Source organism: Thalassospira sp. MIT1004, from assembly GCF_001858545.1.
Taxonomy (GTDB): Bacteria; Pseudomonadota; Alphaproteobacteria; order Rhodospirillales; family Thalassospiraceae; genus Thalassospira; species Thalassospira xiamenensis.
Genome location: NZ_MCAO01000011.1, coordinates 346,028 through 403,698 on the forward strand (window position 1 = coordinate 346,028; position 57,671 = coordinate 403,698).

At 54.4% G+C, this 57,671-nt stretch carries 47 protein-coding genes and 1 tRNA gene (2 of these 48 running past the window's edge); 20 read left to right on the forward strand and 28 right to left on the reverse strand.

Going from position 1 to position 57,671, the window contains the following annotated elements; all coding sequences use genetic code 11:
* Window positions 1–549 carry the 5' portion of an SDR family oxidoreductase gene (locus BC440_RS06375; RefSeq protein WP_040060167.1) on the reverse strand. The gene continues 222 nt to the left of window position 1, outside the view, so only the first 549 of its 771 coding nucleotides appear in the window; its start codon is at window positions 547–549; its stop codon lies beyond the left edge, outside the window.
* 158 nt (window positions 550–707) lie between these two features.
* On the reverse strand, window positions 708–1,670 hold the full coding sequence (locus BC440_RS06380; RefSeq protein ID WP_063094364.1) for a calcium/sodium antiporter: 963 nt from the start codon (window positions 1,668–1,670) through the stop codon (window positions 708–710).
* 317 nt (window positions 1,671–1,987) lie between these two features.
* Here BC440_RS06380 and BC440_RS06385 point away from each other — a divergent pair, with 317 nt between their 5' ends.
* The gene (locus BC440_RS06385; RefSeq protein WP_007091987.1) at window positions 1,988–3,748 is read left to right on the forward strand and encodes a cation:proton antiporter; all 1,761 of its coding nucleotides are present in this window, start codon (window positions 1,988–1,990) and stop codon (window positions 3,746–3,748) included.
* A gap of 62 nt (window positions 3,749–3,810) precedes the next feature.
* On the opposite strand, the gene phoB is transcribed toward BC440_RS06385, so the two are convergent.
* From phoB to BC440_RS06415, 6 genes are all read right to left on the reverse strand, one after another.
* The gene (gene phoB, locus BC440_RS06390) at window positions 3,811–4,506 is read right to left on the reverse strand and encodes a phosphate regulon transcriptional regulator PhoB (protein WP_071239700.1); all 696 of its coding nucleotides are present in this window, start codon (window positions 4,504–4,506) and stop codon (window positions 3,811–3,813) included.
* Window positions 4,507–4,523: 17 nt separating this feature from the next.
* Window positions 4,524–5,246, reverse strand: coding sequence for a phosphate signaling complex protein PhoU (gene phoU, locus BC440_RS06395; protein WP_007091985.1), 723 nt, complete (start codon window positions 5,244–5,246; stop codon window positions 4,524–4,526).
* 21 nt (window positions 5,247–5,267) lie between these two features.
* Window positions 5,268–6,071 (reverse strand): phosphate ABC transporter ATP-binding protein PstB, encoded by an 804-nt coding sequence (gene pstB, locus BC440_RS06400; RefSeq protein WP_037987065.1) that lies wholly within the window; start codon window positions 6,069–6,071, stop codon window positions 5,268–5,270.
* Window position 6,072: 1 nt separating this feature from the next.
* Entirely contained in the window at window positions 6,073–7,422 is a 1,350-nt protein-coding gene (pstA, locus tag BC440_RS06405; RefSeq protein WP_063094362.1) for a phosphate ABC transporter permease PstA, read from the reverse strand.
* The gene (pstC, locus tag BC440_RS06410; protein WP_007091982.1) at window positions 7,415–8,794 is read right to left on the reverse strand and encodes a phosphate ABC transporter permease subunit PstC; all 1,380 of its coding nucleotides are present in this window, start codon (window positions 8,792–8,794) and stop codon (window positions 7,415–7,417) included. The genes pstA and pstC overlap by 8 nt, the downstream gene beginning before the upstream one ends.
* Window positions 8,795–8,929: 135 nt before the next feature.
* Window positions 8,930–9,958: a PstS family phosphate ABC transporter substrate-binding protein gene (locus BC440_RS06415; protein ID WP_063094360.1), complete on the reverse strand. Its 1,029-nt coding sequence runs from the start codon at window positions 9,956–9,958 to the stop codon at window positions 8,930–8,932.
* Window positions 9,959–10,385: 427 nt separating this feature from the next.
* Here BC440_RS06415 and BC440_RS06420 point away from each other — a divergent pair, with 427 nt between their 5' ends.
* Window positions 10,386–10,676, forward strand: coding sequence for a hypothetical protein (locus tag BC440_RS06420; protein ID WP_063094358.1), 291 nt, complete (start codon window positions 10,386–10,388; stop codon window positions 10,674–10,676).
* A gap of 91 nt (window positions 10,677–10,767) precedes the next feature.
* On the opposite strand, the gene glcF is transcribed toward BC440_RS06420, so the two are convergent.
* From glcF to BC440_RS06440, 4 genes are all read right to left on the reverse strand, one after another.
* On the reverse strand, window positions 10,768–12,087 hold the full coding sequence (gene glcF, locus BC440_RS06425) for a glycolate oxidase subunit GlcF (RefSeq protein ID WP_007091657.1): 1,320 nt from the start codon (window positions 12,085–12,087) through the stop codon (window positions 10,768–10,770).
* Window positions 12,087–13,328 carry a glycolate oxidase subunit GlcE gene (gene glcE / locus BC440_RS06430; protein ID WP_063094356.1) on the reverse strand — a complete coding sequence of 414 codons (1,242 nt, stop codon included), beginning with the start codon at window positions 13,326–13,328 and terminating at the stop codon, window positions 12,087–12,089. The genes glcF and glcE overlap by 1 nt, the downstream gene beginning before the upstream one ends.
* 90 nt (window positions 13,329–13,418) lie before the next feature.
* Window positions 13,419–14,903, reverse strand: a complete 1,485-nt coding sequence (locus BC440_RS06435) for an FAD-linked oxidase C-terminal domain-containing protein (protein ID WP_063094354.1) — start codon at window positions 14,901–14,903, stop codon at window positions 13,419–13,421.
* Between the two features lie 16 nt (window positions 14,904–14,919).
* The gene (locus BC440_RS06440; RefSeq protein WP_063094352.1) at window positions 14,920–18,387 is read right to left on the reverse strand and encodes a pyruvate carboxylase; all 3,468 of its coding nucleotides are present in this window, start codon (window positions 18,385–18,387) and stop codon (window positions 14,920–14,922) included.
* A 434-nt stretch (window positions 18,388–18,821) separates the two neighbouring features.
* On the opposite strand from BC440_RS06440, the gene BC440_RS06445 reads away from it, so the two are divergent.
* The 3 genes from BC440_RS06445 to BC440_RS06455 all read left to right on the forward strand — a co-directional run bounded on the left by BC440_RS06445 (window position 18,822) and on the right by BC440_RS06455 (window position 21,826).
* Window positions 18,822–20,225, forward strand: a complete 1,404-nt coding sequence (locus tag BC440_RS06445) for a cache domain-containing protein (protein ID WP_037987450.1) — start codon at window positions 18,822–18,824, stop codon at window positions 20,223–20,225.
* Between the two features lie 46 nt (window positions 20,226–20,271).
* A complete protein-coding gene (locus BC440_RS06450) occupies window positions 20,272–20,943 on the forward strand; it encodes a response regulator transcription factor (protein WP_007091662.1) in 672 nt (223 codons plus the stop codon).
* A 166-nt stretch (window positions 20,944–21,109) separates the two neighbouring features.
* Window positions 21,110–21,826, forward strand: a complete 717-nt coding sequence (locus BC440_RS06455; RefSeq protein ID WP_223304880.1) for a Crp/Fnr family transcriptional regulator — start codon at window positions 21,110–21,112, stop codon at window positions 21,824–21,826.
* A 19-nt stretch (window positions 21,827–21,845) separates the two neighbouring features.
* Here the strand turns inward: BC440_RS06455 and BC440_RS06460 are convergent, their stop codons facing one another.
* From BC440_RS06460 to BC440_RS06475, 4 genes are all read right to left on the reverse strand, one after another.
* Window positions 21,846–22,505 (reverse strand): hypothetical protein, encoded by a 660-nt coding sequence (locus tag BC440_RS06460; RefSeq protein WP_230729277.1) that lies wholly within the window; start codon window positions 22,503–22,505, stop codon window positions 21,846–21,848.
* Window positions 22,506–22,644: 139 nt separating this feature from the next.
* Entirely contained in the window at window positions 22,645–23,004 is a 360-nt protein-coding gene (locus BC440_RS06465; RefSeq protein WP_007091665.1) for a TraR/DksA family transcriptional regulator, read from the reverse strand.
* Between the two features lie 112 nt (window positions 23,005–23,116).
* Window positions 23,117–24,331, reverse strand: a complete 1,215-nt coding sequence (locus BC440_RS06470; protein WP_063094341.1) for a hypothetical protein — start codon at window positions 24,329–24,331, stop codon at window positions 23,117–23,119.
* A 91-nt stretch (window positions 24,332–24,422) separates the two neighbouring features.
* Entirely contained in the window at window positions 24,423–24,701 is a 279-nt protein-coding gene (locus BC440_RS06475) for a hypothetical protein (RefSeq protein ID WP_063094339.1), read from the reverse strand.
* 511 nt (window positions 24,702–25,212) lie between these two features.
* Here BC440_RS06475 and BC440_RS06480 point away from each other — a divergent pair.
* The 4 genes from BC440_RS06480 (at window position 25,213) to BC440_RS06495 (ending at window position 30,406) form a co-directional block, all read left to right on the forward strand.
* Window positions 25,213–27,129 (forward strand): ABC transporter substrate-binding protein, encoded by a 1,917-nt coding sequence (locus tag BC440_RS06480; RefSeq protein WP_223304881.1) that lies wholly within the window; start codon window positions 25,213–25,215, stop codon window positions 27,127–27,129.
* 45 nt (window positions 27,130–27,174) lie between these two features.
* A complete protein-coding gene (locus tag BC440_RS06485) occupies window positions 27,175–29,532 on the forward strand; it encodes an ATP-binding protein (protein ID WP_063094335.1) in 2,358 nt (785 codons plus the stop codon).
* 263 nt (window positions 29,533–29,795) lie between these two features.
* Window positions 29,796–30,020 (forward strand): hypothetical protein, encoded by a 225-nt coding sequence (locus tag BC440_RS06490; RefSeq protein ID WP_063094333.1) that lies wholly within the window; start codon window positions 29,796–29,798, stop codon window positions 30,018–30,020.
* Window positions 30,021–30,175: 155 nt separating this feature from the next.
* Window positions 30,176–30,406 (forward strand): hypothetical protein, encoded by a 231-nt coding sequence (locus BC440_RS06495; RefSeq protein WP_063094331.1) that lies wholly within the window; start codon window positions 30,176–30,178, stop codon window positions 30,404–30,406.
* A gap of 17 nt (window positions 30,407–30,423) precedes the next feature.
* Here BC440_RS06495 and pncB read toward each other — a convergent pair whose 3' ends face one another.
* The 3 genes from pncB to BC440_RS06510 form a co-directional block, all read right to left on the reverse strand.
* Window positions 30,424–31,713: a nicotinate phosphoribosyltransferase gene (pncB, locus tag BC440_RS06500; protein ID WP_063094329.1), complete on the reverse strand. Its 1,290-nt coding sequence runs from the start codon at window positions 31,711–31,713 to the stop codon at window positions 30,424–30,426.
* A 181-nt stretch (window positions 31,714–31,894) separates the two neighbouring features.
* Window positions 31,895–36,445 carry a glutamate synthase large subunit gene (gene gltB / locus BC440_RS06505; RefSeq protein ID WP_063094327.1) on the reverse strand — a complete coding sequence of 1,517 codons (4,551 nt, stop codon included), beginning with the start codon at window positions 36,443–36,445 and terminating at the stop codon, window positions 31,895–31,897.
* Between the two features lie 28 nt (window positions 36,446–36,473).
* Entirely contained in the window at window positions 36,474–37,904 is a 1,431-nt protein-coding gene (locus BC440_RS06510; protein ID WP_007091673.1) for an NAD(P)-dependent oxidoreductase, read from the reverse strand.
* Between the two features lie 265 nt (window positions 37,905–38,169).
* On the opposite strand from BC440_RS06510, the gene BC440_RS06515 reads away from it, so the two are divergent.
* From BC440_RS06515 to BC440_RS06535, 5 genes are all read left to right on the forward strand, one after another.
* On the forward strand, window positions 38,170–39,000 hold the full coding sequence (locus BC440_RS06515) for an undecaprenyl-diphosphate phosphatase (RefSeq protein WP_063094395.1): 831 nt from the start codon (window positions 38,170–38,172) through the stop codon (window positions 38,998–39,000).
* Window positions 39,001–39,065: 65 nt separating this feature from the next.
* On the forward strand, window positions 39,066–39,614 hold the full coding sequence (locus BC440_RS06520) for a GNAT family protein (protein WP_223304883.1): 549 nt from the start codon (window positions 39,066–39,068) through the stop codon (window positions 39,612–39,614).
* Window positions 39,615–39,761: 147 nt separating this feature from the next.
* Window positions 39,762–40,082, forward strand: coding sequence for a metalloregulator ArsR/SmtB family transcription factor (locus tag BC440_RS06525; RefSeq protein ID WP_063094324.1), 321 nt, complete (start codon window positions 39,762–39,764; stop codon window positions 40,080–40,082).
* On the forward strand, window positions 40,079–40,456 hold the full coding sequence (locus BC440_RS06530) for a hypothetical protein (RefSeq protein ID WP_065701852.1): 378 nt from the start codon (window positions 40,079–40,081) through the stop codon (window positions 40,454–40,456). The genes BC440_RS06525 and BC440_RS06530 overlap by 4 nt, the downstream gene beginning before the upstream one ends.
* Window positions 40,457–40,497: 41 nt before the next feature.
* Window positions 40,498–41,133: an ATP-dependent Clp protease proteolytic subunit gene (locus BC440_RS06535; protein ID WP_063094322.1), complete on the forward strand. Its 636-nt coding sequence runs from the start codon at window positions 40,498–40,500 to the stop codon at window positions 41,131–41,133.
* Window positions 41,134–41,142: 9 nt separating this feature from the next.
* Here BC440_RS06535 and BC440_RS06540 read toward each other — a convergent pair whose 3' ends face one another.
* From BC440_RS06540 to BC440_RS06550, 3 genes are all read right to left on the reverse strand, one after another.
* Window positions 41,143–41,418 (reverse strand): DUF3572 domain-containing protein, encoded by a 276-nt coding sequence (locus tag BC440_RS06540; RefSeq protein WP_063094320.1) that lies wholly within the window; start codon window positions 41,416–41,418, stop codon window positions 41,143–41,145.
* 46 nt (window positions 41,419–41,464) lie between these two features.
* Window positions 41,465–41,857, reverse strand: a complete 393-nt coding sequence (locus BC440_RS06545) for a hypothetical protein (RefSeq protein WP_063094318.1) — start codon at window positions 41,855–41,857, stop codon at window positions 41,465–41,467.
* 376 nt (window positions 41,858–42,233) lie between these two features.
* Window positions 42,234–42,322, reverse strand: a tRNA-Leu gene (locus BC440_RS06550).
* A 237-nt stretch (window positions 42,323–42,559) separates the two neighbouring features.
* Between BC440_RS06550 and BC440_RS06555 the strand changes: the two genes are divergently transcribed.
* From BC440_RS06555 to BC440_RS06565, 3 genes are all read left to right on the forward strand, one after another.
* Window positions 42,560–43,957: a hypothetical protein gene (locus BC440_RS06555; protein WP_223304885.1), complete on the forward strand. Its 1,398-nt coding sequence runs from the start codon at window positions 42,560–42,562 to the stop codon at window positions 43,955–43,957.
* A gap of 101 nt (window positions 43,958–44,058) precedes the next feature.
* Window positions 44,059–44,748, forward strand: a complete 690-nt coding sequence (gene bluB, locus BC440_RS06560) for a 5,6-dimethylbenzimidazole synthase (RefSeq protein ID WP_063094316.1) — start codon at window positions 44,059–44,061, stop codon at window positions 44,746–44,748.
* Between the two features lie 28 nt (window positions 44,749–44,776).
* Window positions 44,777–45,028 (forward strand): hypothetical protein, encoded by a 252-nt coding sequence (locus BC440_RS06565; protein WP_063094314.1) that lies wholly within the window; start codon window positions 44,777–44,779, stop codon window positions 45,026–45,028.
* A gap of 7 nt (window positions 45,029–45,035) precedes the next feature.
* On the opposite strand, the gene BC440_RS06570 is transcribed toward BC440_RS06565, so the two are convergent.
* The 3 genes from BC440_RS06570 to mutT all read right to left on the reverse strand — a co-directional run bounded on the left by BC440_RS06570 (window position 45,036) and on the right by mutT (window position 46,721).
* Entirely contained in the window at window positions 45,036–45,386 is a 351-nt protein-coding gene (locus BC440_RS06570; protein WP_007091681.1) for a hypothetical protein, read from the reverse strand.
* 82 nt (window positions 45,387–45,468) lie between these two features.
* Entirely contained in the window at window positions 45,469–46,230 is a 762-nt protein-coding gene (locus BC440_RS06575) for a molybdopterin-binding protein (RefSeq protein ID WP_063094312.1), read from the reverse strand.
* A 59-nt stretch (window positions 46,231–46,289) separates the two neighbouring features.
* Entirely contained in the window at window positions 46,290–46,721 is a 432-nt protein-coding gene (gene mutT, locus BC440_RS06580) for an 8-oxo-dGTP diphosphatase MutT (protein ID WP_007091683.1), read from the reverse strand.
* A 219-nt stretch (window positions 46,722–46,940) separates the two neighbouring features.
* Between mutT and BC440_RS06585 the strand changes: the two genes are divergently transcribed.
* Window positions 46,941–47,816: an alpha/beta hydrolase gene (locus tag BC440_RS06585; protein WP_063094310.1), complete on the forward strand. Its 876-nt coding sequence runs from the start codon at window positions 46,941–46,943 to the stop codon at window positions 47,814–47,816.
* A 57-nt stretch (window positions 47,817–47,873) separates the two neighbouring features.
* Here the strand turns inward: BC440_RS06585 and BC440_RS06590 are convergent, their stop codons facing one another.
* The 3 genes from BC440_RS06590 to secA form a co-directional block, all read right to left on the reverse strand.
* Entirely contained in the window at window positions 47,874–49,913 is a 2,040-nt protein-coding gene (locus tag BC440_RS06590) for a tetratricopeptide repeat protein (RefSeq protein WP_063094308.1), read from the reverse strand.
* Between the two features lie 256 nt (window positions 49,914–50,169).
* Window positions 50,170–52,209, reverse strand: coding sequence for a tetratricopeptide repeat protein (locus tag BC440_RS06595; RefSeq protein ID WP_063094306.1), 2,040 nt, complete (start codon window positions 52,207–52,209; stop codon window positions 50,170–50,172).
* Window positions 52,210–52,370: 161 nt separating this feature from the next.
* Window positions 52,371–55,082 (reverse strand): preprotein translocase subunit SecA, encoded by a 2,712-nt coding sequence (gene secA / locus BC440_RS06600; protein ID WP_037987025.1) that lies wholly within the window; start codon window positions 55,080–55,082, stop codon window positions 52,371–52,373.
* Between the two features lie 334 nt (window positions 55,083–55,416).
* On the opposite strand from secA, the gene BC440_RS06605 reads away from it, so the two are divergent.
* Window positions 55,417–56,520 carry a hypothetical protein gene (locus BC440_RS06605; protein ID WP_063094304.1) on the forward strand — a complete coding sequence of 368 codons (1,104 nt, stop codon included), beginning with the start codon at window positions 55,417–55,419 and terminating at the stop codon, window positions 56,518–56,520.
* A gap of 69 nt (window positions 56,521–56,589) precedes the next feature.
* Window positions 56,590–57,671 carry the 5' portion of a hypothetical protein gene (locus BC440_RS06610; protein WP_063094302.1) on the forward strand. Its footprint extends 34 nt past the window's final position, so the window shows 1,082 of its 1,116 coding nt (coding positions 1–1,082); its start codon is at window positions 56,590–56,592; the stop codon falls past the right edge of the window.

Below are 57,671 nucleotides of genomic sequence, written 5' to 3' on the forward strand. Positions count from 1 at the left end.
AATCGCATTGACCCGGATGTGCGGCGCCAATGCCAGTGCCAGTGTCTGGGTCAGCGTCCAAAGGCCGGCCTTGGACAAGGTATAAGTCATGAAATGCGGTGTCAGATTCCAGACACGCTGATCAATCAGGTTGATGATGACGCCCTTTTGCCCGGCGGGCAGCCGTTTGGCGAAATCCTGCGACAACACAAACGGTGCGCGCAGATTGGCTTCCATATGATAGTCCCAGCCCTCACGCGTGGCGGTGCTGATATCATCATATTCAAAGGTGGATGCATTATTGATCAGCACACCAATCGGGCCAAGTGCAGCCGTTGCTTCGCGTACGACACGGCTGCTGTCTTCTTCCTTGCCAAGATCAGCGGAAATAACGCAGGCGCGACGACCAAGGGACCGGATTTCCTCGGCAAGCTGTTCCGCATCCCTGCGCGAGGAATGGCAATGAAGGGCAACATCATAACCCTGTGTCGCCAGATCAAGCGATAAAGCCCGTCCGATACGCTTGGCAGCCCCGGTTACAAGAGCCGTTTTAGGCATTTTCCCTGTCATCTGGTTTCCATCCCGTTCATCAAGATGCGCCCCTTCCCGGGGAAGGCAGCCCCCTTAAATATCGGCCGCCGTCATTTATGTTTGGTCATTCCGGAACTTACAATCAAACCCGCCAGCCGGTCCATAACCGCATTTATCGTTTCAGGCATGAAGATCAATCATGCCGTAACCAGACTCGCAACATATCCCAGATAAGCCAGAACAAAGACGATCCCGGTGATCCGCGACACTCCGCGCAGGAAATAGCCGACCACCAGCAAAAGAATGGTAACTGCCAGCATGATCCAAAGATCGGATTGCAGAATCTGGTCTGGCACGGCAATCGGCGCAATCAGCGATACACCACCGATGATCACCAGCAGGTTCAAAAGATTGGAACCAACAACATTGCCAAGTGCAACGTCGGAATGCCCGCGGAACGCCGCAACAATCGATGCCGCCAGTTCAGGAAGCGATGTTCCGAATGCGACAAGGGTCAAGCCAATGACGGCTTCGGACACACCGAACTGACGCGCGACAGAAACACCACCATCCACCAGCAGATCCGCCCCATAGGTCAAGGCGACAATCCCGATAACAGTGGCAACAATCGGCTTGAGCCAACCGCTTGGTACTTCGCCGACTTCGTCGACTTCTTCCTCATGCAGGTGGCTGGCATCACCCGGGCTTTTTTTGTCATGCTGATAGGTAAAGTACCAGATCGCTGCCAGAACCAGCAGCATCACCGCCCCAGCCCAGCGTTCGACAACGCCAAACATGCAAAGCCCGATGAACAGAACGGTCCCCAGCAGCATGGTGCCGCCATCGCGCACAACCATGGTCCGCGATGCCGTAATCGGTTTTAGAACCGCTGTTGCGCCGAGGATCAAAAGAATATTGGCAATGTTAGAACCAACCACGTTCCCCATCGCGATGTCGCCCGACCCGGCAAGCGCCGCATTCAGCGACACGACAAATTCGGGGGCCGACGTCCCAGCGGCAACCACGGTCAAACCAACAATGATCTTGGAAACCCCCATCAACAGCGCCAGACCGACAGCACCGCGAACAATGAACTCACCACCGGCAGTCAAAAGCACAAGACCACCGATAATCTGCAAATAGGGGATGAACTGTTCCAATTCCGGCCTGCTCGTTTGGGGAAATTTCTGATTGTTCCATGCCCTTTTACGGGCCAGCGGAACATGGCATTGCGAACGTAGAATAGCAAGCTGCGTCGTCCCGTCGTAATACCATTCGTCACATCGGTGTGATGCGGTTCCCACACTGGCACGCATACCGAAAGCAATCGTCGCGGTCGCCTGCTCTTAAGACGTGTCATCCATCACAGATGCCCTCTCATACGCGAAATTTCCATAGAAATCATAGGGGTATTTCCGCTATCCTGATTTGAACGACTTCCTTTACACGCCTATCTGCGCCGGACGCATAATCCATCATGTCACACAGCGTTCTTTTCGAGCTGTTCCTTGTCCTGACCGCCGCGGTGATTGCCGTCCCGCTGGCACAGAAATTACGTGCGAACTCGATCATCGGTTTCCTGATCGGCGGCTTTTGCATCGGCCCTTTCGGTTTTGGCCTGATCAGTGACCGCGAAGACATTTCAACCGTCGCCGAGCTTGGCATTGTCTTTCTGCTGTTCATGATCGGTCTTGAATTGTCGCGCGAACGCCTGCGCGTGATTGGGGGCCGGTTCGCGACCCTTGGTTTCCTGCAGATCGGCGTCACGATGGCCGTGATGTTCGGTGTATTGCTGCTGATCAATTACGATATGCCCGCCTCCATCGTGATTGCCGGAGCACTGGCCCTGTCATCAACAGCCATTATCCTTAAACAGCTTTCTGATGAACGCCAGTTGCACACACGTTTCGGGCGTGCAGCCCTTGCCATCCTGCTGTTGCAGGACGTTGCGGTTGGTCCCTTCCTGATCATGGTGCAGGCCGCTGGCAATGCCGGGAGCGAAACCAGCCCCTGGATCAGCGCACTAAGCGGTGTGGGGGCGGTTGCTGTATTGTTGCTGACCGGTCGTTATCTCCTGCCGCGACTGTTTCGGTATATTGCGGCTCTTAAAAACCCGGAACTTTTTGCAATCGGGACCCTGTTTGTCGTTCTGGCTGCCAGCACATTGACCGAAGCCGCGGGCCTTTCAATGGCGCTTGGTGCCTTTATCGCCGGGGTAATGTTGGCCGAAACCGAATTCCGCCATCAGATCGAAGCCGACATTTCGCCATTTCGCGGTGTTTTCCTGTCGCTGTTCTTCATGTCTGTGGGAATGTCGGTCAATGCCAATGTGGTCATCGGTCAGGCCGGAACGATCATTTTGTGGCTGATCGGGCTTCTGGTCATAAAGGCAGCGGTTCTTTTCGGATTGTCCCTGCTGATCGGCTTTAACCGTGCATCTTCAATTCGGGTCGCCATGAGCCTGGCCGCCGGTGGTGAATTCGCCTTCGTCATGCTTGCACTGGCATCGCAGAACGGGGCGGTTCCGATTGACATCGCCGTGATGCTGATCCCGGTGGTTGCGATTTCGATGGGTCTGACGCCGACTTTGATTTCGCTCGGCCACCGCATCGAACAGAAGCTTCATCCAAAGGAAACCGATCAGCTAAGCGAGATCTCGGATGAAACCGACGGCATTCAGAAACATGTTCTGGTGATTGGTTGCGGGCGCGTCGGCCGGGTTCTGGCCCGTCTGCTGCGCACCAAGGAAATCCCGTTTATCGTTCTGGAATCCGATGCCCAACAGGTTTCGCGTGGCCGAGCCGAAGGTCTGCCTGTTTATTTTGCCGATGGGTCCCGACCGGAAACATTTCGTGCCGCCCATACCGAACAGGCCCATATTGCCGCCGTTGCCATGGGCAACCCGCACGCAACCGAAAAGACCGTCGCCTTGCTGCGACAGCATTATCCGCATCTGAAAATCTTTGCCCGTGCCCAGGACATCACCCATATCGGTCCGCTGTCACGCAGTGGTGCCGATGCGGCCATCCCCGAGGTACTTGAAACCGGTTTACGCCTGTCCGATCACGTTCTGGCGGCCTGCGATATCCCGCAGGAAGATATCGATATCGAAATAGCCAAGTTCCGGCGTGCCGATATGCTGCTGATGAACGAACTTGCCCCGCGCACCGCGCGCCAAAAAACCGAAGACCAGGCACAAAAAACTGCCAAACCGGCAAAATCCAGGAAAAGCACCTGAAACACAAAGACCCCCATCACGAGAATGGGGGTCTTTCGTTTCGTCTTCCAGAATAACCGCAATCAAGCGGCTTCGACATCCAGTGCATAGCCAGCAGCACGAACCGTGCGGATCACATCGCGCGTTCCCTTGACGTCATTCAATGCCTTGCGCAGACGACGAATGTGAACGTCAACCGTGCGGGTTTCGACATAGATATTCGGCCCCCAAACCGCATTCAGAAGCTGCTCGCGCGAGAAAACCCGCCCCGGATGTTCCAGGAAATAACGCAGCAGACGGAATTCGGTTGGGCCAAGATGGATAGCCTTGCCGTTACGACTGACACGATGGGCGGCCAGATCCATTTCGATATCGGAATAGATCAACTGCCCTTGTGGTTGCGCCGGACCGGATCGACGCAGAAGTGCGCGAATACGGGCCAGCAATTCACCAATCGCAAACGGCTTGGTTACATAATCATCGGCCCCGGTATCAAGGCCGCGGATGCGGTCGCCTTCTTCGCCACGCGCCGTAACCATGATCACCGGCAAATCGCGGCTTTCAGGCTTCCGGCGGATCTGGCGGCAAACCTCGATCCCTGACATCACCGGCAGTATCCAGTCCAGAAGGACCAGATCGACATGGGTTTCGGCCAGAATTTTCAACGCTTCGTCACCGTCCCCGGCTTCGACAACCTGCATCCCCTCGCGTTCGAGGTTGTAGCGCAACATGGTTACGATTGCAGCTTCGTCCTCGACGATAAGAACCGTTGGGTCCATCTTCCTATGCTCCAGTGTCACTCATTCGGTTCTACGACGGCAAAGTTCGCCGCGTCATTTTTTGGCCGAGTATCCATCGGCAGGTCTTCGCCCTTGATCCGGTAATAGATCGTTTCGGCAATGTTGGTCGCATGATCGCCAATACGTTCGATATTCTTGGCGATAAACAGCAGATGGGTCGATGCCGTGATGTTACGCGGATCTTCCATCATATAGGTCAGCAGTTCACGGAACAGGGAATTGTACATATCGTCAACTTCCTGATCGCGCGCCCAGACACGCTGGGCCTTTTCCGCATCACCTTCGATATAGGCATCCAGAACGTCCTTGATGATTTCCTGGCACAGCTTGGCCATGTTCGGGATCACCTGAACCGGGCGGATCGGCGGCACCTGGTTAAGAACCTGCGCACGCTTGGCGATATTTTTCGCCAGATCACCGATACGTTCTAGATCGTTGGACAGTTTAAGCGCGGTCACCACCTGTCGCAGGTCATCTGCCATCGGCTGACGCAGGGCCAGAAGACGTACGGCAAAATCCTGCACTTCCTGTTCCAGCGTATCGATACGGTGATCGGAAAGAATGACCTTCTCGGCCAGTTCAGAATCCCGTTTAACGATCGCACGAATGGCGGAAATCAGCTGACTTTCGGCAAGCCCGCCCATCTGCGAAATGATGTTGTTCAGACGGGTCAGTTCTTCGTCAAACGAACTGACGATATGATGTTTCTCATCGACCATCGAAAATACTCCTGCCCGGACTTAACCGAAGCGACCCGTAATGTATCCCTTGGTGCGCTCGTCCTTGGGATTGGTGAAAATCTGATCGGTTTCGCCCACTTCGACCAGCTTGCCGAGATGGAAAAACGCCGTGCGCTGCGACACGCGGGCAGCCTGCTGCATGGAGTGCGTCACGATCACAATGGTGTAGTTCGAACGAAGCTCGTCGATCAGTTCCTCGACCTTTGCGGTTGCAATCGGGTCAAGTGCCGAACACGGTTCATCCATCAGGATGACTTCGGGGCTGACGGCAACCGCACGTGCAATGCAAAGACGCTGCTGCTGCCCACCAGAAAGACCGGTTGCCGGTTCCGGCAGACGGTCTTTGACTTCTTTCAGTAGACCCGCCCGTTCAAGCGAGGTCATGACGATTTCATCGAGCTCGTCGCGCGAATTCACCAGACCGTGAATACGTGGGCCATAGGCCACGTTGTCATAAATCGACTTCGGGAACGGGTTCGGTTTCTGGAACACCATGCCAATGCGCGCGCGCAACTGAACAACGTCGATTGCCTTGTCATAGATATCACGGTCATCAAGCGTTACCTTGCCCTTGATCGTGACACCGTCAATCGTGTCATTCATGCGGTTCATGCACCGCAGGAAGGTTGATTTGCCGCAGCCCGACGGGCCGATAAGTGCTGTGACCTGACGTTCGACAATGTCAAGATTGACATCAAAAAGCGCCTGGTTGTCGCCGTAGAAAAGATTGAGGTCACGGGCCGTCATTTTCGGGCTAGTGACTGACGGCTCTGCCGTCATTGCGCTTTGAGTTACAACAGCCATTTTACCACTTCCGTTCAAATTTCTTGCGCAGATACACGGCCAATCCGTTCATCAGAATCAGGAAGCCCAGCAAGACCATGATGGCCGCCGAAGTCTTCTCGACAAAGGCACGTTCCGGACTATCCGCCCACAGATAAATCTGCACCGGCAGAACTGTCGCCGGATCAAGTGCCCCGCCCGGGATATCAACAATAAACGCCACCATACCGATCATCAGAAGCGGTGCGGTTTCCCCAAGAGCCTGCGCCATGCCGATGATGGTCCCGGTCAGAATACCGGGCATCGCCAGCGGTAACACGTGATGGGTCACCGTCTGAACCGGCGACGCCCCAAGACCAAGGGCAGCCTGCCGGATCGACGGCGGCACTGCCTTGATCGCCGCACGTGATGCGATGATGATGGTCGGCAATGTCATGAGGGCCAGCGTCAGACCACCAACAACCGGGGCCGACCGCGGCAGGTGCATGACATTAAGGTAAACCTCAAGCCCGAGAAGACCGAACACGATCGACGGCACAGCCGCAAGGTTGTTGATGTTGACTTCGACAATCGTCGTGAACCGGTTTCGCGGTGCAAATTCTTCCAGATAGATCGCCGCCAGAACACCAATCGGAAACGACAGTATCAGTGTCACAACCAGGGTATAGAAAGACCCGACCGCAGCGCCCCAGATCCCGGCCAATTCCGGTTCGCGGGAATCACCATTGGTAAAGAACCGCGTATGGAACTGCTTTTCGACCGATCCTTGAGAGACCAGTGTATTATACCAACCAATTTCCTGATCGTTCAGGCGACGGTCGCCTTCGTCTGTGTTTGCACTGATATAACCTTTGTTGAGCATATCAAAGTCGTCACCGGAAATCAGCCAGACCTTCCGGGTCTGTCCGATCAGAGACGGATTTTCAAGCACCCTCTCGCGCAGATCATAAGATGCCCCGCCCGAAACAATGTCATAGAGATCACGCCGTTCGCTACGTCCGCTCACTTCCGGGAACTGTTTGCTCAGTGCATCCCTGATCAGACTATCAAAATTGGCCCTGCCAATAATTGCCGGATCACCTGTTCCGTCCGGATCAATCTTGGCCGGGTCGAAAAAGATTTCCATCTGAACATAGGTCTGGAAAAAGGCACTATAACCTTTCGAAATGATCGAATAGCCAAGCACAACCAGCGCCATAAGAGCGATGGCAATTGCGCTTAAGCCGTAAATCTTGAACCTGCGTTCCGCTGCGTAACGTTTTTTAATGTTACGTGCCAATTTCGGGCTGTCCCAGTCAACCGGCGTGTGCAGATTGCCAGAGATCACTTTTGCGGCGGCTCTGTCTTCCATAAGCGATGCCATATCAGTCATATTTCTCGCGATACTTCTGAACAACCTTAAGGGCAAACACGTTCAGACCCAAGGTGATAAGGAAAAGAAGCAGACCCAGTGCAAATGCCGACAGGGTTTTGGCACTGTCGAATTCCTGGTCACCGACCAGAAGTGTTACGATCTGCACGGTAACAGTGGTCACGGCCTGCAACGGGTTTACCGTCATGTTGGCGGCAAGTCCGGCAGCCATCACAACGATCATGGTTTCCCCAATCGCACGCGACACCGCCAGCAATACCGCACCAACAATACCGGGCAGGGCTGCGGGGAAAATCACATGCCGAATGGTTTCAGACCTTGTTGCACCAAGGCCATATGATCCGTCGCGCAACGACTTCGGCACCTGTGACATGACATCATCAGACAGCGATGACACGAACGGAATGATCATGACCCCCATGACCAGACCCGCAGCCAGCGCACTTTCGGAACTGACATCAAGTCCAAGCACAGCACCATTGTCGCGCAAGAACGGAGCAACTGTCAGGGCAGCAAAGAAGCCGTACACAACCGTCGGAACACCGGCCAAAATTTCAAGGGCAGGTTTGGCAACCGCCCGGAATTTCGGCGATGCATATTCACCCATATAGATGGCAGAGAACAAACCGACCGGCACCGCCACAAACATTGCAATCAGCGTAATCAGCAATGTTCCAACAAAAAGCGGGATTGCGCCAAATGCACCGTCGGACGCCACCTGATCTGCGCGGATGGCCGTCTGCGGGCTCCATTCCAGACCGAACAGGAAGTCCAGCGGGCTGACCTTGCCAAAGAAATGCAGCGCTTCAAACAAAAGCGAGAAAACAATGCCGACCGTCGACAGGATGGCAATCGCCGAACACACGATCATGATATAGCGAAACAGCCGTTCGACATTGTTTCGCGCGCGCATTTCCGAAGAAATCCGGCGGTAAGACAGAGCCAAGCCCACCAGGGCAACAGACACCATCACAACAATAAGAGCAGCATTTGCGATGGTGTTAAGATTGGCAAGCCGATGGCCGGCCTCTACAATCTCGGGAGAAACGGTAAGATGTTCCCCGCCTCCGGCAGCAATTTGCGAGATGCTGTTAAGCGCCAAAGATAACAGCCCGGAATTGGACGTCACTTCTTCGGGAAGATCGGCAACGATCATTGTCTGAATGATCGTCCCTTCAAACATCATCCAAACCAGCAAAAGGCCCAAAGCCGGCAGGCCGCACCACAACGCCGTATACATCCCGTAATGCGCAGGCAGCGAATGAAGATTGCTGTATCGACCGTTCGACAGGGCAACCGCGCGCTGTCGACCGAAATAAAATGACACGGCACACAGGAGTGCCACAGCAAGCAGCAAATAGGTCAGGGACATTGCGATTAATCCATTTGCCAAAGAATGACCAAAAAACTTGGTGCGCGTTTAAGGCAGGTCCAAGAATAAATCAATTAAAGCCTGAAAACAAAGAAACCGGTGGCAGAAAAGGCTGCCACCGGTTGAAAGATCGCGTTACATGCTCAGCGGAGCAAGGTTCAGCGCAGCATTACGAACTGCTTCACGCTCGGCCGCATCCATCGGGATGAGACCACGGTCAGCAAGGTAACCTTCGTCACCAAATGCTTTGTCGGAGGTGAATTCGGTCAGATATTCTTTGATACCCGGAATGGTACCAACATGGGCGTTCTTGACATAGAAGTACAGCGAACGCGAAACCGGGTAATCACCAGCAGAGATGGCTTCGAAGGTCGGCTCAACACCGGCAATCAGGGAACCCTGAAGTTTGTCGCCGTTCTGATCAAGGAACGAGAAGCCGAAGATGCCAAGCGCATCATGGTTTGCTTCGAGTTTCTGAACGATCAGGTTGTCGTTTTCACCGGCTTCAACATAGGCACCGTCTTCACGAACGCCTTTGCAAACTGCACCGTGCTGATCTTTGTTGTCCTTGATTGCCTTAATGGCTTCGAAGGAGTCACAGGCTTCTTCAAGTACCAGCTCGGTGAAGGCATCACGGGTACCGGAGGTCGGGGGCGGGCCGAGAACTTCGATTTTAACGTCCGGCAGGCTCGGGTCGATTTCGGCCCAGGTGCTGTACGGGTTATCGATCAGCGACTTGCCGTCTTTCGAAGGAACGGTTTTGGCCAGCGCCAGGAAGATCTGTTCTTTGGTCAGGTCAAGACGCGGAGCATCTTTGGAGTTCGACAGAACGATACCGTCGTAACCGACTTTGACTTCGGTGATTTCGCTGATGCCGTTTTTGGCACAGGTTTCAACTTCGGACTTCTTGATGCGACGCGAAGCATTGGTAATGTCCGGATGCTGTTCGCCAACACCGGCGCAGAACAGCTTCAGACCACCGCCGGAACCGGTCGATTCAATAACCGGTGTCTTGAACGAGGTGGTTTTACCGAATTCTTCAGCAACCGCAGTTGCGAACGGGAAAACGGTGGACGAACCAACGATACGAATCTGGTCGCGTGCCTGAGCCGCGCCAACAAAGGCAACGCTCATCAGCGCCGCAACAGCAAGAGTCTTCTTCATGGTAAATTCCCCAGTAATTGTTCCAAACCGGAACGGTGCAACGATCTGCGAGGCGGACTCTAACGCTGGGTGCTTACGGTATTGCGTCACTTTTGTTAACATTATGTGACAACGCATCGGAGATGAAAAAGACCTCGAAAAAACCTTTATTTATCAAAGGTTTTCTAAAATAGATCCGGGCCGGAATCAAAACTGGAACCGGCATTTTTCCTGTTTCCAGCCGCAGGTTTTACAGTCTTCGTTACATAAACTGTAACATTGCCCCGAAACATCACCCGGACTGGATAGACGACGCCACGGCAGCAGACCATCAACTGTTTTCGGTTTCCCTGCCTTTACAAAGTCCCCTGAAAACACGAAGCTTGTTCATAAGATATCAATCCGTTGGGAACAAAGTAGCGCAGAACTGCGCAAAAGGGAGACGACCATGAGCACTTCGCTCGACGAGATTCAGGCACTGATCCAGAAGCTTTCCGGTGAACTGGGCGACATGTCCGAAGCCGCATCACGCCACATCGATGACCTGCATGTCGCGGTCAACAACATTGCGTCTCATGTCCTTGCCATGGAAGCCGTCATTGCGGTGATGGCAACAAAGGTCGATGTCAGCGAAGCCGAAGTTCAGAACTGGATTCGCGAAAAAACCGCTGCTTTTGCCGAAGACAGCAGCGAAGGTTCTGCCGCCGAAAGTATCGCCACCAGCCTGCTTGCGAAATAAGCGGTTTCGCAAGCAGTCTCTGCCAGATTGCATAAAAGCCCGCACGACGCAACGTCGGCGGGCTTTTGCATTTAGACGTCCAAACCGTTGTCTAGGCGATCTTTTCAGCATAGTACGGCAAAAGCTTTTCGGGGGTCGGTCCCCCCGCTGCCCAGTCAAGCAATTGCACCGTATGCACAACTTTCAACGCATCGGTTTCAAGCTGCACCATGCAGCCGATATTGCCCGTCGCAACCAGATCCGGTGCCGTGTTTCTGATATTGCCAAGTTTGCGGTCGCGCAATTTGCCCGCGATTTCAGGCTGCAACAGGTTATAAACCCCCGCCGACCCGCAGCATAAATGCCCTTCGGCAATTTCAAGCACCTCGTACCCGGCCTTTTTCAGAAGGTCGCGCGGTTCACGAATGATCTTCTGACCATGCTGCATCGAACATGCCGAATGATAGGCAACCCGCGCCCCGCCATGAGTCGCCCCGGCAAAACGATCCGCCGGGACATCAATCCCTGCCAGATATTCGGTCACATCACAGGCAAGGTCGGAAATTTTGGCCGCTTTCGCCGCGTAGTTCCGATCATGGCGCAACATGTGCCCGTAATCCTTGACCGTTGTGCCACATCCCGATGCCGTAATGACAATCGCATCAAGCCCCTCGCCCGCAAGTTCCCGGCTCCAGGCATCAATGTTGGCTTTGGCCTGTTGATGGGATTGCGCTTCCTTTCCCATATGATGGACAAGCGACCCGCAACAACCCGCCCCTTGGGCCACAACGATTTCGATGCCAAGGCGTGTCAGTAAACGAACGGTTGCCTCGTTTATCTCGGTCTCAAGAACCTGTTGCGCACAGCCGGTCAGGATGGCGACCCGGCCTTTGCGTTGACCAATTGCCGGGATCACCTGCGGCTTGTCGACCCAGCTTGGCGGCGGCATATGGCGCGCCCCCATTTTGACCATGCCCTTCAGACGGCCCGGCAAAAAGCGTGCGAATGGCGATGCCAGTTTCGCCCCGATCAGGGAAAGCCTGAAAAGCGTCGGATTTGGCACGACAATCGATAAAATCCGGCGCAACCATTTATCTGCAAACGGCCGGTCATAGGTTTCTTCGATATGGGCGCGCGCATTGTCGATCAGGTGCATGTAATCGACACCCGATGGGCATGTCGTTGTGCAGGACAGGCACGACAGGCACCGATCAAGATGTTTGACCACCTTTTCTGTCGCCGGTTTATCGTTTTCCAGCATGTCCTTGATCAGGTAAATCCGCCCGCGCGGACTATCAAGTTCATCCCCCAAGGTCACAAAAGTCGGGCATGTCGCGGTACAGAACCCGCAATGCACGCATTTGCGAAGGATCTGTTCACTTTCGGCAATTGCCGGGTGGGCAAGCTGGGCGGCGGTAAAGTTCGTTTGCATTACGCGTTCCCCCGCTTGGCAATCATGTGTCCGATCCGGCCCGGATTAAGGATACCTTCAGGGTCAAAATTCTCGCGGATTTTGGCATTGATGCGGGCCAAAGCCGCGTCCTCGGCATGGAAAACCGGCACCTGATTTCTAATATCTTCGGGCGCGCGCACCAGAACCGCCCGCGCATCGTGAGACACGGCAATGTCGCGCACTTTATCGGCCATCGCATCACCCCCGGCCAGTTGCAGCCAGGTTTGCGCCCCGGCCCAATCCATCATGATCTTCCCGCCGGTTTCGTCGGCCAGTTTCGCAGCAATCGCACCGCCAGATGCCGGTGGCCCGGAAACACGCCATAGCAATCCGATCCCCCCTGCAAACGGGGCAACATCGGCAACCGCCTGCCAGAACGCGTTGCTGTTGGCGCTATGAAGTTCTTCACTGGCACCGATATCGGCCAGAAGCTTACGCAATGCCTCGCACCGCCAGGCAACCGAGGGTGCAGGACCTTCAACGCGCAGCGCGACAATACCGGTCCCGATGCCGGTCACAATGTCCAGACCAAGTTTTACAACCTGTTCCCGCGCAATCCATGCGGCGGCCGAAACCTCGTTCTCGCTGCCCAGGGCGCGCGTCATGGCACTGCCTGCAATTTGCATATCGTCACAGGCGATCAGAACAGTTCGGGTTTTCTCGTCGCGCGGCATGACTTTCATGGTGATGGTATGCATCACGCCAAGCGTGCCAAACGATCCCGCCATCAGCTTTGACAGATCAAACCCGGTTACGTTCTTCATGACCCGTCCACCGGATTTAAAATCCTCGGCCCGGCCGCTGATGGCTTCAAATCCCAAAAGATGATCGCGTGCCGCACCGACCTTGATCCGGCGCGGTCCCGAAAGATTGGACGCAATCAGTCCGCCAATCGTTCCGGCATGATCCGCAACACCATCGGCGAGCAACCCCGGAAAATTTCCGGGTTCAAAATGGAATTGCTGGTTCTTATCGCGCAGTAACGCGTGAATTTCGGCAAGAGACGTGCCCGCCCGCACAGAAACCACCAGTTCTTCCGGTTCATAAAACATGACCCCGGTCAATTTCGACAGGTCCAGAACATGGTCGGCTGCTACCGCATGCCCATATGTTTTCTTGCTGCCCGATCCAATGATTTCAAGCGGGTTTTTTGAACCAAGCGCCCAACTGATGGCCTCACGCAATTGTTCGGGCGTGGTGGGGGATATGACTTCCGTCATTGCGGCTTCTCTCTTCCTCTCCTGATCCTTGCCAACCGGTTGGTGGGAACCGGTGGCAGGATTATTTTTCTTCTCGTCTCTCGTTCCGACCTAAAAGCGCGGGATATCCGGGAATTTGTTGGCGACTTCGCGCGCATGCAGGGTTTTAAGTTCGCCACAGCCATGCAAGGTCGGGAAAACCTTGCCGGGATTAAGCAATTCATCCTCGTCAAACGCCAGCTTCAGGCGTTCCTGATGTTTCATGTCATCTTCGGTGAACATTTCAGGCATCAGATCGCGTTTTTCGACGCCAATCCCGTGCTCGCCCGACAAAACCCCGCCGACCTCGACACATAGTTTCAGGATATCGGCACCAAATGCCTCGGCCCGTTCCAGTTCGCCGGGCTGATTGGCATCAAACATGATCAGCGGATGCAGATTGCCGTCGCCTGCATGAAAAACATTGGCAACCCGCAACCCGTGGCGTTGCGACAAAACCTGCATCCCGGTCAGGACTTCGACCAGACGTCGGCGCGGGATGGTGCCATCCATACAGATATAATCGGGCGAAATACGGCCAATCGCCGGAAAGGCATTCTTGCGCCCCGACCAGAACAGCAGCCTTTCATCCTCGCTTTCGGAGATACGCGAATAAACCGCACCGCATTCACTGGCAATCGCGCCCACCCGTTCAATCAGATAATCGACCTCGACCTTTGGCCCATCGAGTTCGACAAGCAGCAACGCCTCGACATCAAGCGGATAACCCGCATGGACGAAATCCTCGGTCGCCTTGATGGCCGGGGCGTCCATCATTTCAAGACCGCCCGGAATGATCCCGTCGGCAATGATCCGGGCAACGCAATTGCCGCCCTCCTCGCTACTGTTAAAGCCAAGCAGAAGCGCGCGCGCCGTTTCAGGCTTTCGCAGAATGCGCACCGTGACTTCGGTAACGATGCCAAGCAACCCTTCGGACCCGGTAATCACCCCCAAAAGGTCATAGCCCGACTGATCCAGTCCCTTGCCCCCGATCCGAAGGATTTCACCCTCGATCGTGACCATTTCAACACCAAGGACATTGTTGGTGGTTAGTCCGTATTTCAGGGAATGCACACCACCCGAATTTTCCGCGATATTGCCGCCAATCGAACAGGCGATCTGGCTGGACGGGTCCGGGGCATAATAAAACCCCTTATGTTCGACCGCGCGCGTGATCCCAAGATTGGTCACACCGGGCTGCACGACGACCGCCCTGTTGTCCCAGTCGATATCCAGAACGCGGTTAAACTTCATCATACTGATCGTGATCGCATCCGCCATCGGCAACGCACCGCCCGAAAGGCCGGTGCCCGCCCCACGTGGAACGACACGAATTTTGTGGGTATGGCAATATTTCAGAATGGCCGCGACCTGCCCGGTATTTTCGGGCAGGACCACGATCATCGGAAGCTGGCGATAGGCCATCAACCCGTCGCATTCATAGGGCCGGAGCCGGTCTTCATCAACAATAACCCCGCCGTCGTTGGGAACGATGTTCCGCATGGCAGCAATGATGTCCTTGCGACGTGCAAGGGTCGATTGATCCGGCTCAGGCATCCTAAGCATGCGACGTTTACTCCCTTAATTCGATCAGCAAATCCTTGCTGTCGACCTGTGTACCGGCGGGGGCATGAATGGTCGCCACAACCCCGTCCCTTTCCGCATGAACCGCGGTTTCCATTTTCATCGCCTCAAGCGAACACATCACATCGCCCGCCTTGACCTTCTGGCCCTCGGCAACATGGACCTCGACGACAAGGCCCGGCATCGGGGCCGCGATATGAAGCTGGTTACCATCCTCGGCCTTTGGCTTGACCTTGCCCGTGGCGGCCAATGTCTTATCGGCAACCTTGACTGTCCGGGGCTGGCCGTTCAGCTCAAAGAACACGGTCCGATTGCCTTCCTCGTCCCCGCCTTCGGAGGTCGCGAGATAGCGGATCACAAGCGTCTTGCCCTTTTCCAGATCGACGGAAATCTCGTCATTCTGGCTCATGCCATAGAAGAAGATCGGGGTCGGCAGGATCGAAACATCGGCGTTGTGACTACGATGTTCGGCATATTCAAGGAACACCTTGGGATACATCACATAGGATGCAACCTCGGCATCACTGATGCTGCGATGGGTTTTCTTTTCGATTTCCTTGCGGGTTGCTTCGAAATCAATCGGGGCCATGGATTTGCCCGGTCGATCCGAAAGGGCTTCGGCCCCCTTAAGCACCTTGCGCTGAAGGGCTGGCGGGAAGCCACCAACCGGTTGACCGATTTCACCACGGAAGAACGAAATGACACTATCGGGGAATGCGATGTCCTTTTTCGGGTCCAGCACATCCTTTTCGGTAATGCCCGACGTCACCATCGTCAACGCCATGTCACCGACAACCTTCGAGCTTGGCGTCACCTTGACGACATCGCCAAACATCTTGTTGACTGCGGCATAAGCTTTGGACACTTCCGGCCAGCGTTCCTCGATACCAAGGGAACGTGCCTGCTGGCGCAGGTTGGTATATTGGCCGCCGGGCATTTCATGGACATAAACATCCGATGTACCGCTGCGGATATCGCTTTCAAATCCGGCATAATACCGCCGGACCTGTTCCCAATAGGTCGAAACTTCTTTAAGCGCCTCGGTATTAAGCCCCGGATCACGTGGTTGCCCGATATAGTTATTGGCAATCGAACCAAGGTTTGGCTGAGATGTCAGGCCAGACATCGAATCCATGGCTGCATCCACCGCATCCACCCCGGCATCAATCGCGGCAATCACGGTGGCCGCCGAAATGCCGCTGGTATCGTGGGTATGGAAATGGATCGGAATATTGACCGTATCCTTCAACGCCTTGATCAGGGTCGTTGCCGCCGCCGGACGCAGAACCCCCGCCATATCCTTAAGCCCCAGGATATGCGCACCGGATGCCTCAAGCTCCCGGGCCATTTTGACATAGTAATCAAGGTTATATTTCGGGCGTTTCTCGTCAAAGATATCGCCCGTATAGCAAATGGTTGCTTCGCACAGCTTGTCGGTTTTCAGAACCGCATCCATGGCAACCTTCATGTTTTCGACCCAGTTCAGGGAATCGAACACACGGAAAACATCCATGCCGTGTTCTGCCGCCTGCTTGACGAAATATTCGACCGCATTGTCGGGATAGTTGGTGTAACCGACCGCATTCGACGCCCGCAACAGCATCTGTGTCAGGATATTGGGAACCCGTTCACGCAGTTTGACCAGACGATCCCACGGATCTTCTTTCAGGAACCGCATCGCGACGTCAAACGTCGCCCCGCCCCAGCATTCCAGCGAAAACAGTTCCGGCAGCCCATGCGCATAATAAGGCGCGATTTCAAGCATATCGAAGGTTCGCATCCGGGTCGCCAGCAACGACTGATGGGCATCACGCATCGTGGTATCGGTGATCAGAACGCGTTTCTGATCCTTCATCCAGCGTGAAAAGCCCTCGGCCCCCAACTGGTCAAGCTTCTGCTTGGTGCCCGGGCGGATTTCACCCAGATCAATCGATTTCGGCATCACCGGCGCATGCAGGTTTGTCGGCACCACCCGGCCTTCGACCTCCGGGTTACCGTTGACCGTAACCTCGCCAATGAAACGCAGCAAACGGGTCGCGCGGTCGCGACGGCGCACGAATTTGAACAGTTCGGGCGTTTCATCAATAAACCGCGTGGTATATTCACCGGCCCTGAATTTCGGATGATTGATCAGGTTTTCAAGGAAGGCCAGGTTGGTCGCAACACCGCGAATACGAAACTCGCGAAGGGCACGGTCCATACGGTCGACCGCTTCGCGCGGGGTACTTCCCCATGCGGTGACCTTTTCCAGCATACTGTCATAAAACGGGGTGATCACCGCCCCGGAATAGGCCGTGCCACCATCCAGACGGATGCCAAAACCGTTGGCCCCGCGATACACCTTGATGATCCCATAATCGGGCACAAAGCTGTTTTCAGGGTTTTCCGTCGTGATGCGGCACTGAAGCGCATGATCACGCAGCTTGATCTTGTCCTGCCACGGAATGCCGGTTTCCGACGGGAAACCGATGCGTCCCCCCTGCGCAACAAGGATTTGCGCCTTCACAAGGTCAAATCCGGTCACGCATTCCGTCACGGTATGTTCAACCTGGATGCGGGGATTGACCTCGATGAAGTAAAACTTGGATGTATCAACATCCATCAGGAATTCGACGGTCCCCGCATTGACGTAATTCGCAGCCTTGCCCAGACGAAGGGCTGCTTCGCAAAGTTCCTTGCGCTGTTCTTCGTCAAGGTAGGGGGCGGGTGCGCGTTCAACGACCTTCTGGTTGCGGCGCTGAACCGAACAGTCGCGTTCAAACAGATGCACCAAAGTGCCATGCGTATCACCCAGAAGCTGGACTTCGACATGGCGGGCGCGACGGATCAGTTTTTCAAAATAAACCTCGTCATTGCCAAATGCAGCGGCGGCTTCGCGTTTGGCGGCCAGAACCTGCTTGGAAAGATCCTTGGAATTCTCGATGACGCGCATCCCGCGGCCACCACCGCCCCAACTGGCCTTCAGCATGATCGGATAACCGACCTGATCGGCGATGCGGGTAACTTCATTCATATCGTCAGGCAATGCACCCGATGCCGGCATTACGGGCACACCGGCACTTTCTGCCAGATTACGCGCGGCAACCTTGTTGCCCAATGTCCGCATGACTTCGGAATCAGGACCGATAAACGTTATTCCGGCCTCGGCACAGGCGTCGGCAAAATCGGGGTTCTCAGACAGAAACCCATAGCCCGGGTGAATGGCATCAACGCCAGCTTCACGGGCAACACGCAGGATATCCTCGATATCAAGATAGGCGCGAATGGGTTTGTTGCCCTTGCCAACGGTGTAACTTTCGTCGGCCTTGAACCTGTGCAGGGCAAAACGGTCTTCGTCGGAAAAGATGGCAACTGTGCGAATGCCAAGCTCGTTGGCGGCACGCAGAACACGAATCGCGATTTCACCGCGGTTCGCGACCAGAAGTTTACGGATACGCTTTGGTGCAGAACGCGTCATGGACACCGGGCTCCTACCAGATTTGTAGGGCAGGTGCGTCCCTGTGCGCCCCTGCCGAAAACCAAGAGAAACGCCACGATATGATCCCGGAATGCGTTGCGGTGCGGGATGCCTGCAACGCCATACCATCTGTGGCGATAAAGGATGTCTGTCACGTTAAAACGCGTGCAGCGCATCCAGGGTTCCTGGCGCCCGGTGGGCAGGCGACGTGTCTGATATATGCGCAATGCGCTGCCTCTGTCAAAGCATGATCTTCGAAATTGGTAATACCAATTTCACTTTATCGCAGCCAGTGTCTTTTCACCATGTGGAAAATCGCGCCTGCGCCTAATGCAACCCAAAGGTTCAAAACCTGTTATCAGGCGCAGACTTTTGGTGCTTTTGTGATATTGTCCGGCCCGAAAATTCTTCCTGTATCCGAGACTGTTGTGCCCATGCGGAAAATCAATCTTCGACTAAAGTTTTTGCTGCTGTCGATCCTGCCACTGGTTCTGGCCGCTGCGGCAATATCGTATCTGGTATTTGCACAGGCCGAACGACTGGCCGAAGCAGAAATCAGAACGTTCGAACGCAACATTCTCGAAGCCCGCAAGGAAGAGCTTAAAAGCTATCTTGAACTCGCCCTTGCTTCGATAGATCACATTTATTCGGTCGCAAGCCCGCTGGATGCCGTTTCCAAGGAACGGGTCAAAAGCATCATCGAAGACCTGTCCTATGGCGAGGATGGCTATTTCTTTATCTATGACCGTGATGGTACGGCCCTTGTCGACCCGCCACAGCCATGGCGTCTGGGGCGCACATATTGGAACCTGCGCGATTTGAACGGAAATTCCGTCATTCAGGCGCTGATTTTCAATGCCGAAAAAGGTGGTGGTTTCCTGCGCCATGTCTGGGAAAAACCGTCAACCGGCGAACCCGCCGAAAAAATCGCCTATTCCCTGATGCTTGAAAAATGGGGCTGGATGATCGGTACCGGGATTTATATCGATGACATTTCCGAACAGGTGAAGGAAATCGAGACCGAGGTATCATCCCATATCCGTGACACGACAATATCGATTGTCGGCATCACCATTCTGGCGGTTTTGCTCGTCGGCATTTCGGGCACCGTCGTCACCCTTTCGGAACGCAAACTTGCTGATTCCAAGCTAAAGGAACTGACCCATCGGGTTGTTGATGTGCAGGAACAGGAACGTTTGCGGGTGTCGCGCGAATTGCATGACGGCATCAGCCAGATTCTTGTTTCCGTCAAATATTCGGTAGAAACCGCAATCGCACGCCTGGGACCGGAAAAGAATGCCGCGACCGAACCGATGGAAAAGGCCGCCAAGCGATTGCAGGATGCCATCCACGAAGTCCGTCGCATATCGCGCGACCTACGCCCGGCGGTTCTCGATGATCTTGGCCTGCGCCCGGCCATTGAAAGCATGTGCAAGGAACTGGCAGACCGGTCCGACATGCAGATTGATGTCAAATCGGACAATATCGATGTTGTTCTTGATATCGCGAAAAAGACGACACTGTATCGGGTCTTGCAGGAAACCCTGACCAATATCGAACGTCACGCCGATGCCACGCATATCAAGGTCACGATCCGCCGCGAAGGTCAAAGTGTCGTGATGAAAATCATCGATAACGGTGTCGGATTTGAAACCAACCGGTATATTCGCAACCGTGATCCGCGTGCGGGGATCGGCCTTCGAAATATGCGCGAACGCATGGAATTCCATGGTGGGGGCATGACCGTCAAATCCGAACCGGACGATGGAACAACCATAACTGCCTATATTCCGGTTTCGCGTGATAATGATCTACCCGTCACCGTCATCAGCGGCTAAGGTGGCAACAGATGTTTCAGCAATGTGACAGAGAACAGAATTGACCATGAGCAGCGCAAATACCCCCTATTCGCCCAACCGTCCCATTCGTGTTTTGCTGTGCGACGACCATGCGCTGGTCATGGATGGCATTCGCTCACGCCTTGAATGCTATGACCATATCGATATCGTCGGCGAGGCTGGAAACGGCATGGAAGCCCTGTCGCTGGCCGGAAATGTCAAACCCGACATCGTTCTGATGGATATCTCGATGCCGGTCATGAACGGGCTGGAAGCCGCCGAAAAATTCCGCGAAACCATGCCCGATATCAAGGTCATCATCCTGACCATGCATGAGAATCCGGAATATCTTCGTACCGCCCGACTGGCAGGCGCGCGCGGCTTTATACTGAAAGATGTATCGTCAAACGACATGGTGCGCGCGATCGAGGCAATTGCAAATGGCGGCGAAGCTTACAGTCCGACATTTGATCGCATCAGCAACACCGAAGGCGTTCCTGACGACGGCATGCCGCTGACCACGCGGGAACGCACCGTCTTGCGGCTTCTGGCCAAAGGTGCCAGCAACAAACATGTCGCCCGCGAACTTGATATAAGTGTTCGTACCGTGGAAACCCATCGCCGCAACATCAAGCGCAAGCTCGACATCGACAGTTCCGCCGGCCTCGTGCGTTATGCGATAGAAAAGGGCCTTGTCACCCTGGACAGCACCGCCTGACGGCACGCCCGAAAAAGTCGTACTATTGTGATGTTTTTCACCTTTTGATCGCTATTAGGTTGAATTTACAAACCAATAGGGTAGATTGCTCAAAGATTTAGAGTGCTTCCATTTAACAGCCTGCGGCGACCGATCCTGTATCTGTCCCGTTCCGTCAGGGGGTTTTGTGAATTACTCCGCGCCGCAATCAACCATGCCAGACATGTTGCGCTGCCGCCGATGCGGCGTCCGGCAACTTGCGCTTTTCAACGATCTGACGGATGACGATTTCAAGCTGGTTCATCTGCCGATTGAGGACATGGCAATTGCCAAACGCGCGATCCTTTACAATGCCGGGGACAATGCAAACGCGCTGTTCACCTTGCGCAGCGGTCTGATCAAATTGACGCATTATCTGGCCGATGGTTCGCAACGGGTTGTGCGCCTCGTCCGTCCCGGTGGCACAATCGGCCTTGAAGCCCTCGTCAGCGACAGCTTTGCCCATCACGCCGAAGCCCTCCAGGACAGCACGCTATGCCGGATTCCGGTTGCGGTTGTTGAAAAACTTGATCGCGAAAGCCCCCATTTACACAAACAGTTGCTCACACGCTGGCATCAGGCGGTAATGGAATCAGATAACTGGTTGACCCAGATGTCGACCGGATCTGCCCGGGAACGTGTTGCACGGCTATGCCTTTATCTGTGTGATGATGCGGATGACAGTTGCGTTCTGCCCGGTCGGGAAGATATTGGCGCAATGTTGGGTATCACCACCGAAACCGCCAGCAGGATCATCGCCGAATTTCGCCGAAACGGTCATCTAAACCCGCGCTGCCGTTCGGAATTCGATCTTGATGTCAAAGCACTTCAGGTCGTCGCCGGACTTGATCACGAAGCAGCCTGATCAGATCGTGCAAAATCCGTCAGCGCATTGCATCGGGCAATGTTGTCTGGAATGCCGAATTTGGCCCGCACGCCTTCGATAGCCGTTCATATTCATCCTGGGTATCTATCGCACGATGGTCTTCGCGCCGCAAAAGATCAATGGCGCGCAAACGGCGTTTGAAATCCTGTCCATACTGGTTCAGTAACCGCCGTTGCAGGCGTTGCACCTCGCCCGCACCAACCGGTCGCATGGCGGCAAAGTCCGCCGTGATTTCGGCGACCATGGCATCAAGTTCCCGCTGGATATCCTGTTCCATATGCTGATTGATCTGCACATGCTGCCCTTCATGGGCATAAACCACATCATATTCACATGTGCCACGCTCTAGCTCGGACGCGACATACACCAGATGCTTGATCACTTCGACCTCGGGGTTAATCCGGATCGGATACAGACAGAATGCCCCAACGCCAACCTCGACCGGCTCCAGCCGCATGTCGAACCGTGCCTGAAGTTCATATTCGGTCAGGCCGGTCACCATATAACGACTTCCCTGATTGGCCCGGTTGTTAAGCCAGCGAACAGACCGATGACGATCCAGCATCGGGTCCTGATTGATAAATGAGAGGCTTGCAACAGGCGCACGCGCGACCGCACAGCTGTTTTGCTGTGCTGCGGCATGATCGCTCGGCGTCACAAACAGAAACACCGTGATCAGAATGCATACTGCAACCGCGCCCCACCTGATCGATGATTTGGGTGCAACGTGTTTCGCCCTTTGATCTGCCATATAAAAGATACGTTAATTCGGTCTGAACGGTTTGATCAATCCATCCCTAACTGTGTTTGACATGGGCAGCGCAATCAACGCAAAGCGGTGTGGTCGGGTCAAATTCCAGACGCTTCTTCTCGATTTCTTCGCCACAATTGTGGCAGAAGCCGTAATCGGCATGCTCGATCCGGGCCAGCGTCTTTTCGATGCGATCAAGTTCGGCAGCACGACGGCGCTCCTGTTCCAGATGCATTTGCTGATCCTGAAGCGCATCCATCCGTGACAGGCGGCCGACGGCCTGCTGATCAAGCTCGACCGGCTTTCGATAATCTTCCGAATGATTTGAATGGGCACTTATATCCGCGCGCCGGTCTTCAAGTCGCTGACGCAAGAATGCAATGTCAATATCGCTACGCTCAGACATTCTGGTCCCTCACCGATTTGTTGCCGCCATAAAACATATATATGGGTAGCGACCGATGCATTTCGCCAAGGGGGGGGATACGAATTTGTTCCACCCCGGCATTCAGCCTTGCCTAGCCACAGTTTCCGCAGGCATCCAACAGCTTCTCCATCGCCGCCTCCGCTTCGTCATCATCGAGTTTTTCGGCCTTCATCTTTTTCTGGATCTTGCAGCACAGTGCAGGACCATCGGCAAAGGCATGGTCTGTCCAGAACGGAATATCGGTGCCGAAATATCCAATCTGATCAAGGAACGACACACCATAATAATACGCCGCCCCGACCGAATTATAAAAAGTCGGGTCATCGATGAACCCGCCATCCGGCGTCATGGATTTGGTCAGACACCAGTCCAGGATCGTGGAAATATCGGCTGATGCCAATTTCTGGCTATCGCTGTCGACTTCCGCCCAGCCAAGGTCAAAGATTTTGGCAACGTCATAATTGTTGTGATTGTTGAAGTCACCATTGTGCTTCCAGCCAAACGGATAGACATCATCACGGATCGCCAGTGTCGTTTTGAAAATAGCGGGCCAAAGCCCGACCTTGCCATGCTGATACGAAATATTGTGGAACGTCAGACTAAGGTCCGGGCTTTTCAGCATATCGCCCGTATCTGTTTCAAACCAGCCGCCCCAATATCCCGATTGCGCGTCCTGCCAATCATCCAGCCAGCTTTTATAAGCTGCGATATAATCGTCGCTAAGATCGAAACCTTTGACATACTGGCGGAAATAATCGCGGATTTCGCTTTTGAAGCACATTTCCGACAAGGCGGCACTGACCGCGCCCAATGCATCGCGACGATCCAGACCATCGGCAAAAATCCGTGATGTTTTCTGACTGTCCAGCCAGGCAACAAGATCGGCGGGTTTGGCAATCGGCGACAGAAAAGTCAGCGGATAATCCGGTGCAATCCCCTCGTCTGCCAGCGCGTTGATCGCATCGATCATCGCATCCACCTTCAGGAACCACTGGTCATAGCATGGTCCCCACGAACCATCGCTTGCCACCTGTTCCTCTGCCCAGTCCTGATCCTTGTTTTTCAGCGATTTTTCAAACTGGGCTATCTTCTTTTCCAGCCCATCCCAGTCAGCGGTATAAAGCAGCAACCACTTGCACTCGATCATATACTGATCGGACGCGGCCATGCTGTTGCCGGTCTGCTGGGCCGCAATCAGTTTTTCTTCCAGCGGGGCAAGCTTGTCGGCATAGGTACCTTTTCTATCGGAATAGTCCGGATCAAAAGCACTGAACTGCTGCTCTATCAAGGAATTGAAATCTGTCACGCTGGCCCCCTGTCATCGATGTGTTCGACGACTTAAAACAGGTGCCGCCCGAAATGCAAAGTGAAACAGAAACAAAGATCAGAAACGACCATCAGTTCTGGGCCAGCCAATTTCTGATCACACGCAATGCCTGTCCAGGATCGGTATCGACAATCCGGTTTGCAATATTGGCCTTGCGACGATCAATTTTCCCGTCAATACCGGCCACAGAAAAACTGTAAGCATCAATGTCATCTCCCTCATCGTTCGGGCGATGACGGCCCGGCGATGATCCCGGCTGATAACGTGGGATCGGTGCCGACGGCTTTGGCCCGGGCAGATACCCCGGATCAGAAGAAGCCTGCCCGGATGATGCAGATTTTTTTGCCATTCAGAAATTGTCTCTCAGATCCGCTCGTTCTGGCAAGAAGAATCACAATTGGTGTCTTTGTCGTCAAATGCCCCACGAAACGGCCCAGAACGAAATTGATCACCGAAAGCTTATATGATGGCAGTACCCATATTAGGTTATGTTAAACTTTAGTCGAATTCGCTGTTGATCCGGGCAAAAGATCATTCCTGTCCAAATGGTCGGGAAACCGGCACAGATCAAGGTCAAAACTCTTGACCTTGGCGTAACTGGGGCCCTTCAATCGCTTCATTTCACGTGGTTCAAGCGAAACCACGGCGGACCGATATGTTGTTTATCGATCCCAAAAGGTGCAAATAGGAAAATTATCCGCCTTTGCGTTGTAAAAACGAACAGCTCGCGCATCTTTAAAAGATCAGGGGAAAATCCGCTTTCAGAACTTTACCCGGAAATGGCTTTAGGATATTCACCACCTAAGAGTAGGATAATCGATACCTTTCGATAAGCATAAGAAATTCAGGGGAAGCCCGAAGTGTACAGGGTAGTGGGTTGCTTTATATCGCTGGTATTATTGCTGGCCGTGGTTTTGACCGCGCCCCGGAATAATGCGTATGCGGCCGAATTCGGCGAAGCGCCGATGCTTGCCGAGATGGTGGCGAACGGCAAATTGCCCCCGGCCGCAGAACGCCTGCCCAAGACCCCGATGATTGTTACCCCGACTGACAAGCTTGGCCAGTATGGCGGCACCTGGATGATGGCGCAAAATTCGGAACGCGATCACGCCCTTCTGATCAGGACGATCGGCTATGAACCGCTTCTGCGCTGGACCCCGCAATGGACAGACACGGTTCCCAACGTTGCTCTTTCGATGCAGGCCAACAGTGACGCGACGGAATTTGTCTTCCGGTTGCGTCCGGGCATGCGCTGGTCAGATGGTGCGCCTTTTACCGCCGAGGATATATCCTTCTGGTACGACGACATTTTACGCAATCCGGCTTTTGGCAATGCGACGCCTGAATGGCTGACCGCAGGCGGAAATCCGGTGCATGTTGAAAAAATCGACGAAACCACGGTCGCGTTCCGCTTCGACACGCCCTATGGGCTGTTTCCGACCTTTCTTGCCCGGCCCGAAGGTGTCGAACCGGTAAGCTATCCCGCCCATTTCCTGAGGCCACTGCTTCCGAAATATAACAGGCACGCAGATGCCGATGCGCAAAAGCTTGGCTTCAAGGATTGGAAAGATCGCTTCCTTTCGGTGTTAGGAACGCCGGGCACCATAGACGATCCCAGCCGCTGGATGAACCCGCAGGTTCCGACCCTGAACGGCTGGTGTCTGACCGGGACATATGGCAAAGACGATCCGCTGGTTGCGGTTCGCAATCCGTTTTATTGGAAAATCGATCCGGGCGGACGTCAGTTACCCTATATCGACCGGGTTTCCTTTGATCTGGTCGGCAGCAAAGATGAAGCCGGTGACACCGCGATCACAGGCAGGGTCAATATGCAGGAACGCCATATTGGACGCCGCGTGGACGAAATTCTTGCGGCCAATAGCAATCTGCAATCCTTCACGCTGATTGAAAGCGACATGAATATCCTGACCCTGTCGCTTAATCTGAACGACAGGGACCCGGTGCTTCGCGACATATTCCAGAACAAGGAATTCCGCGTGGCGCTGTCGCATGCCATCGACCGCGACAGCATCATTGGCCGGTTCGTTCCCGGTGCCCTGCCCCATCAGGCAGCACCACGTCCCGAAAGCCCGCTTTACCACACGGTTCTCGCACGCCAGTTCATTACCTATGATCCGGTACTTGCCGCAAGCCATCTGGCGAATGCCGGTTTGACACGCAAAGACGACGAAGGTTTCCTTCTGCGTCCCGATGGCAAAAGGCTGTCCTTTACCATCGATACCGAAGGCGCATCCCGCTTCGAAATGCTCTCTGCCGTTATCGATTACTGGCGTGATGTCGGCCTTGATGTGACGGCCCGCGACTTATCGCGTGATGTATTTGTCGATATGCGTGAAAAAAACAATCACCATGCCAGCGCATGGGGCGGTGATGGCGGGCTTGATGCCATGGTTCTGCCGATCAACTACCTGCCGGTATCCAGTGAATCATCCTGGTACGCCACCGGTTGGGCACAATGGTATTCCGACCCGAAAAATCCCGACGCGGTTGAGCCCCCGGCCGAGGTTATCCGTCAACTGGAACTCTATAACCAGTTGAAAGCCACCGCAGATGCAGAAAAACAGAATAAACTTATGCGCGATATTCTCGACATCAGCGCAAATCAGTTTTACGTTATGGGAATTGCCTTGCCGCCCAATCGCAAAGGGCTGGTGGCAAAGAACTTCAAGAATGTTCCCAAGGTCATCCCGGCGGCTTGGAGCTATGCCACACCGGCACCAACCAATCCATCCCAGTATTATCTTGAGAGCCAATAACAGAATTCACCGGCAATCAGGCTGGGCCAGGGTTTAGAGGTTGGCGTGAAGAAGCTTTTTGACCGCCTGTTTGGCAGTCTGGTTTTCAAGATCGGGATCGCAATTGTCATTGTCGAAACCATCCTGCTTGGCCTATTCGGTGGTTACTATGTTCAATATTTCGGTGCAGAAATTGATCGGCGGATCGCCGAACAGATCAGTGCGCCCGGTCGCCTGATTCAGGATGAACAGCTCAAGATTTCCGTCATTAGCGATCCCAAGCAGCTTGAACTGCTGTTGGGACCGCATCTTCGCGAAGCCATGGCCATAGGCTTTGATGGTACGATCTATCACGCTATGGACCCGATGCTGATCGGATCCGATATTGCCTCTGTCCCGGATTTCCCCAAAGACCGGCTTTCTGCTGATTTGCGCAGTCAGGTGCTGTTTACCACCGATGGCCCGGATGGCCGCAACATGGTCAGCATCACACCCCTGTTCAGCCTGAATGCCAACCAGCCCTTCATGTTTGCTTATTTCAAGGTCTCGACCCTCGGTCTGGAACAAAGCCAGCGACAGATGCAGTCGGTTCTGCTGATCGGCTCGGTTCTGTGCATTCTGATGACGTCGGGACTGATTTTCCTTTTCATGCAGCAAACCGTTCTGCGTCGCCTGATCACGGCCGCGCAATTTGTTTCTGAAATCCAGTTTGGAAAGCTCAGTGCCCGACTGAAACCGGCTGGTCGCGACGAAATCGGCGCGCTTGAACGTGGCCTGAACACTATGGCCGAAAGCCTGGAGCGGCGCACCAACCAGCACCAGATCGCCCAAGAGGCCCTTCGCGATAGCGAGGAACGTTTCCGCGACTTTACCCTGTCGTCCGCCGACTGGTACTGGGAAATGGGGCCGGACCTTAAAATCGCGTTTGCATCCTACAAATTCTATCAGCTGATCGAAGAACTGAACGGCTCCCCGCAGGGTCAATCCTTTGACAAACTGGGCCTCAAAGCTGAAACAGATCATAGCTGGAACAGTCTGATCAAACGGCTCGAAAGTCATCTTGCATTCCAGAATTTCGAATTTTCCTGGATGTCGCGGGACGGACAAAAACATTTCGGGCGCATCAATGGCGTCCCGGTTTTTGATCTTGATGGCTCGTTCAAGGGATATCGTGGCACCGGTAGTGACGTCACATCACAGCACCGCGCGACCGAAGAACAGCATGCCCTGCAACGTCAGCTCGCCACGTCACAAAAACTCGAAGCCGTCGGTCAGATGGCAGGCGGCGTGGCGCATGAATTCAACAATTGCCTTGCAGGTATTCTAAGCTTTGCCGAAGTAGCTCGCGCGAAAATTGATGATCCGGAACGGGTCAAGGAATATCTGGACCATGTGATTTCCCTTGGCGAACGCGCCACCAGTGTCGCCGATCAGCTTCTGATGTTCTCGCGCCGCCGGATTGATCAGCCGACCGTCGTTCAGGTCGATACAGCCATTACCGAAATGGAAAAGCTGCTGATCACGCTGCTGGAACACCGTATTGAATTGCAAATCTGGGCCAATGATGCCCCGCTATATACGCGGGTTGATCCGACACAGCTTTCGGCCTGCATCCTGAACCTTGCGATCAATGCCCGTGATGCGATGCCCGATGGCGGCACATTGCAGATTTCCTGCTATGGCGCGACAGTCCCGCCTGCGGATGAACGCTCCCCCGATGACGAAGATGACATCTTCCCGAAGGCCGCCGCAGGCGACTATGTCGTGGTAACAGTTCAGGATACAGGTACGGGCATCCCTGCCGACATTCTTGGCAACATCTTCGAACCCTTCTTCTCGACCAAGGAACCCGGCAAGGGCACCGGGCTAGGACTGTCGATCGTTCATAGCTGGGTCGAAGAATCGAACGGCTTTATCGATGTCGAAAGCGTCGAGGGCGAAGGCACGACCTTCTCGATCTATCTGCCGCGCTCCGAAGCCGGAAAGGTCAAGGCATCCGCCTTGCAGGAAATCGACTATTTTCCGGGCAATGGCGAACGGGTTCTGATTGTTGATGATGAGCAATCCCTGCGCACGACCGCCAAGATCATCCTTGAAGATGCCGGCTTTGATGCCCTTGTGGCCCGCAGTGCCGAAGAAGCCCTGCAAATCATTACCGAATCCCATAAAACAGATCGCATTGATGTCATTCTGACCGACGTTGTGATGTCGGGACTGAGCGGACCGCAACTTGCGATCGAAGCACAACGTCAATATCCCGATCTGGCCGTCGTCTTCATGTCGGGCTATCCGGCACGCACACGCAAGGAAATGGAAAAGATGCTGGGCGACTATATCTTTGTCAAAAAGCCGTTCCGCCCGGCCCAATTGCAAAAAGCCATTCACGAGGCCCTGGCCCATAAAACCGAACGCCAGCGTCTTTAGAAAGCTTGTTCGATTCGTTCAAGCTCATCCAATGTTCTGGTCTTCCGCACGGCAAGCCCCCCCTGCACGCAAAAATTTTATTATTCCAGCCACAGATAACCCATTGATATAAAACGGCTCACAAAAATGTCATCGGGTTCAAATGCCACATTGTGACCGCTGTCACTTTAAAAGTGTTAATTGAAGCCTAATTTCTAAGTCAGAAGCAAGGATATCTTGATGTACAGGTACCCCAACTTCACGAAATTTGAGGCGAGGATACAATGATCGGTTCAGTGGGTTCAGGACTAAGTTCAGCAGCGCAAGCCGTTAATGACGCCATTACGCCGGGTGGCGGAAAAGATGGCGTATCCGCACCGCTCGCCGCTGCAACCTCCTCCATCCAGAAGGCTCAGGGCCTTGCCCAGGTTATCGGGTCCATCGTTACGGAACATCAGCCGCTTGAAACCAGCGGTGCACGCGGTACCCGCGTCAATCTTCTAGCGTGATTTTCCCTCTCGTTAGCTTCCTTGGGGTGGTTCTGACCACCCCTTTTTCTGTGTGCGTCCCTATCCACAGCGGTCCCACCCGCTACCCGCTTCAACGTCATGACAAAACCCGTTGATCATGCTAATGTTTTTGCAGTTTCAGAACGGATAAACTCATGGCAACCAACCGGATTGGCAGCAGCGCCACACAAACGGGCCTTCTTGATGCCCGATCCATGCCGCAAGGCGTGCCTTCGGGTACGCGCGGCCGTGTTGCCGCGAACGCGGATCAACCATCATCCGACAGCTTCATCGCCGCCCAGCTTGCCCGTCTGCGCAATCTGATCGCCGCCGACCAGATTGACCACAATGCGCGGCGCGGGACATATCTGAACATTGTCCTTTGATCAGGCCTTATCCCGGCCTACCCTTGCCTTGTGGGATGACCAAAAACCCGGATGTAACGTTCGACCTGCCTGGGATCGCCCGAAATCTTTTCCGGATTGTCTGAAAGCTTGACCGCCGGATGACCATTGGCACTTGTCACCTTGCACACCAGCGACATCGGCTCAAGCCCCTTCTCCCCCGCCGGATCACAACCGCGAAAATCATTGGTCAGGTTCGTGCCCCAGCCAAAGCTCATACGGACCCGGCCATGGAAATGCAGATAGGTTTCGATAATCGCATCAATGTCGAGATTGTCTGAAAAGACCAGAAGCTTCTCGCGCGGGTCCCTGCCGTGTTCTTCCCACCAACGGATGATCTGTTCACCACCTTCAATCGGCGGCGCACTGTCGGGGCGAAAGCCGGTCCAGTCCGCCAGCCAGTCGGGCGCGCCTTTAAGAAACGACGCCGTGCCATATGTATCGGGCAACGCGATCAGGAGATTGCCGCTGTAATGCTGGCGCCATTGCTCCAGCACCCGATAAGGCGAAGCCGCAAGTTCGTCATCATTTTTGGAAATCGCCGCTTCGACCATCGGCAATTCATGGGCATTGGTACCAATCGCCTCGATATCCGCGGTCATTGCCAGCAACACATTTGACGTGCCGATGAACCGGTTGCCGATCCCCTCTTTCAGGGCTTCGACACACCAGCGCTGCCACAAAAAACCATGCCGCCGCCGAGTACCGAAATCGGCAAGAACAAGGTCTGGCAAATCGCGAAGCCGTTCAACCTTTTCCCAAAGCTTGGCCTTGGCACGCGCATACAGCACATCAAGTTCGAACCGCCCGCGATTGCGCAACACAGCACGCGACCGCAATTCGGTAATGATCGCAAGGGCCGGTGTTTCCCACATAGAACTATGCGTCCATGGCCCCGTAAAATGCAGTTCAAACTGCCCGTCGATCTTGCGCAATTCATATTCCGGCAATTGGAAATCGCCAAGCCAGCGAATAAATTCCGGCTTGAACATATGGTTGCGCCCGTAAAATGTCGCCCCCGCCAGCCAGATCAGTTCCTGGCGGGTAAAACGCAGGCTGCGCGCATGGTCAAGCTGCGCGCGTAATTCGCCTTCATCAATGATATCGCCAAGCCTTATATGTCGGCTGCGATTGATCAGTGAAAAGGTAACATCCACATCCGGGTGTTCCTGCCAGATCGCCTGCAACATCAGAAGCTTGTAAAAATCGGTATCCAGAAGACTGCGGATGATCGGATCAAGCTTGAAATTGTGGTTATAGGTCCGTGTGGCAATATCGGTAACGGTCATGAACCACCTGTCAGATTGGCAAAGATGTTCGCTTTGACATAAGTATCAATGCCACCGGGCGAAAGCGCCACCCCGCAAACATCCCGACCGGCAAAAAAAGAAGCCCCGTACAAAGTACGGGGCCAGTTTGTTTGTCCGGGTGTATGGACAAGGGAGCTTGCGCAAAAGCGTGAAAAAGGGTTCACGCAGTTGCCTGGTTTTCGCTCATCGAGCGAATGGGGTTTTCCAGCTTGTCGACGATTTCTTTCGGCACGATCTGCCAGAAATTGCCGCGTTCGCGATCCCAATTGTCAAGGATGGTGCGTGCAAAACCGCTATCGGTTTCCGCAACATGCTCTTCAATCAGCGAACGACAGACTTCGTCCCAATGCTGGGTTTCAATACGTTGGTACAGGATGGAGCCATCGTTGACGACATCCCCAAAGGTGCCCTCGACGTCATAGATGAACGCCATGCCACCGGTCATGCCAGCACCAAAGTTCTCACCAACCGCGCCAAGGATCACGGCGGTACCGCCGGTCATGTATTCACAACCGTTCGAACCACATCCTTCGACCACAACCGTAGCACCCGAGTTACGAACGCAGAAACGTTCCCCGGCCTGACCGGCTGCAAACAGCTTACCCGCCGTTGCACCATAAAGGATGGTGTTGCCGATAATCGTGTTTTCGTTGGTCTTAAGCGGGCTTGATGGCCGCGGGCGCAAGACGATGGTACCGCCCGAAAGACCCTTGCCGACATAATCGTTGGCATCGCCCTGAACTTCGATTTTCAGCCCCTGAACCGCAAACGCGCCCAGCGACTGACCGGCAGAACCGCGCAAACGCACATGCAGATGGCCCGGTTTCAGGCCGGTCATGCCATATTTCTGCGTGATCAGCGACGAAATACGCGTCCCGATAGCACGCTGCGTGTTCTGAATGTTGTATTGCAGCTGCATCTTTTCGCCGTCTTCAAGCAATGCGCGCGCATCCTTGATCATCTGGGCGTCAAGCGTATCGGGCACTTCGTTGCGCCCCTCAATCGTGCAGTAACGTTTGTGATCACCGGCATCGGCCTGTGCAAGCAGCGGGTTCAGGTCAAGGTCAACAAGGTCCTTCGCACCGCGATGAACCTGCTGCAGCAGGTCCGAACGGCCGATGATTTCCTGCAGGTTGTCATAGCCAAGCTCGGCCAGGATATCCTTGACCTCTTCGGCCATGAAGGTGAACAGGTTGACCAGCTTGTCCGCCGTACCGACGAACTTGGCACGCAATGCCGGGTCTTGGGTACAAACGCCAACCGGGCAGGTGTTCGAATGGCACTGACGCACCATGATACAGCCAAGCGCGATCAGGGATGCGGTACCAATACCAAATTCTTCCGCACCCAGCATCGCACCGATCACAACGTCACGGCCGGTTTTGAAACCGCCATCGACGCGCAGCTTGACCTTGCTGCGCAGGTTGTTCAGCGTCAGAACCTGATTGACTTCCGAAAGGCCCATTTCCCAAGGAATACCGGCATATTTGATCGAGGTCTGCGGGCTGGCACCGGTGCCGCCATCATAACCCGAAATCAGGATGACGTCGGCCTTTGCCTTTGCCACACCGGCCGCAATCGTACCCACGCCCGAACGCGACACCAGCTTGACGCAAACGCGGCAACGCGGGTTGATCTGTTTCAGGTCATAGATCAGCTGCGCCAGATCTTCGATGGAATAAATATCGTGATGCGGCGGCGGCGAAATCAGGGTCACACCCGGCGTCGCATGACGCAGCTGTGCGATTTCAACCGTGACCTTGAAGCCCGGAAGCTGACCACCTTCACCCGGTTTTGCACCCTGGGCGACCTTGATCTGGATTTCTTCGCAGTTGTTCAGGTATTCGGCGGTCACACCGAAACGACCCGATGCCACCTGCTTGATCGATGAACGTGCATTGTCCCCGTTCGAACGCGGCCGGAAACGTTCACGCGATTCACCACCCTCGCCAGAGTTCGATTTCGCACCGATGCGGTTCATCGCAATCGCCAGTGCCTCGTGGGCCTCGGTCGAAAGCGCACCGTGGGACATGCCCGGGGTAACGAACCGTTTGCGGATTTCGGTGATGCTTTCAACCTGCTCCTGACGAACCGGTTTGCGGTCAGAACGGAAATCAAGCAGATCGCGAAGATGAAGCGGTTCACGCGAACGAAGCCCCTCCGAAAACTTGCGGAAGGTATTGTACGACCCCGTGGTGACGGATGACTGCAACGTATGGATCAGCGGACCGGTCCAGACATGGCGTTCACCCGAACGACGATATTTGTAAAGGCCACCGACCGGAAGGGTCACGACATTGCCGTTAAACGCTTCCTTGTGCTGGGCAATGCAACGACGCTGGATACCCTGAAGACCGATACCCGAAATGCGCGACGGCATGCCGGGGAAGAATTCCGCCACCAGCGACCGCGACAGGCCGATACTTTCAAAGTTATAGCCACCGCGATAGGAACTGATGATCGAAATGCCCATCTTGGACATGATCTTGAGCAGTCCGGCATCAATCGCCGCCTTGAAACGCTGCATGACTTCGGCCGTGCTGCCGACATTGGGGAACAGCCCGCGCGCATAACGGTCCAGAAGACCTTCCTGCGCCAGATAGGCGTTCACCGTCGTCGCACCTACACCGATCAGAACCGCAAAGTAATGCACATCCATGCATTCCGCCGAACGGACGTTAAGCGAGATATAGGTACGCAGCGACGTTTTCACGAGATAGCTGTGCACACCACCCGTCGCCAGAACCATCGGGATTGCCGCACGCTCGGCCGAAATGCCCTCGTCGGTCAGGATGATATGAAGCGCACCGCCACGAACCGCTTCTTCGGCTTCGCGCTGGATACGGGTGATCGCATCGCGCAGTGCTGACGCGCCGCCATTGATGTCGAACGTGGTGTCGATTTCGACCGCCGTATCGCCCATATAGCCGCGCATTGCGTCATATTCGGCATTGGTCAGAACCGGGCTTTCAAGCTGAAGCAGGTCGCACTGGCTTTCATCTTCGTCAAGGATGTTGCCAAGGTTGCCAAGGCGCGTTTTCAGGCTCATGACGCGGGCTTCGCGCAAAGAGTCAATCGGCGGGTTGGTTACCTGCGAAAAGTTCTGGCGGAAGAAGTGATGCAAACCGCGATACCGATCCGAAAGGATCGCAAGCGGGGTATCATCCCCCATCGAGCCAATGGCTTCCTTGCCGTCTTCACCCATCGGATGCAGGATCAGTTCAAGGTCTTCGTGCGTAAGACCCATTGCCTTCTGCAAGCGCAGAAGCGCTTCCTTGCCAAGGCGCGCGGGTTCGGTGTGCTCCGGCGAAATCAGGTCATCAAGCACCTTGGTGCGACCCACCCATTTCGACCAGTCACGACGGTTCGCAAGCTTATCCTTAAGCTCGCTGTCATGGTACAGCTTGCCTTCTTCAAGGTTGATGGCAATCATCTGCCCCGGGCCAAGCCGCCCTTTTTCAAGGCAGCTTTCCTCGTCGATATGCACCATGCCTGCTTCGGAACCGGCAATCAGAAGACCATTGCCAGTGACGGCATAACGCAGCGGACGAAGACCATTGCGGTCGGTCCCCCCCATCAACCACTTGCCGCCATAAGCTGCCAGTGCCGCCGGGCCGTCCCACGGTTCCATCACCGCGTTGCAATAGGCATAAAGGTTTTTATAGCTGTCCGGCGTCGATGCCTTTTTCGACCAAGCTTCGGGGACCATCATGGTTTTCACCATCGGCAGGTCACGACCGGCACGCACCATCAGTTCGAACACGGCATCAAGGGCGGCCGAGTCAGATGACCCCGGCTGAATGACCGGTTTCAGATCTTCGATAGTGTCGGAAAAGGCCTCGTGCGCCATGCGGGCTTCGTGGCTTTTCATCCAGTTGACGTTACCGCGCAGCGTGTTGATCTCGCCGTTATGGGCCAGAACACGGAACGGCTGCGCCAACGGCCAGCTCGGGAAGGTGTTGGTCGAATAACGCTGATGATAGACGCAGAAATTCGAAACGAACCGCTCGTCACGCAAATCCGGATAGAAAATGTCGACCTGCTCGGCAAGGAACATGCCCTTGTAGATGATCGAACGGCACGACATCGAACAGATATAGAAATCCTTGATCGCTTCGGACAGGACCGCTTTCTCGACACGACGACGGATGGTGTAAAGATCGACCTCGAACTGGTCTTCATCAACGTCACCCCGCGCACCGATCAGAACCTGTTCGATTTCAGGCCGCGTCTGGTTGGCTTTTTCACCGACAACCGAAACATCCACCGGAACCTGACGCCAGCCAAGAATGCCGTAACCCTGTTTCAGGATTTCGGTTTCAACGATGGCACGGCACCGTTCCTGTGCCGACATATCGATACGCGGCAGGAATACCTGACCAACCGCAATCAGGCTTTCCGGCGCTTCCTGATTGATAACCTTCAGATACGCCTTGAAGAAATCCTGCGGGATCTGCAGGTGAATGCCCGCGCCATCGCCGGTTTTGCCGTCGGCATCAACCGCACCACGATGCCAGATCGCCTTAAGCGCTTCGATACCGGCTTCAACCACCTCGCGACGCGGCTTGCCATCAATCGCACCGACAAGACCCACACCACAGTTGGCATGTTCTTCGGCCGGGTCATACATACCGTACGCCGACAGATGTTCGGCATTCTTTTCAAAACGGGCGATCTCTTGCGCGCCACGGTCATGAATAATCTTGTTCATAACTCTCTCTCCTAATGCGGCAGCGGGCTTAAGCAGCAGCTTCTTTGCGCGCCAGCAGATATTCATCGATCCGGTCAGCCGCATCGCGACCGTCACGGATGGCCCAAACCACCAGCGACGCACCGCGCGCAATATCACCGGCGGCAAAAACGCCATCCAGATTGGTCATCATCGAACGGAAATCGATTTTAACCGTGCCCCAGCGTGATACACCCAGTTCCGGCGCATCAAACAGGGTCGGCAGGTCTTCCGGCTCGAACCCAAGCGCCAGGATGACCATGTCAGCATCCATGGTGTAGTTCGACCCTTCGATCAGTTCGGGGCTCTGACGGCCACCGGCATCCGGGGCACCAAGGCGCATCTTGACCGCACGCACACCGGTCACCTTGTCGTCGCCAACAAAGGCTTCCGGGTTGGTCAGCCAGACAAACTCAACGCCTTCTTCCTCGGCATTGGCCACTTCGCGCTGGGATCCCGGCATATTCGCACGGTCACGGCGATAAAGACATTTGACCGATTTCGCACCCTGACGGATCGCGGTACGGACACAGTCCATGGCCGTATCGCCACCGCCAATAACCACAACGTTTTTGTCTTTGGCATTCAGCGTGCCATCGTCATAGGCGGCAACCGTGTCGCCAAGGCCGATGCGGTTCGAGGTGGTCAGATATTCAAGGGCCGGATAGATATTGCCAAGACCAACACCGGGCAGCTTCAGATCGCGGGACTTGTAAACACCCGTGGCGATCAGAACGCTGTCATGTTTGCGGCGCAGTTCATCAAGCGTCGCGTCGCGGCCAACCTCGAATTCGGTGTGCATGACGACACCACCTTCTTCAAGCAGCTTCACCCGGCGTTCAACGATATGTTTTTCAAGCTTGAAACCCGGAATCCCGTAAACCAGCAACCCGCCCATGCGGTCATAGCGGTCATAGATATGGACTTCATATCCTTTAAGGCGCAGTTGTTCCGCAGCCGCCATGCCTGCCGGGCCACCACCGATGATCCCGACCGACATGCCGTTTTCCTGCGTCGGCTTGGGTGCCTTGACCCAGCCATTCGCAAAGGCGGTATCGGTAATGTATTTCTCGACCGACCCAATCGTGACCGCACCATGCGTTGACTGTTCGATCACGCAATTGCCTTCGCACAGGCGATCCTGCGGGCAGATGCGGCCGGTCACTTCGGGCATGTTGTTGGTTGCCGCCGAAATGGCATAGGCTTCTTCCATGCGACCTTCGGTCGTCAGGCGCAGCCAGTCCGGGATGTTATTATACAAAGGACAATGGGCCTGACAGAACGGCACGCCACATTGCGAGCAGCGCGCAGACTGATCCGCCGCGGCTTCTGTCTCGAAACCTTCGTAAATTTCATTGAAGTCCGTGCGACGCTCGGATGCTTCTCTCTTGTGCGGATATTTTTGTTCAAGATGAACAAACTTCAGCATCTTTTCTGTCATAGCGGCCCTCTAAAAGGGTTTTATGTTGCGGGTTGGCTTTTGTATACGCGCCGGTTTTGCAAGAATCCAGCACAAAATGCATGATAGGTCAATATTACTGACCATTATATCCCCAAATAAAATCAGGATATCGGGAATTTCGGGATTTAAAGCGCTGAAAGAAAGTTTCATTAGTACCATAATGGTACTATTAATGCATTTCGTCTGTTTGCGCTAAGCTGCTATAAGCGGTGAGTTTTTGCCGATAACAGCGATCGAGGCCGGGGTGACGTTACAACATATAATTCTTCTGGCGGTCATCCAGGGGATCACGGAATTCCTGCCCATCAGTTCATCGGGTCACCTGATCCTGACCCCCGCCCTGACAGGGGCCGCAGATCAGGGTTTGTTGGTAGATGTTGCCGTCCATGTCGGCACACTGGCCGCCGTTATGATCTATTTCTGGCGCGATGTTTTCGCGATGATCGGCGGATTCTTCTTCCTTTTGTCCGGGCGCATCAATCCCGGTGCCCGACTCGCCCTGCACATCATCCTCGCCACCATCCCGGTGGTCGCGGTTGGCTTCTATTTCAAAGTCTCGGGCATCGAAGAACAGCTTCGCTCGGTCGAAATCATTGCTTGGACGACGCTTATATTTGGCATCGTGCTGTGGATTGCCGACAAGATCGGCATGACGATCAACCGGCTTGAACATATGCGTTGGGGCGGGGCGCTGTTCATCGGCCTTGCACAGGTTCTTGCCCTCATTCCCGGCACCAGCCGTTCGGGCATCACCATGACGGCCGCACGGCTGATGGGGTACGAGCGCGCCGATGCCGCACAGTTTTCCATGCTGCTGTCGATTCCGGTTATTCTGGGCGCGGGTCTTCTGGCCGGGATTGACCTGCAACAGTCCGGTGACATGGCCCTGACCATGGATGTCCTTCTCGCGGCGGGCCTGTCCTTCATTACCGCCCTGATTGCCATTGCCATGCTGATGAGCTGGCTTAAACGCTCCACCTTCACGCCGTTCGCGATCTATCGCATCCTTCTGGGCGGCGGCTTGCTGGTGTGGATTTATGGCTATGGCGGCGGTCCGATCCCGTTACTTGGGTAATCCACCGTCAAGACAGCCTGCCATTGCGCCACTGACCGACTAACCGACTGGCTAAGTGATCGACCATGCCTGCCCGAATGTTTCTTCGTCCGATTGATCCTGTTGTCGACGGTGCGGCTCTCCATACCATTTTTGGTAATCCGGAATGCTGCACATGGCTTCCCGAACCGGCCTTTGCATCAATCGCGGATACCATCGCAAAGCTCAAACACTGGAACAGCGGCTTTGAAAAGACGTCATGGGCGGTTGCCGCGTCGCCGAATGGCCCGGCCCTTGGCCGCATCGCCCTTTATAATACCGGCGATGATCCCGACGTATGGGAAGCCGCCTGCATGATTTCCCCTGCGGCACGCGGGCAAAACCTTGCTGCGCGGGCCTTGTCCCATGCCATTGGGTATCTCTTTGAAACCACGACCGCGCGCCGCATCTTTGCCGATATCGATCCCGACAACATTGCATCAATCCGGGTATTCGAAAAACTGGGCTTTACCCGCGAAGGTCAGCTTCGCGGGACCTGGAACACACATATCGGCATTCGTGATTCGGTGATCTACGGATTGATGAAAACAGACCCACAACCCGATATCGGCCCGGCCCCCATCGTCATTGCATGACCCCGGCCTGACGCCACGACCGACGAAGACTAATTCAGACCGATTGCACAATGCGCACCGGTTTCCCATAACCGGCAATCGGCGTTGCACCTTTTCGTCTCTAATTTACCTTGCCCAAACACATAAGCCTGTGCTTATGTGTTTTGCATGATGGAAAACGACATATTCAAAGCACTGGCCGATCCGACCCGGCGCACAATTTTTGAAAAGCTTGCCAGCAGCCAAAGCATGAATGCCAGTGCCCTTCGCGACGGCATGAGCATCAGCCAACCGGCCATGTCCCAACATCTGGCTGTCCTGCGTCAGGCAAAGCTGGTGGATGAAGAACGACAGGGACGCTTCGTCCATTACCGTGTCAATCCCGATGGCCTGGCGCTGATTGTTCAATGGGTGGCCCGATACAGCACCACCTTCTGGCCGGACCGGATAGATGCCCTACGCCAGACCCTAAAGGAGATGGACCAGTGACCGACAGCAAGACACGCACTGCCAAACCCAAAAAGCCCAAAGCTTCCCGTCACCTTGAATTTGAATTCAGACTGGATGCACCAAGGGAGAAGGTCTGGCGGGCGATCAGCATTCCCGAAATTCGCGAAAGCTGGTTACCCGGCACCAATTTGCGCAACGCCATACCGATACGGCAAATTCCCGGCAAGGAAGTGACCTATCTGATGCGTGATCCCTATCCGCCCCATCTGGAAAGCATGGTGACCTTTCACCTCGCGCAATCTGGCGAAAACAGCACCTGCCTGCGCATCATTCACCAGTTAACCGATGCAAAATGCCTGCCCCCGGCCAAGGCCGCCAACAGCAACAGTGTGGAAATGATCTGCGCGGCCTGACGCCGCCTCACCCGATCCCTTTTCGAACCCGGAGCCCCTCGATGCGCGACATGATGCAACTGATCCCGATGGTTGTTGAACAGACCAGTGCTGGCGAACGGTCCTTTGACATTTTTTCGCGACTTTTGCGCGAACGGATCATTTTCCTCAATGGCGAAGTGAATGACACGATCTCATCGCTTGTCTGTGCGCAATTGCTGTTCCTCGAAGCCGAAAACCCCAAAAAACCGATCAACCTTTATATCAATTCCCCGGGTGGCGTCGTCACCAGTGGCATGGCGATGTATGACACGATGCGCTACATAAAGGCGCCTGTTCATACCCTATGCATGGGCACCGCACGATCGATGGGATCGTTCCTGCTGATGGCAGGCGAACCGGGCCACCGCGCAGCCCTCCCCAATGCCAGCCTGCATGTGCATCAACCGCTGGGTGGCTTTCAGGGCCAGGCATCGGATGTCCTGATCCATGCCGAAGAAATGCGCCAGACCAAACAGCGCATGATTTCGCTTTATGCCAAACATTGCGGTCGCAGTTACGAGGAAGTGGAACGCACCCTGGACCGCGACCGTTTCATGACCGCAAATCAGGCTCTGGAATGGGGGCTGATAGATCAGGTACTCGAACATCACGGTGCCAATGACGATGACGCAGCCAGATCCACAGCAGACACCTGATCTGACGCATCAATCCTGCCAGATCGGCCCGCCCGAAAGGATGATTTGCGCCCGCGCCGGGTCTTCCGGCGCATAGCCGCTATCGTCGACAAAGCGCATCAGGAACGGCTCATGCGACATTAAAAAATCAATCGCGCCCAATTGGACTTCATTGCTGGTAATCCCGGCTTTCAGGTCATCAAGTCCCATACCGGTCTGGGCAAAAAGCCCCTCCAGCAACTCGTCATCACCGGCAATAAACGCTATTGCCCGGATGGCAAGCGTTTCGGCTGCTTCCTTGTTCATTGTCCATCTGCCCTTTACCGCATGACCGGCCTGTTGACCCAAAGTACTAGCTGAACCACTTCGCCTTGGCCAAGGCGCGCCAGACAACCAGCCCGGCAATCACGATCAATACCGTGCCAATCATACCAAAATTCTGCCCCAGCAACACGACAAGTCCCCAGAACCCGATGGTTCCGAACCCGACCGCAAGGGCCAAAAACGCCGATTTTGTAAGGCTGTCCTGATTTTTCTGGGCGGCTTCCGCCCGCTTGAGCTCGTCAACAATCTCGTACCAGGCAATCTGTTGCCAGCGGGAATATTTAAGACCCTTGCGCGGACCTTTGCGCAGAAACTCGTCAAGCAACTTGACGATATTGTTTGCACGCTCCTCGGGCACGACATATTTGCCGAACCGCTCCTTCTTGCGCGGGCCTTCGTCTTCACTACCGATATCGTTCACCCAACCACTCCGAAAGCTGCCCGTTTTCGGGCCATGTCATCGGTCATAAGCGTTTCTGATTTATATCCGGTAAATCAGAAACGCCATGATAACGATCACACGGCACTTTATGTCCCGCAAAGGATTGCAGGAGAAAGGTCACGGCAGAAACCAGACGGTTGGAAATATCCAGGCTCAGGCAACGACCATTGCGGTAATTGCGATCACGCCAAATGCAAGAAGATGGATCATCATTTTCTCCTGTTGCTAGGGACATTCGTCCCGGCCAAACGTATGCGTCTTACGTTTGTTCATAATCCCTAATCTGCAAAACAGGTAATTTGATGGCGCAATTCCGCGCCAAAAACGACGACCAAACAATCGTGACTGGGGAATATGGTGCGGGCGGCCGGACTTGAACCGGCAAGGTCTTTAAGGACCGGCGGATTTTAAGTCCGCTGCGTATACCAATTTCGCCACGCCCGCAAAGCGCTTACAAGGTTGGTGTCCAACCGGCAGAACAGGGTTCTAGCGCGGCTTTAAAAACGGCGCAATACCGGAATGCCCGATTTTATCAATCCGCAAAAGCCGAAATCCGATGCCATCGCACAAAAGCGAATACGGCATTGCGACATAATTGCCTGTCTTTCACCACATTACCCCCATTTTTCCGCGGCACGGTTGCAACGATCCCGTAGGAATCAACAGGCGACCCGGTTGAACGTGAAGAGGCACAGCGACATTTCACTGGCTATCTCAGCATGTCTGGCACTTGCCATGCTTGGCCTTTTGCTGCGTCACGAAATCGTCCCGAATGCCAATGCCGAAGATGACGGCTCCGGTCGCCCCGACGCCCCGATTTTGCGCAGCGAAACACTGAACCGCGCCGCCAACCAGCAACGCCATATCGACCGCCTGTATGACAAGATGGAAAATGACCTGCTGGGCAGCACCATCGGCCCCCTGTTTCTTGACGATTCTGTCCCCGCGCCTGAACAGCCACCCAATGCCCTTGCGCTTGGCACCGGGAATGCGACCACGATTGAAACCTTTGGCGGGCGCTCGGCACTGGCATCCATCGCCAAGAAACTGGATTTCGATACCGCAAATGGCACCTTTCCCAACCAGACCCGCAGCGGTGCAACCCCGATCAGCCTGTGGGTCCATGGCAGCCAGACCGACATCGAAAACCGGGTTACCGATACCGGCTATAACCCGAACCTCAGCGGCGACGTCATTTCAATTGATACCGGGGTCGATTATCTGGTGGATGACAGCCTGATCATCGGGCTTGGCGTTGGCTGGGGCAGCACACTTAGCGAGGCCGCCGCCCGTCAGGTACTCTACCGGGAAAATAACGTCACCTTTTCCCCGTATTTCGTATCGCGCATGACCGAATGGCTTAACATTCGTGGCAGTGTGGGGATGGGCACAAGTACCATCACCCAGTCCGCCATTGATGGCGGCCCGGATAATCTCAGTTACGCCGAAAATCTTGAAAGTTCGACACTATCAAGCTCGATCGGTTTTGGTACCGAATACGATCTCGGCTTCGTGCCAGTCACAGTAAGCCTCGATGGCGACATCATCACCGCCCGCGAGGAATTTGAAAGTGCGCGCGGTGCCGACGGGTCACTGATCCCTGCCCGAACCGCCCTGACCCAGCTTTTCGATAGCACCGCAGAAGCACGCTATAACCTTGTCCTTGGCGACCATAGCCTTGTGCCCTTTGCCGGGCAGGATCAGACCGTCACCCTGATGAATCAGGGCTATGGCCGATCCACCAATCGCCGTTATTTTGTCGGCACCGAATATGTCTATGACCCCTGGCATATCGGCGCATCCGTCGAAGGATTCCGCGAATTTTCCCCCAATACCGATCCTCTCGAAGGGGTGCGTTCCGAAATCAGCCTCAGTTCCGAACTTCCCTATGGTTACGGGGTTCTAAGCCCCTATGTGACAAGTGAAAATACCAGTACCTATTCACAGGTAGGCGGCGGCATCACCCATAATTGGGGCGGCATCCCCGGCCAGATGAGTCTCGAAGTGCAGCGTAAACTGACCTTCGCAACCGAACACAACAACATGTCTGGCCTGATGACCGTCCGGTTCAATTTCTGATGCTTTCCTTACGGCTTTGCTATGTTGTGGCTTGGCGTTACCGTGCTGTCCGGTTAGGGTGCACAAAGAATTAAAACCGTCCAGCCCAGCAGGTCCGCGCCATGACACAATCCGATCGCGATGCGCCCGATGCGCCCAGCGCGACAGATACACTCACCCCGCCGGTGTTTGATCGCACCTTTCAAAAACAGTTCATCGATCTGTTATTGTGGCGTCGTGATGTGCGGCGTTTTCGCACCGACCCGATCCCCAAGGAAGACATCGACGGCCTGATCAAGGAAGCCTGCCTTGCCCCGTCTGTTGGCAATTGTCAGCCATGGCGCTTTGTAAAGGTCAACGATCCCGACCGTCGCAAAGCCATCCGCGACAGTTTCGAACGCGCCAATCAGCAGGCGCTTAACGACTATCACGGCGAACGTGCCAGACTTTATGCGTCCCTGAAATTGCAGGGCATGGATCAAGCCCCCATACAGCTCGCCGTTTTCGCCGACGAGGAAACCGAGGCCGGCATGGGGCTGGGCCGCAAAACCATGCCCGAAATGCTTGATTATTCCGCTGTCGCCGCCGTACAGCTTTTGTGGCTGGCCGCGCGCGTCAAGGGGATCGGGGTTGGCTGGGTTTCGATCCTTGAACCCGAAACCGTTCTCAAAACACTAGACGTTCCGTCGCACTGGCGTCTGATCGCCTATCTGTGCATCGGCTATCCCGAAGAAGACCACGTCGTTCCCGAACTCGTCCGCGAAGGCTGGCAGGATCGCATTGATCCGGCTGCCCTGACGCTTGAACGCTAACCAAATTCGATCATCAAAGGAAACCCCGATGTCCGCCGACAAAGGCCAACCGACCAATCCCGAACACCCCGCCAAGAAAAGCCTGCCGAACGGTCACTATTTCAAGATCATGGGCTATCTGCTGACTGCGGCGTGGGTCGGCTACATTCTGGCGATTTCCGGGGGCGATACCACGCACCCGATGTTTGATTATATCTTTGTCGTTCCGCTGGCATTCTGGATTGGCGGCATGATCATCGGCAAAATCCTGCGCGCGCGCAGTGGTGCAGATCGGCCCTAGAGCCTTTTTATTCGCCCCTGCCGTCATTGCGGTCATTCCGGTGGCTTTTGCGTTCGTCCTCATAACGGTCGTTATCGGAAAAACCGCCCAGATTCATGATCCCGATGCCAAGACTGATGCCGCCAAACGTGATGAACAACCCGAAAAACAGCAACATGATAAAGATCGGCGCATCGCGTGATGCCATGGCAAGGCTGTAAATCCCGCCAATATCAAAAAACAGCACCAAGGCACCAAAAACCAGCGCCCCGAACCCGCCATAGGCGGTATGTTCAATCATGAATTTGACAATCGACCGGGCTTCGCGCGCAGCCCGGCTGTTGCGAATTTCATCCGTTTCCTTCGGGTCACCTGTCATACCGGTCCCTCCAACGCACCCTCAAACGATTGTCATAGCCGCAATGATAGCCCCGCCAAAATGATCAATCGCAATCCGCACGTTACGAAACGGCACCACTATCTTCGATAATCTCGCGGCCCAGCTCAATGATCACCGCGCGAATGCGCTCTGATGCAAGGTCAACATCCTTGGCCTCTTCGCCCCGCACCACAAGCGTCGTGCCCAGCTTCCCTTCGCGCAGGAACGGATAGGACCCGATATCAGTATCGGGGAAATCATGCTGGATCTCGCCCAGCACCTTGGCAATCGTGCCTTCCGGGATATACCCGCCGACCGACCGCGATACCATCGGTCGCCCGCCGGTCAGCTGATGTTTGATCCCCTGGAACATGGCCTGCATGATCATCGGCACACCGGCCATGACATAGACATTTTCCATCCGGAACCCCGGTGCCTTGGAAACCGGGTTATCAATCAGCTCCGCCCCCACCGGAATATGCGCCATGCGCAGCCGTGCCTCGTTCAGGTCGGCAGGGTTCTCATAATGGCTTTTCAGCAATTCATGCGCTTGCGGGTTCAGTTCGATCTCGACCCCGAACGCACGCGCCACACAGGGCGATGTAATATCATCATGGGTCGGACCTATGCCGCCCGTGGTAAAGACATAGTCGAACTTTGCCCGGCATTCATTGACCGTCTCGATGATCGTGGTTTCGATATCGGGAATCACCCGCGTTTCTGCCAGGCGAATGCCAAGCTTGTTCAGCTCCTCCGCCAGATAAGGCAGATTCTTGTCATGGGTCCGTCCCGACAGGATTTCATTGCCGATAATGATCAGACAGGCCCGAACCGCTTCAGACATCACAACCTCGCAAACTTGAACTCAATATTCAAATACGACCGCCAAAAGGGGTCGGATCGTCACAGAAAATCGCGCAACATCGCCACCAGCGGCACATCGGCCGGCGGCATCGGATAATCACCCAACCGGATCGGGCGCACCCATTTTACCTGCTGGCCTTCCATCGGGGTGATTTCCCCTTTCCAGACCCGACACAGATAAAGCGGCATCATCAGATGGAAATCATCATAGGTAAATGACGCAAAGGTAAAAGGTGCCAGACAGCTTTCGGTAATATCAATGCCAAGCTCTTCCTTAAGCTCGCGCACCAATGCCATTTCCGGCGTCTCGCCGGCCTCGACCTTGCCGCCCGGAAATTCCCAAAGCCCCGCCATGGATTTGCCTTCGGGGCGTTGTGCGATCAAGACACGATGATCGGCATCCACCAGCGCCACCGCACTGACAAACACCGTTTTTTCGGGGATTTTTCCCTGCCGCAAGTCCACCGACATGCAGCCTCTTTCTGTATTTTGAATGGTCATGCGATTGTTTTATCCTGCATGGCGGCTTTCGCCAAGAGATGCATTTGACGGATACCCGCCCCTTCCCGATCCGGGTTGAAACGGCAATATCCTTTGCGTCATATTTCCCTGAAATAAAAAAGAACCCGATAGCGGGCTATCGCGTACAACAGTCAAAATCAAATCAATAATATCTGTTTTACGGTGACAATGCGCGTATTCAAACTGACGGCAAATGCCCTGATCGCGGCCCTGTTTCTCGCCGGTTGCGATAAGCTCGCCGCATTCAATCACCTTCAGGCTGGCGACTATCAGCCGACCGTTGCCGATCTGCGATATGGCGATGCGGATCGCCAGAAACTTGATCTTTATCTGCCTGCGGATCGCACAAAACCGGCCCCGTTGATCGTCTGGTTTTATGGCGGATCATGGGATTCGGGCGATAAGGCAAAATACGCTTTCGTCGCCAAACGCTTTACCGAAATGGGCTATGCCGTCGCCATCCCCGATTATCGTCTGGTGCCTGAAATCCGTTTCCCGGAATTCATCAAGGACGGCGCCAAGGCCCTCGCCTTTCTGAAACAGTACGGCCAGGAACATCCAAACCGCATCACCGCAACCCCGATGATATTGGCCGGTCATTCCGCTGGTGCCTATAACGCGGTTCAACTGGTGGCCGATCAATCCTATCTGGCATCCGTGGGGATGTCGGCCAACGACATTGCCGGGATCATCGGGCTTTCCGGCCCCTATGATTTCTATCCCTACGACGTCAAGGCAACCCGAATCGCCTTTGGCGATACCCCCGCCGCCCAAAGCCAGCCGGTCGAGCAGGATTTATTCCACATGCCGCCGATGCTTCTGATCACCGGCAACCGCGATCACACGGTTTATCCCCGCAATTCCCGCCGATTGGCCGAACTCGCCCCGGACACGAAACTGATTGAAATCGCCGACACCGGCCATGCCGGAACTCTGATTGCTTTGGGCAGTATCCTGACAGAAAACCGGGAAATTCTGGCACCAATGTCTAAGTTTCTAACCAAACATCTGCCCGCGCCAACAAAGAGGACTGACGCATACTGAAACGTGCATCAGCCGCAATAGTCGTCGCTCTCATTCAGTCCTATTTGTAACGCTACCCTATTTGATCTCGATATCCTGCGCCGCCTTACCTTCGCGATACAAGTCATATGCCTGGGTGAAGGCCGCCTCCAGATGACGTGTGTAACGTTCGGAATCAAACAATGGATGCGTCGAACGGTTCTCAGCCAGTTTACGACGAATATCTGCCAGCTTTTCCGGATTCAAAGCCAGATCAAGGGCAATTTCTTCGTAATCCGCATCACTTCTGGCCACAAGCTCCGTCATGCCAACTGCATGCAGAAGACTTGCTGCGACGCGCGCAGCAAACTGTTTTCCGGGCCGTGTAATGACCGGCAAGCCTGCCCAAAGTGCATCACTGGCCGTCGTATGTGCATTGACGTTAAAGGTATCAAGAAACAGATCGGCATGCTTTTGCCGCGCCAGATGTTCTTTCTCAACAAGCCTTTGAGCAAAGACCAGGCGGTCCGGGTCAACACCACGCGCCTTTGCCTCGCGGCGCAGGTTGTTGACCGCCCAGTCATTTGAATGAAACAGCCAAAGAACGCTTCCCTCAACCTTGTTGAGCAACCTCATCCAGATATCAAATTCTCGCGGGGTAATTTTGTAATTGCCGTTAAAACAACAAAAAACAAACCCGTCGTCGGGCAATCCGAAATCCGCGCGGGTCGTTTTTGTATCTGCTATTTCCCGGCAATTGTCATTTGGCTGATAACTGTCGGGCAGATAGATAACCTTTTCCGTGTAACAGTCTTTGCATTCCTGCGGGATGACAACCTTGTCGGCCACGATATAGTCGATGAAATCAGTGCCCAATGTTCCCGGATAACCGACATAGTTCATCTGGACCGGCGCCAGTTTATAGGCAAACACCGCTGTCCTGCCTTGGCGGGTGTACCCCTTCAGTTCAATGGCGATATCCAGATCCTTTTGGCGTGCGCGTTCCACCATTTCCTCATCGGAAACCCCGAACACATTTTCAAAAGAATCCACAAGACCCAGTAGCCGGTCTCTCGTTTGCCCCTGCTGAACTTGACCATAACTGAACGCATGGATTTCAAACCGACTGCGATCATGATGCTTAAACAGTCCCATCATCAGGGATACGGTCGCATGGTTATGAAAATCGGCAGAAAAATAGCCGATTTTCAACTTGGCCGTTTTCTCTTTCGGTTTTCCAAACACCGGCTGTGGTGGTTTATGGAAATTGGTGCGCGCATATGCCTGTGACCGCTGAAGCTGATGCTTCGGATCATCCTCATAGGACAGCATGGTAAAGGGCTCGATGGCCTGATCTCGCGTACCAATCCGATCCGCAACCCGTTCAAATTCGGTTATTCCCGACCAGTCACATAGAATGGCCTGAATATAAAGCTTCTGGGACAGGGCACTCCAATAATCCGTCCTCATCCTGCAGGCAAAGGCAAAACCCTCCTGCGCTGCGGTAAGCTTGCCTTTGTCAAACAGGACAGTTCCAAGATTGTTATAAGCTTCGGCATATTTTGGATTGGCTTTGACCGCTTGAACAAAATATGCCTCGGCCGCGTCCAGCCTGCCAAGTTTGTAAAGCACACCACCAAGCGTGTTGTAGGCTTCTGCATCATCCGGATTTGCTTTAATCGCCGCAACCAGGGTTTCGCATGCGGCGTCCATCTTACCCTGATGGAAATAGAGCGTGCCAAGATTTGAAAGTGCCTGTGCGAAATCCGGGCGAAGTACGATTGATTTTTTCAAGCTGTCTTCGGCAACATCAAGCAATCCGAGGCGAAAGGCTGATGCCCCTCTGATGTTCCAGGCCATCGCAGCATCAGGGAATTCTTCCACAAGCGCGCTTGCACCCGAAAATGACTGGCTTACCTGCCCTTTCGCGAAAAGACTCACAACTTCTTCAAGTCTTTTCTGCAATGGTCGTCCCTGATCCTGTCTCTGCGCAGTCAGGTCCGCAAGGGCTTTGCGTGCACGTTCGTTTTTCGGGAAAGCATTCAGAAACTCTTGATAAAGCCCGACGGCCTGCCCGACTTCCCCGTCGCGCACCAACTTTTTTGCCCGTCGTGCGACCTGATCAAATGTAAGCTTCAAACCCCGTTCTCCAAACAACCCGCAACATAATTCACCAGCATCCCCCGAACGACGACACACCTCAAATATCTAACCGTTTATACGACTACGGTTACAATAAAGCTAATTGCCCCGTCCGTCTGGAAACAACTTTTACCACACAAAAAGCCCGGAAAATCTCTGTGATTTTTCAATCGTCATGCCTCGTCCCAAGGCCCATTTTCACCATCAGGCGCAGTCCCCGCACGGTGATTATCCCGGGGTCAGCCCCCTAACCTTACGAAACAAAAATATGATCTGGTTCTTTGCCTTCGAAATAACGGTCATATGCCTCAACATATGCTTTTTCCAGATGCTTGGTATAAGTCGCCGAATCAAATAGCGGCGCGCTTAAACGGTTATCGATCAACTGCTGGCGGATTTGAGCAAGCCGTCCGGGGTTTTCCACCAGATCAATGATCAACGCTTCATATTGCTCTTCGGTTTCTGCCACCAGCTCAGGCAATCCAACCGCACAAAGCAGACTTGCCGCAACGCGCGCCGCAAAGCTCTCCCCGGTTTTTGTCACAATTGGCAACCCGGCCCAAAGCGCATCACTCGCTGTTGTGTGCGCATTGACATTAAATGTATCAAGGAACAGATCTGCATGTTTGTGGCGTGCCAGATGCTCGGGCTCTTGTAACCGTTCGGCAAATACGATCCGTTCCCGTGCAATTCCCCTGGCTTCGACCTCGCGCAACAGGTTTTCGCGAACGCCTTCATTGGCGTTCAACAGCCAAAGAACGCTGTCGTCATATTTCGCCAAAAGTCGCATCCAGATATCGAATTCTCTGGGCGTTATCTTGTAATTGCTATTGAAGCAGCAAAACACAAAACCCTTTTCGGGCAGTCCAAAGTCGCTGCGCGTCGTTGTTGTTTCGGGAATGATGCGGTTACGGTCATTGGGCTGATAACTATCTGGAAGATAGATCACTTTTTCGGTGTAAAACTGTCGCAGATTGTCAGGAATGATGACCTTGTCAGCAACGATGTAATCCATGAAATCTGCGCCAAGCGTCCCCGGATAGCCGAGATAGCTGATCTGGATCGGTGCCAAACGATAGGCAAAAAGCCCACTGCGCCCCTGACGGGTAAAGCCCTTCAGATCAACAGCGATATCAATTTTCTGCTGCCTGACGGCCGCCACGATCTGCGGATCGGACGCCATCGAAATATCGACAAAGCTGTCAACAAGCTTGCTCAATCGGTCCCGTTTGACACCCTGTTTGACGATCCCATAGCTATAGGCATGAATTTCAAACTTCTCGCGATCATGATGCTCAAGCAATCCGATCATCAGAATAAGCGTCGCATGATCGTGGAAATCGGCTGAAAAATAACCGATTTTGATTTTTTCCGATCGGGCCACCGGTCGCTCCGGCAACGGCACCGCATTCACGTGACACCGTTTGCGGATCATATTGGCCGCACGCTTTTGCTGGCGTTCTGCATTGTCATCGTATGACAGCATGGAAAATGGCTCGACGGCATCGCCTTCAATACCGATACGCGGCGCAAGCTTTTCAAAATCGGCAATTCCCGACCAGTCACATAACAGCGCCTGCATATAAAGCTTTTGCGACATGGCGGGCATATTCTCGCCCTGAACCTGTGCCGCAAAACCAAAACTTTGCTGCGCAGCACTGATCTTGCCGCTTTTGAAGAAGGTATTGCCTAGATTATAATAGGCTTCGGCATAGTTCTTGTTGGCCTGTATCGCCCCAACAAAGTATTTCTCCGCCGCGTCAAATTTACCCAATTTGTGGTAAATGCCGCCAATGCTGTTGTATCCCTCGGCATATTGCGGATTGGTTTTGATCGCGTTGGCAAAGGCTTCCAACGCGGCCTGAAGCCTTTCCTGCTGATACAGCAAAACCCCCAGATTGGCGTGGGCTTGGGTAATTTCCGGTTCCAGTTCGACCGCTTTGCGGAAACTCTGCTCGGCAAGGTCGAATTTCTTAAGGCCAAAGGCCGCCGCGCCGAGCAGATTCCAAACCACGCCAGAATTCGGCACTTCTTTTAACACCGCGTTCGCCGCATCAAATGACGCTTGGATCTGTCCGCTGTCAAACAACCTGCGAACTGCGGTCACTTTCTCCTGCAACGAACCCTTGGCGACTTCCGCTGGCAGCTTAAGCTCGGCAAGTGCCTTTCGCGCGCGTTCATTTTTCGGATAGGATTCCAGGAACTCTTCATAAAGCTTGATCGCCTCGTTCTTGCTTCCCTGACGCTCAAGTGATTTCGCCCGACGCCTGACCTGATCGAATGAAAGCTTCAAGTCCCGTTCCCCGCAACACACAAATTATCAATCAACCTGCCCGATCCCAAACTTGGGACTCCTCGGTCTCATTGTTCCGTTCAGGCAGTATTTGTCTTCCATCATCATGAAAAAAGCCCGGATCAACAATCCGGGCTTTGTATTAATTTATGATTTCTGCCTTACGCCAGCTGACCGTGGCAATGCTTGTACTTTTTGCCTGATCCACACGGGCAGGCGGCATTGCGTGCAACACGGCCCCAGGTCGATGGATCGTTCGGATCAACATTACCCGATGCAGCCCGCGAATGGACCGTTGCGCTGTCACCACCCTCACCTGCCATGGCTTCGGGTTCCGGGTGATTTTCGTGCATTTCCTGCGGCGCGCGGCGCGGTTCCAGATCTTCCGGGCGGGGCGTCGATTGCAATTCAACATGTGACAGCATCTGGGTCACGCGTTCGCGCAATGTCACCAGCATGCCTTCAAACAGGTTGAACGCCTCGCGCTTGAACTCGTTTAACGGATCGCGCTGGCCATAAGCACGAAGCCCGATGCCCTGACGCAAATGGTCAAGGGCAAGAAGATGCTCTTTCCATGTCTGATCAAGCAGCTGAAGCACAAGGCTCTTTTCAACCTGGCGCATGATATCGGCACCATAATTGGCAACCTTGGCCGCCATCTTGCTCTCGACCGCCTGCTCGATCCGCTCGCGCATGACTTCGACATCAATGCCTTCTTCCTTGACCCACTCGGCCACCGGAAGATCAAGACCGAACAGACGTGTGCATTCTTCATGCAGGCTGGCGGCTTCCCACTGTTCCGGATAAACCTTCTCCGGGCAGTATTTGGTCACAAGGTCCTCGACAACCTCGCTGCGCATATCCGCCACATCTTCGGCAACATTCTTGGCCTGCATCAGATCGCGGCGCTGTTCATAAATGACCTTGCGCTGGTCATTCATCACATCATCGAATTTCAGTACGTTCTTACGAATGTCGAAGTTACGCGCCTCGACCTTCTGCTGTGCCTTTTCAAGCGCCTTGTTGATCCACGGATGATAGATCGCCTCGCCTTCCTGAAGGCCAAGCTTCTGAAGCATCCCGTCCATGCGCTCGGACCCGAAAATGCGCATCAGGTCATCTTCAAGCGACAGGAAGAATTTCGATCCCCCCGGGTCACCCTGACGGCCAGAACGACCGCGAAGCTGGTTATCAACGCGGCGCGATTCATGGCGCTCGGTACCGATCACAAACAGGCCACCGGCATCAAGAACCTTCTGCTGATCGGCTTTGACTTCGGCCTTGATCCGCTCGATCCCCTCGGCACGCTTTGCGTCGTCTTCGATATTGGCAAGCTCGATCTCGGCACGCATTTCAACGTTGCCACCAAGCTTGATGTCGGTACCACGACCGGCCATGTTGGTGGCAATCGTGATCGCGCCCGGCGCACCGGCCTGTGCCACGATGAACGCTTCGCGTTCATGCTGCTTGGCGTTCAGGACCTCGTGCGGGACTTTACGTTCTTTCAGCAACGCGCCAAGAATTTCCGACTTTTCAATCGACACCGTGCCGACAAGGGCCGGCTGGCCGCGTTTGTGGCAATCTTCCAGAAGATCGGCAATCGCGTTCCATTTTTCCTTGGCCGTCCGATAAATTTCATCATCGGCGTCTTTACGGGCAATCGGGCGATGGGTCGGGATTTCGACAACCTGAAGATTGTAGATTTCCTCGAATTCCTCGGCCTCGGTCATTGCCGTACCGGTCATGCCCGCAAGGGTCGGATAAAGACGGAAATAGTTCTGGAAGGTGATCGATGCCAGAGTCTGGTTTTCGTTCTGGATCTTGACCTTTTCCTTGGCTTCCAGCGCCTGATGCAAACCGTCCGAATAACGGCGGCCTTCCATCATGCGGCCGGTGAATTCGTCAATGATCACGACCTTGTCATCCTTGACGATGTAATCGGTGTCCTTCTGGAACAGCTTGTGCGCCTTAAGCGCCTGATTGACGTGATGCACCAGATGCACGTTGGCAACGTCATAAAGCGTGCCTTCGGTCAGGATGCCCATCTGCTGCAAAAGCTGCTCGGCATTCTCGGTGCCATCTTCGGTCAGGGTGACGGCACGTGCCTTTTCATCCTTCTCGTAATCGTCCTCGGTCAGTTTCGGGATCAGCGCATCAATCGCGCGATACAACTCCGAACTGTCTTCGGCCGGGCCGGAAATGATCAGCGGCGTCCGTGCTTCGTCAATCAGGATGCTGTCAACCTCATCGACAATGGCAAAGTTGAACGGGCGCTGCACCATGTCTTCAAGGCGGAACTTCATGTTATCGCGCAGATAATCAAAGCCCAGCTCGTTATTGGTCGCATAGGTGATATCGCATGCATAGGCCGCACGCCGCTGGTCATCGGTCATGCCATGCATGATCACGCCAACAGAAAGCCCCAGGAAGCCGTAAACCTGCCCCATCCATTCCGCGTCACGACGCGCAAGGTAATCGTTGACCGTCACAACATGGACGCCCTTGCCTTCGATCGCGTTCAGATAAACCGGAAGCGTCGAAACAAGCGTTTTACCTTCACCGGTTTTCATCTCGGCGATCTTGCCAAGTGTCAGAACCATGCCGCCCATCAGCTGCACATCGTAATGACGTTCGCCGCGGACACGCTTGGCAGCCTCGCGAACGGTGGCAAATGCGTCAGGAAGAATATCCTTCAGAGTCTCGCCCTTGGACAGACGTTCGCGCAGCCAATCGGTACGGGCGCGCAGTTCGTCGTCACTAAGCTTCTCGACTTCGGGTTCCAGGGCATTGACTTGCTCGACCGTGGCCCGCAGGGCTTTGACTTCACGATCGTTAGCTGAACCGAAAATTTTCCGGGCAATTACGCCGAGCATTAAAACGTTCCTGAACAAATGAAAAAACAGTTATGGGGCAACGGCTATATACCGAGGCCCGATCACAGATAGAACCCTGTCTGCCATCTGTCAACGGAACGAACCATTATCACTAATGTTAGGGCGGTTATGGCCGCAAAAAGTCCCGACCAAGGGCACGCAGTTATACAACCTTTGCCTGCACACGCAGATGTCACTTCCTTCACGCTTGAGGAAATCACAAAAAACACGTATGATCTGTGTTCAACTTTGAATTTCAGAGCAAGTAGCTCATCTTTTTCGCGATATCTCAGGGCTTGGGTGCCCTGCGCGAAAGAAGCCTCAGGAGGAGGAAATGGTGGATTTCTCCACGCTTAATCCCTTTCGACAGGGACAATCATCCCTGACCGACGCGCGTCAGCCGATTGCCACATCTGGCAGTCAGGCTGGTCAGAATGCAAGCAAAACCGGTGGCAATCCGACCCCGGTTGTTGATCCTGTTGACCTGTCCGAGGATGCGGTTGCCGCACGCAATGCGGATAAAAACCCGTTGCAGGCTGCCGGTTCGAAATCCCTGAAATCCGAACCGATGACCACCGACGAGCTTTTCGCCAAGGCGCTCGACGCCGCCCTTGAGCTGATCAAGGATGATATGGTCGAAATGTTCAAGCTGGCCGGAATGGATGACAAGGAAGCCCTTGCCGCGACCAACGCGATGTTCAAGGGAATCCGCGAAATGGCTGCTGATGACGGCCAGATCGATTTCTCCTTCCAGCAAGCCATCGCAAGTCACTCGCGCACCGAAATTTCCTATGCAGGTGCCAATGGTGCGGGTGTCGGCGTTTCCGAGTCCGCGATGATGGCGATGCAGTCTCTTGATATCAACATCAACAGCGACACCGGCGAGTTTTCATTCAATTACGAGGCCTCCAAGATCCAGGTTGTCAGAACCGAAGCCGTTGCCATTGGCAACAGCATGGGGGCGGCGATGGGCGCGCTTGGTACCGTGATGAACGGCCTTGGCGGCGGCAATCTCGTCGATATGCTGGGGAACCCGGCCGGTGCGGGCAATGGCGGTCTTCTGTTTGATATGGAAGGCAGCGGAGTCGCTGACTTCATCCGCGATCTGATGCTTGATACCACCGGGGCCGCACCGGCCGCCGACGGCAAAGAAAATGCAGATGGCACCACCGAAGACGCCAGCATGCAGGAAATTCTCGCCAGCCGCATGGCCAAACTCAATGCCCAGATCATGGAACAGGCAACCCTGGTCGTACGTGGCGTGACCGAAACCATGGCCGAAGACGGTTCTGGTGATCCGATGCTGAAACTGTCGGTCGACATGCTGATGCCGATGGGCCGTTTCGGACAGGATGAAAACGGTGCCACCTTCCAGTTGCCGAACGGCGAAACCGTCTCCGTAATTGACCCAAGCCAGGAACAGGACGTTCTGGCCTGACCATAGCAGCACGGGATGGGGCCGCAGCAATTGCCCCCGTCCCGCAGCCCTTCAGGAAGGAGGCGCTGAATGTTTGGACAAATCAATATCTCCAATTCTCCTGCCGACGCGACAGAACGCTATGTCGCGGCGACACCTAATGTCGTCACGAACGTCGTTGACGAAGCCAAAAGCACCGCACAGTTGGAAGAAGACATCACTCGGACACGTAGCATCATCGACAATATCGAGATCAGCCAAGAAGCCAATGAACGACTGAAATCGACCGTCGAAGAGTTCGACAAGCCGGTTTTTGAATTTCAAAGCAGCGCACTTGACGTTCTGAACCTGATGAAGCCTGCGCTTAGCGATGCGCAAAAGCGCATGAATAACGAGGCTTTCATCGTTCTTGCGATGATGGGAATCCCCCCGGAAAAGGCACGCGAAATTGCCAATTCCATGACGGGAAATACCCCCGAAGGGCTCGCCGTTTCAAATCTGGATGGCACCGCCGCCTCGGTCTCAGCGCAAGAACTGTCTTTAAATGCCACCAACGAAACATCTGTCATATCTGCTGGCGGGATGTCGATCGTTTCTCAAAGCTTCAAGCTTGACCTGACCCAGCTCGAAAGCCGTTTCTCAAAGATCAAAGGCAGCGCGAACATCTCGATCTCGGAATTCCGCGCCCAGATCGAAATGATCCGGATTGAAATCACCCAAGTCTATCAGAAAGACCCGCTGATCCTTGATCTTGACGGGGACGGCATCACCACCTCACACGTCAATGATAACAAACATTTCGATATTGATGGCGATGGAACTATTGATCAAACCGCATGGGTTGGCGGCAATGACGCACTTCTGGCGCTTGATCGCAACGATGATGGCATCATAAATGATGGCACCGAATTGTTTGGCGATCAAAACGGTGCCAAGGACGGCTTTGCCGAACTCGCCAAATATGACGACAACAATGATGGCGTGATAGACAATAAGGACAAGGTCTTTTCCTCTTTGGTCCTGCTGCGTGCTGATGGCAGCCAAGGCTCGCTTGAAAACGAAGGCATCAAATCGATTTCGCTGACAATGATCACCCCGCTTGATCAGCGTCTGATCGGTGGTGATCTGGTTGCCAAATCACAATTTGAGCGCGATGACGGCACCACCGGCAC

What these genes read in the sequence shown, in the direction of transcription:
- BC440_RS06525 (WP_063094324.1), top strand. Translation starts at nt 39,762, where the DNA reads ATGATGGAAAACGACATATTCAAAGCACTGGCCGATCCGACCCGGCGC.
- gltB (WP_063094327.1), bottom strand. Translation starts at nt 36,445, where the DNA reads ATGAACAAGATTATTCATGACCGTGGCGCGCAAGAGATCGCCCGTTTT.
- BC440_RS06535 (WP_063094322.1), top strand. Translation starts at nt 40,498, where the DNA reads ATGCGCGACATGATGCAACTGATCCCGATGGTTGTTGAACAGACCAGT.
- BC440_RS06475 (WP_063094339.1), bottom strand. Translation starts at nt 24,701, where the DNA reads ATGGCAAAAAAATCTGCATCATCCGGGCAGGCTTCTTCTGATCCGGGG.
- BC440_RS06495 (WP_063094331.1), top strand. Translation starts at nt 30,176, where the DNA reads ATGGCAACCAACCGGATTGGCAGCAGCGCCACACAAACGGGCCTTCTT.
- BC440_RS06385 (WP_007091987.1), top strand. Translation starts at nt 1,988, where the DNA reads ATGTCACACAGCGTTCTTTTCGAGCTGTTCCTTGTCCTGACCGCCGCG.
- BC440_RS06520 (WP_223304883.1), top strand. Translation starts at nt 39,066, where the DNA reads ATGCCTGCCCGAATGTTTCTTCGTCCGATTGATCCTGTTGTCGACGGT.
- pstC (WP_007091982.1), bottom strand. Translation starts at nt 8,794, where the DNA reads ATGTCCCTGACCTATTTGCTGCTTGCTGTGGCACTCCTGTGTGCCGTG.
- BC440_RS06490 (WP_063094333.1), top strand. Translation starts at nt 29,796, where the DNA reads ATGATCGGTTCAGTGGGTTCAGGACTAAGTTCAGCAGCGCAAGCCGTT.
- BC440_RS06585 (WP_063094310.1), top strand. Translation starts at nt 46,941, where the DNA reads ATGCGCGTATTCAAACTGACGGCAAATGCCCTGATCGCGGCCCTGTTT.
- bluB (WP_063094316.1), top strand. Translation starts at nt 44,059, where the DNA reads ATGACACAATCCGATCGCGATGCGCCCGATGCGCCCAGCGCGACAGAT.
- BC440_RS06450 (WP_007091662.1), top strand. Translation starts at nt 20,272, where the DNA reads ATGAGCAGCGCAAATACCCCCTATTCGCCCAACCGTCCCATTCGTGTT.
- BC440_RS06415 (WP_063094360.1), bottom strand. Translation starts at nt 9,958, where the DNA reads ATGAAGAAGACTCTTGCTGTTGCGGCGCTGATGAGCGTTGCCTTTGTT.
- BC440_RS06465 (WP_007091665.1), bottom strand. Translation starts at nt 23,004, where the DNA reads ATGTCTGAGCGTAGCGATATTGACATTGCATTCTTGCGTCAGCGACTT.
- BC440_RS06510 (WP_007091673.1), bottom strand. Translation starts at nt 37,904, where the DNA reads ATGACAGAAAAGATGCTGAAGTTTGTTCATCTTGAACAAAAATATCCG.
- glcE (WP_063094356.1), bottom strand. Translation starts at nt 13,328, where the DNA reads ATGACGGAAGTCATATCCCCCACCACGCCCGAACAATTGCGTGAGGCC.
- BC440_RS06605 (WP_063094304.1), top strand. Translation starts at nt 55,417, where the DNA reads ATGGTGGATTTCTCCACGCTTAATCCCTTTCGACAGGGACAATCATCC.
- phoU (WP_007091985.1), bottom strand. Translation starts at nt 5,246, where the DNA reads ATGGTCGATGAGAAACATCATATCGTCAGTTCGTTTGACGAAGAACTG.
- mutT (WP_007091683.1), bottom strand. Translation starts at nt 46,721, where the DNA reads ATGTCGGTGGACTTGCGGCAGGGAAAAATCCCCGAAAAAACGGTGTTT.
- BC440_RS06575 (WP_063094312.1), bottom strand. Translation starts at nt 46,230, where the DNA reads ATGTCTGAAGCGGTTCGGGCCTGTCTGATCATTATCGGCAATGAAATC.
- pncB (WP_063094329.1), bottom strand. Translation starts at nt 31,713, where the DNA reads ATGACCGTTACCGATATTGCCACACGGACCTATAACCACAATTTCAAG.
- pstA (WP_063094362.1), bottom strand. Translation starts at nt 7,422, where the DNA reads ATGACTGATATGGCATCGCTTATGGAAGACAGAGCCGCCGCAAAAGTG.
- phoB (WP_071239700.1), bottom strand. Translation starts at nt 4,506, where the DNA reads ATGGACCCAACGGTTCTTATCGTCGAGGACGAAGCTGCAATCGTAACC.
- BC440_RS06440 (WP_063094352.1), bottom strand. Translation starts at nt 18,387, where the DNA reads ATGACGCGTTCTGCACCAAAGCGTATCCGTAAACTTCTGGTCGCGAAC.
- BC440_RS06435 (WP_063094354.1), bottom strand. Translation starts at nt 14,903, where the DNA reads ATGCCTGAGCCGGATCAATCGACCCTTGCACGTCGCAAGGACATCATT.
- BC440_RS06565 (WP_063094314.1), top strand. Translation starts at nt 44,777, where the DNA reads ATGTCCGCCGACAAAGGCCAACCGACCAATCCCGAACACCCCGCCAAG.
- pstB (WP_037987065.1), bottom strand. Translation starts at nt 6,071, where the DNA reads ATGGCTGTTGTAACTCAAAGCGCAATGACGGCAGAGCCGTCAGTCACT.
- BC440_RS06445 (WP_037987450.1), top strand. Translation starts at nt 18,822, where the DNA reads ATGCGGAAAATCAATCTTCGACTAAAGTTTTTGCTGCTGTCGATCCTG.
- secA (WP_037987025.1), bottom strand. Translation starts at nt 55,082, where the DNA reads ATGCTCGGCGTAATTGCCCGGAAAATTTTCGGTTCAGCTAACGATCGT.
- BC440_RS06570 (WP_007091681.1), bottom strand. Translation starts at nt 45,386, where the DNA reads ATGACAGGTGACCCGAAGGAAACGGATGAAATTCGCAACAGCCGGGCT.
- glcF (WP_007091657.1), bottom strand. Translation starts at nt 12,087, where the DNA reads ATGCAAACGAACTTTACCGCCGCCCAGCTTGCCCACCCGGCAATTGCC.
- BC440_RS06540 (WP_063094320.1), bottom strand. Translation starts at nt 41,418, where the DNA reads ATGAACAAGGAAGCAGCCGAAACGCTTGCCATCCGGGCAATAGCGTTT.
- BC440_RS06420 (WP_063094358.1), top strand. Translation starts at nt 10,386, where the DNA reads ATGAGCACTTCGCTCGACGAGATTCAGGCACTGATCCAGAAGCTTTCC.